The 54520-nt window shown below is 72.0% G+C and carries 53 protein-coding genes (2 of these 53 cut by a window edge); 35 read left to right on the top strand and 18 right to left on the bottom strand.

Annotated elements, in window-relative coordinates:
- Positions 1 to 241, bottom strand: the start of a protein-coding gene (locus VQH23_RS08885) for a GntR family transcriptional regulator (RefSeq protein ID WP_338665274.1). 548 nt of this gene lie to the left of the window's left edge; 241 of the gene's 789 nt are visible here — the first part of the coding sequence; it begins with the start codon at positions 239 to 241; its stop codon lies beyond the left edge, outside the window.
- Positions 242 to 341: 100 nt separating this feature from the next.
- Between VQH23_RS08885 and VQH23_RS08880 the strand changes: the two genes are divergently transcribed.
- The 3 genes from VQH23_RS08880 to VQH23_RS08870 all read left to right on the top strand — a co-directional run bounded on the left by VQH23_RS08880 (position 342) and on the right by VQH23_RS08870 (position 3066).
- Positions 342 to 1355 (top strand): tripartite tricarboxylate transporter substrate binding protein, encoded by a 1014-nt coding sequence (locus tag VQH23_RS08880; RefSeq protein WP_338665273.1) that lies wholly within the window; start codon positions 342 to 344, stop codon positions 1353 to 1355.
- A 14-nt stretch (positions 1356 to 1369) separates the two neighbouring features.
- Positions 1370 to 2719, top strand: coding sequence for an adenylosuccinate lyase family protein (locus tag VQH23_RS08875; RefSeq protein ID WP_338665272.1), 1350 nt, complete (start codon positions 1370 to 1372; stop codon positions 2717 to 2719).
- A 68-nt stretch (positions 2720 to 2787) separates the two neighbouring features.
- Positions 2788 to 3066, top strand: a complete 279-nt coding sequence (locus VQH23_RS08870) for a hypothetical protein (protein ID WP_338665271.1) — start codon at positions 2788 to 2790, stop codon at positions 3064 to 3066.
- A gap of 57 nt (positions 3067 to 3123) precedes the next feature.
- On the opposite strand, the gene VQH23_RS08865 is transcribed toward VQH23_RS08870, so the two are convergent.
- Both VQH23_RS08865 and VQH23_RS08860 read right to left on the bottom strand, forming a co-directional pair.
- Positions 3124 to 4473 carry an aspartate aminotransferase family protein gene (locus VQH23_RS08865; RefSeq protein WP_338665270.1) on the bottom strand — a complete coding sequence of 450 codons (1350 nt, stop codon included), beginning with the start codon at positions 4471 to 4473 and terminating at the stop codon, positions 3124 to 3126.
- On the bottom strand, positions 4470 to 5312 hold the full coding sequence (locus tag VQH23_RS08860; protein ID WP_338665269.1) for a MurR/RpiR family transcriptional regulator: 843 nt from the start codon (positions 5310 to 5312) through the stop codon (positions 4470 to 4472). The genes VQH23_RS08865 and VQH23_RS08860 overlap by 4 nt, the downstream gene beginning before the upstream one ends.
- Positions 5313 to 5385: 73 nt before the next feature.
- Between VQH23_RS08860 and VQH23_RS08855 the strand changes: the two genes are divergently transcribed.
- Positions 5386 to 6018, top strand: a complete 633-nt coding sequence (locus VQH23_RS08855) for an aspartate/glutamate racemase family protein (protein ID WP_338665268.1) — start codon at positions 5386 to 5388, stop codon at positions 6016 to 6018.
- A gap of 222 nt (positions 6019 to 6240) precedes the next feature.
- On the opposite strand, the gene glgX is transcribed toward VQH23_RS08855, so the two are convergent.
- From glgX to VQH23_RS08840, 3 genes are all read right to left on the bottom strand, one after another.
- Positions 6241 to 8376 carry a glycogen debranching protein GlgX gene (gene glgX / locus VQH23_RS08850; protein ID WP_338665267.1) on the bottom strand — a complete coding sequence of 712 codons (2136 nt, stop codon included), beginning with the start codon at positions 8374 to 8376 and terminating at the stop codon, positions 6241 to 6243.
- Positions 8377 to 8836: 460 nt separating this feature from the next.
- Positions 8837 to 12001 (bottom strand): efflux RND transporter permease subunit, encoded by a 3165-nt coding sequence (locus tag VQH23_RS08845; protein ID WP_338665266.1) that lies wholly within the window; start codon positions 11999 to 12001, stop codon positions 8837 to 8839.
- Positions 11998 to 13173 carry an efflux RND transporter periplasmic adaptor subunit gene (locus tag VQH23_RS08840; RefSeq protein WP_338665265.1) on the bottom strand — a complete coding sequence of 392 codons (1176 nt, stop codon included), beginning with the start codon at positions 13171 to 13173 and terminating at the stop codon, positions 11998 to 12000. Before VQH23_RS08840 ends, VQH23_RS08845 begins: the two co-directional genes overlap by 4 nt.
- A gap of 365 nt (positions 13174 to 13538) precedes the next feature.
- Here VQH23_RS08840 and VQH23_RS08835 point away from each other — a divergent pair, with 365 nt between their 5' ends.
- The 9 genes from VQH23_RS08835 to VQH23_RS08795 all read left to right on the top strand — a co-directional run bounded on the left by VQH23_RS08835 (position 13539) and on the right by VQH23_RS08795 (position 23513).
- Positions 13539 to 14114, top strand: coding sequence for a sigma-70 family RNA polymerase sigma factor (locus VQH23_RS08835; RefSeq protein ID WP_338665264.1), 576 nt, complete (start codon positions 13539 to 13541; stop codon positions 14112 to 14114).
- Positions 14104 to 14871 (top strand): zf-HC2 domain-containing protein, encoded by a 768-nt coding sequence (locus VQH23_RS08830; protein WP_338665263.1) that lies wholly within the window; start codon positions 14104 to 14106, stop codon positions 14869 to 14871. Before VQH23_RS08835 ends, VQH23_RS08830 begins: the two co-directional genes overlap by 11 nt.
- Positions 14872 to 15171: 300 nt before the next feature.
- The gene (locus VQH23_RS08825) at positions 15172 to 15798 is read left to right on the top strand and encodes a LysE family transporter (protein WP_338665262.1); all 627 of its coding nucleotides are present in this window, start codon (positions 15172 to 15174) and stop codon (positions 15796 to 15798) included.
- A gap of 108 nt (positions 15799 to 15906) precedes the next feature.
- Complete coding sequence (locus VQH23_RS08820; protein ID WP_338665261.1) at positions 15907 to 17985, top strand: prolyl oligopeptidase family serine peptidase; 2079 nt, start codon at positions 15907 to 15909, stop codon at positions 17983 to 17985.
- 345 nt (positions 17986 to 18330) lie between these two features.
- Positions 18331 to 19179 carry a chorismate mutase gene (locus VQH23_RS08815; protein ID WP_338665260.1) on the top strand — a complete coding sequence of 283 codons (849 nt, stop codon included), beginning with the start codon at positions 18331 to 18333 and terminating at the stop codon, positions 19177 to 19179.
- A gap of 54 nt (positions 19180 to 19233) precedes the next feature.
- Positions 19234 to 20316: a histidinol-phosphate transaminase gene (hisC, locus tag VQH23_RS08810; RefSeq protein ID WP_338665259.1), complete on the top strand. Its 1083-nt coding sequence runs from the start codon at positions 19234 to 19236 to the stop codon at positions 20314 to 20316.
- Positions 20309 to 21199, top strand: coding sequence for a prephenate/arogenate dehydrogenase family protein (locus VQH23_RS08805; RefSeq protein WP_338665258.1), 891 nt, complete (start codon positions 20309 to 20311; stop codon positions 21197 to 21199). The genes hisC and VQH23_RS08805 overlap by 8 nt, the downstream gene beginning before the upstream one ends.
- A 326-nt stretch (positions 21200 to 21525) precedes the next feature.
- Positions 21526 to 22956 (top strand): LutB/LldF family L-lactate oxidation iron-sulfur protein, encoded by a 1431-nt coding sequence (locus VQH23_RS08800; RefSeq protein WP_338666078.1) that lies wholly within the window; start codon positions 21526 to 21528, stop codon positions 22954 to 22956.
- 341 nt (positions 22957 to 23297) lie between these two features.
- A complete protein-coding gene (locus tag VQH23_RS08795; RefSeq protein WP_338665257.1) occupies positions 23298 to 23513 on the top strand; it encodes a hypothetical protein in 216 nt (71 codons plus the stop codon).
- Positions 23514 to 23554: 41 nt separating this feature from the next.
- Here VQH23_RS08795 and VQH23_RS08790 read toward each other — a convergent pair whose 3' ends face one another.
- Together VQH23_RS08790 and VQH23_RS08785 are read right to left on the bottom strand one after the other, a co-directional pair.
- Positions 23555 to 24352, bottom strand: coding sequence for an SDR family NAD(P)-dependent oxidoreductase (locus VQH23_RS08790; RefSeq protein WP_338665256.1), 798 nt, complete (start codon positions 24350 to 24352; stop codon positions 23555 to 23557).
- A 26-nt stretch (positions 24353 to 24378) separates the two neighbouring features.
- Positions 24379 to 25302 (bottom strand): tripartite tricarboxylate transporter substrate binding protein, encoded by a 924-nt coding sequence (locus VQH23_RS08785; RefSeq protein ID WP_338665255.1) that lies wholly within the window; start codon positions 25300 to 25302, stop codon positions 24379 to 24381.
- A 313-nt stretch (positions 25303 to 25615) separates the two neighbouring features.
- Here VQH23_RS08785 and VQH23_RS08780 point away from each other — a divergent pair, with 313 nt between their 5' ends.
- The 7 genes from VQH23_RS08780 to VQH23_RS08750 all read left to right on the top strand — a co-directional run bounded on the left by VQH23_RS08780 (position 25616) and on the right by VQH23_RS08750 (position 30176).
- Positions 25616 to 26275: a helix-turn-helix domain-containing protein gene (locus VQH23_RS08780; protein WP_338665254.1), complete on the top strand. Its 660-nt coding sequence runs from the start codon at positions 25616 to 25618 to the stop codon at positions 26273 to 26275.
- A gap of 17 nt (positions 26276 to 26292) precedes the next feature.
- Positions 26293 to 26865 carry a carboxymuconolactone decarboxylase family protein gene (locus VQH23_RS08775; protein ID WP_338665253.1) on the top strand — a complete coding sequence of 191 codons (573 nt, stop codon included), beginning with the start codon at positions 26293 to 26295 and terminating at the stop codon, positions 26863 to 26865.
- Complete coding sequence (locus VQH23_RS08770) at positions 26852 to 27295, top strand: tripartite tricarboxylate transporter substrate-binding protein (protein WP_338666077.1); 444 nt, start codon at positions 26852 to 26854, stop codon at positions 27293 to 27295. The genes VQH23_RS08775 and VQH23_RS08770 overlap by 14 nt, the downstream gene beginning before the upstream one ends.
- A gap of 66 nt (positions 27296 to 27361) precedes the next feature.
- A complete protein-coding gene (locus VQH23_RS08765) occupies positions 27362 to 28162 on the top strand; it encodes an SDR family NAD(P)-dependent oxidoreductase (protein WP_338665252.1) in 801 nt (266 codons plus the stop codon).
- Between the two features lie 26 nt (positions 28163 to 28188).
- A complete protein-coding gene (locus VQH23_RS08760; protein WP_338665251.1) occupies positions 28189 to 29166 on the top strand; it encodes a tripartite tricarboxylate transporter substrate binding protein in 978 nt (325 codons plus the stop codon).
- Positions 29166 to 29990 carry an amidohydrolase family protein gene (locus VQH23_RS08755; protein WP_338665250.1) on the top strand — a complete coding sequence of 275 codons (825 nt, stop codon included), beginning with the start codon at positions 29166 to 29168 and terminating at the stop codon, positions 29988 to 29990. Before VQH23_RS08760 ends, VQH23_RS08755 begins: the two co-directional genes overlap by 1 nt.
- Positions 29991 to 30029: 39 nt before the next feature.
- Positions 30030 to 30176: a 3-keto-5-aminohexanoate cleavage protein gene (locus VQH23_RS08750; RefSeq protein ID WP_338665249.1), complete on the top strand. Its 147-nt coding sequence runs from the start codon at positions 30030 to 30032 to the stop codon at positions 30174 to 30176.
- A gap of 66 nt (positions 30177 to 30242) precedes the next feature.
- On the opposite strand, the gene VQH23_RS08745 is transcribed toward VQH23_RS08750, so the two are convergent.
- On the bottom strand, positions 30243 to 31142 hold the full coding sequence (locus tag VQH23_RS08745; RefSeq protein ID WP_338665248.1) for a LysR family transcriptional regulator: 900 nt from the start codon (positions 31140 to 31142) through the stop codon (positions 30243 to 30245).
- 95 nt (positions 31143 to 31237) lie between these two features.
- On the opposite strand from VQH23_RS08745, the gene VQH23_RS08740 reads away from it, so the two are divergent.
- From VQH23_RS08740 to VQH23_RS08715, 6 genes are read left to right on the top strand one after another with little or no spacing between them, the layout of a single operon-like run.
- Positions 31238 to 32356, top strand: coding sequence for an amidohydrolase family protein (locus tag VQH23_RS08740; protein ID WP_338665247.1), 1119 nt, complete (start codon positions 31238 to 31240; stop codon positions 32354 to 32356).
- A gap of 9 nt (positions 32357 to 32365) precedes the next feature.
- Positions 32366 to 32749, top strand: a complete 384-nt coding sequence (locus VQH23_RS08735) for a Rieske (2Fe-2S) protein (protein ID WP_338665246.1) — start codon at positions 32366 to 32368, stop codon at positions 32747 to 32749.
- A 13-nt stretch (positions 32750 to 32762) separates the two neighbouring features.
- The gene (locus VQH23_RS08730; protein ID WP_338665245.1) at positions 32763 to 33077 is read left to right on the top strand and encodes a 2Fe-2S iron-sulfur cluster-binding protein; all 315 of its coding nucleotides are present in this window, start codon (positions 32763 to 32765) and stop codon (positions 33075 to 33077) included.
- Positions 33074 to 34267 (top strand): FAD-dependent oxidoreductase, encoded by a 1194-nt coding sequence (locus tag VQH23_RS08725; RefSeq protein ID WP_338665244.1) that lies wholly within the window; start codon positions 33074 to 33076, stop codon positions 34265 to 34267. Before VQH23_RS08730 ends, VQH23_RS08725 begins: the two co-directional genes overlap by 4 nt.
- 12 nt (positions 34268 to 34279) lie before the next feature.
- Entirely contained in the window at positions 34280 to 35149 is an 870-nt protein-coding gene (locus tag VQH23_RS08720; protein ID WP_338665243.1) for an isocitrate lyase/PEP mutase family protein, read from the top strand.
- Between the two features lie 54 nt (positions 35150 to 35203).
- Positions 35204 to 36193 (top strand): tripartite tricarboxylate transporter substrate binding protein, encoded by a 990-nt coding sequence (locus tag VQH23_RS08715; protein WP_338665242.1) that lies wholly within the window; start codon positions 35204 to 35206, stop codon positions 36191 to 36193.
- Between the two features lie 77 nt (positions 36194 to 36270).
- On the opposite strand, the gene VQH23_RS08710 is transcribed toward VQH23_RS08715, so the two are convergent.
- Complete coding sequence (locus tag VQH23_RS08710) at positions 36271 to 36441, bottom strand: transposase (protein WP_338665241.1); 171 nt, start codon at positions 36439 to 36441, stop codon at positions 36271 to 36273.
- A 273-nt stretch (positions 36442 to 36714) separates the two neighbouring features.
- Positions 36715 to 37398, bottom strand: a complete 684-nt coding sequence (locus VQH23_RS08705) for a GntR family transcriptional regulator (protein WP_338665240.1) — start codon at positions 37396 to 37398, stop codon at positions 36715 to 36717.
- Positions 37399 to 37493: 95 nt separating this feature from the next.
- On the opposite strand from VQH23_RS08705, the gene VQH23_RS08700 reads away from it, so the two are divergent.
- The 4 genes from VQH23_RS08700 to VQH23_RS08685 all read left to right on the top strand — a co-directional run bounded on the left by VQH23_RS08700 (position 37494) and on the right by VQH23_RS08685 (position 41572).
- Complete coding sequence (locus tag VQH23_RS08700; RefSeq protein ID WP_338665239.1) at positions 37494 to 38588, top strand: isocitrate/isopropylmalate family dehydrogenase; 1095 nt, start codon at positions 37494 to 37496, stop codon at positions 38586 to 38588.
- 83 nt (positions 38589 to 38671) lie between these two features.
- Complete coding sequence (locus tag VQH23_RS08695; protein ID WP_338665238.1) at positions 38672 to 39658, top strand: tripartite tricarboxylate transporter substrate binding protein; 987 nt, start codon at positions 38672 to 38674, stop codon at positions 39656 to 39658.
- A 22-nt stretch (positions 39659 to 39680) separates the two neighbouring features.
- Positions 39681 to 40667, top strand: coding sequence for a tripartite tricarboxylate transporter substrate binding protein (locus VQH23_RS08690; protein ID WP_338665237.1), 987 nt, complete (start codon positions 39681 to 39683; stop codon positions 40665 to 40667).
- The gene (locus tag VQH23_RS08685; RefSeq protein ID WP_338665236.1) at positions 40667 to 41572 is read left to right on the top strand and encodes an amidohydrolase family protein; all 906 of its coding nucleotides are present in this window, start codon (positions 40667 to 40669) and stop codon (positions 41570 to 41572) included. The genes VQH23_RS08690 and VQH23_RS08685 overlap by 1 nt, the downstream gene beginning before the upstream one ends.
- A 409-nt stretch (positions 41573 to 41981) precedes the next feature.
- On the opposite strand, the gene VQH23_RS08680 is transcribed toward VQH23_RS08685, so the two are convergent.
- The 4 genes from VQH23_RS08680 to VQH23_RS08665 form a co-directional block, all read right to left on the bottom strand.
- On the bottom strand, positions 41982 to 42917 hold the full coding sequence (locus VQH23_RS08680) for a hydroxymethylglutaryl-CoA lyase (RefSeq protein WP_338665235.1): 936 nt from the start codon (positions 42915 to 42917) through the stop codon (positions 41982 to 41984).
- A complete protein-coding gene (locus VQH23_RS08675; protein WP_338665234.1) occupies positions 42914 to 43909 on the bottom strand; it encodes a tripartite tricarboxylate transporter substrate binding protein in 996 nt (331 codons plus the stop codon). The genes VQH23_RS08680 and VQH23_RS08675 overlap by 4 nt, the downstream gene beginning before the upstream one ends.
- 117 nt (positions 43910 to 44026) lie before the next feature.
- The gene (locus VQH23_RS08670; protein ID WP_338665233.1) at positions 44027 to 44797 is read right to left on the bottom strand and encodes a 3-oxoacyl-ACP reductase family protein; all 771 of its coding nucleotides are present in this window, start codon (positions 44795 to 44797) and stop codon (positions 44027 to 44029) included.
- Positions 44798 to 44890: 93 nt separating this feature from the next.
- Entirely contained in the window at positions 44891 to 45715 is an 825-nt protein-coding gene (locus VQH23_RS08665) for an IclR family transcriptional regulator (protein WP_338665232.1), read from the bottom strand.
- 174 nt (positions 45716 to 45889) lie between these two features.
- Between VQH23_RS08665 and VQH23_RS08660 the strand changes: the two genes are divergently transcribed.
- From VQH23_RS08660 to VQH23_RS08645, 4 genes are read left to right on the top strand one after another with little or no spacing between them, the layout of a single operon-like run.
- The gene (locus tag VQH23_RS08660; protein WP_338665231.1) at positions 45890 to 47260 is read left to right on the top strand and encodes an MmgE/PrpD family protein; all 1371 of its coding nucleotides are present in this window, start codon (positions 45890 to 45892) and stop codon (positions 47258 to 47260) included.
- The gene (locus VQH23_RS08655; RefSeq protein WP_338665230.1) at positions 47257 to 48414 is read left to right on the top strand and encodes a CoA transferase; all 1158 of its coding nucleotides are present in this window, start codon (positions 47257 to 47259) and stop codon (positions 48412 to 48414) included. Before VQH23_RS08660 ends, VQH23_RS08655 begins: the two co-directional genes overlap by 4 nt.
- Positions 48411 to 49211 carry an enoyl-CoA hydratase-related protein gene (locus VQH23_RS08650; protein WP_338665229.1) on the top strand — a complete coding sequence of 267 codons (801 nt, stop codon included), beginning with the start codon at positions 48411 to 48413 and terminating at the stop codon, positions 49209 to 49211. Before VQH23_RS08655 ends, VQH23_RS08650 begins: the two co-directional genes overlap by 4 nt.
- A gap of 14 nt (positions 49212 to 49225) precedes the next feature.
- The gene (locus tag VQH23_RS08645; protein ID WP_338665228.1) at positions 49226 to 50419 is read left to right on the top strand and encodes an acyl-CoA dehydrogenase family protein; all 1194 of its coding nucleotides are present in this window, start codon (positions 49226 to 49228) and stop codon (positions 50417 to 50419) included.
- Positions 50420 to 50520: 101 nt separating this feature from the next.
- Here VQH23_RS08645 and VQH23_RS08640 read toward each other — a convergent pair whose 3' ends face one another.
- Genes VQH23_RS08640 through VQH23_RS08630 form a run of 3 tightly spaced genes read right to left on the bottom strand, consistent with a single transcriptional unit; the run spans position 50521 to position 53645 of the window.
- Positions 50521 to 51327, bottom strand: a complete 807-nt coding sequence (locus VQH23_RS08640) for an enoyl-CoA hydratase-related protein (protein ID WP_338665227.1) — start codon at positions 51325 to 51327, stop codon at positions 50521 to 50523.
- 11 nt (positions 51328 to 51338) lie between these two features.
- Positions 51339 to 52511, bottom strand: a complete 1173-nt coding sequence (locus VQH23_RS08635; RefSeq protein WP_338665226.1) for an enolase C-terminal domain-like protein — start codon at positions 52509 to 52511, stop codon at positions 51339 to 51341.
- A gap of 48 nt (positions 52512 to 52559) precedes the next feature.
- On the bottom strand, positions 52560 to 53645 hold the full coding sequence (locus tag VQH23_RS08630) for an Ldh family oxidoreductase (protein ID WP_338665225.1): 1086 nt from the start codon (positions 53643 to 53645) through the stop codon (positions 52560 to 52562).
- A gap of 137 nt (positions 53646 to 53782) precedes the next feature.
- Here VQH23_RS08630 and VQH23_RS08625 point away from each other — a divergent pair, with 137 nt between their 5' ends.
- Positions 53783 to 54520, top strand: the 5' portion of a protein-coding gene (locus VQH23_RS08625) for a tripartite tricarboxylate transporter substrate binding protein (RefSeq protein WP_338665224.1). 267 nt of this gene lie beyond the right edge of the window; 738 of the gene's 1005 nt are visible here — the first part of the coding sequence; it begins with the start codon at positions 53783 to 53785; its stop codon lies off the right edge, out of view.

Raw genomic sequence — 54520 nt, 5'->3', positions numbered from 1 at the left:
GCCGCCGCGGCGCTCCCGCCGTCACATGGGTGCCTGACCGGCGCCGCCGGGAGACGAGGCCCAGCTCCTCCAGCCGCAGCAGGGCGGCGCGGACGGTGGCGCGGCTGACCCCCCGCTCCGCCGAGAGCTCGACCTCGGTCGGCAGCCTGGAACCGGCGGGGCGCACCCCGCGCGCGATCTCGTCGGCGAGTTCGCGGGCCAGGGCCGCGTAGCGCGGCGGGGAGGCGGCGGCGGGCAGCATCGGCAGATAAGGTACGGACCAATCTATCGTTGACAAGCGCTGCCGCGCGGCGGTTATGGTCCGTTCCATAAAATAAGTCCGAACCAATAGAGGAAGAGCCATGCTGTCCCGCCGGTCCCTGCTTGCCGCCGCTGCCGCGTCCGGCCTCGCGCCCGTTCTCCCGGCAGCCCCGGCCCGGGCCCAGCCGCAGAACCAGGGCACCGGGAGCTACCCGGACAAGCCCATCCGCCTGATCCTGCCCTTCAGTGCGGGCGGCCCGACGGACACGCTGGGCCGAGTTTTCGCCGAGCAGCTGTCCCGGCAGATGGGCGCGCGCGTGCTGGTCGAGAACCGCACCGGCGCGGGCTCCACCATCGGGGCGGACGTCGTCGCCAAGGCCGCGCCGGACGGCTACACGCTGCTGTTCAACAACCTCTCCCACTCCATCAACCCCAGCCTCTACCGCCGCGTGCCCTACGACACGGTGGCGGACTTCGTGCCGGTGGGCGTGCTGATGGAGGGGCCGGTGGTGGTCCTGGTCGGCGCCAACTCGCCCTACCGCACGCTGAAGGACCTCATCGAAGCCGCCCGTGCCCGGCCGGACCGGCTGGACTACGGATCGGCGGGCAACGGCTCGGCCGCGCATGTCTCCATGGTGCAGATCCTCGCCAAGACCGGGGCGCGCATGAACCATGTCGTCTATCGCGGCGTGGCGAACGCGATGACCGACCTCCTGTCCGGCACCATCGCCTCGGTGAACGACACCTCCACCACGGCGCTCGGCAGCATCCGCGGCGGCATGGTGCGCCCGCTCGCCGTCACCTCCCCCGCCCGCGTGCCCTTCCTGCCGGACCTGCCGACGGTGCGCGAGAGCGGCATCCCGGAGCTGGCCGACTTCCAGATGTCCACCTGGAACATGCTCCTCGCCCCCGCCGCGACCCCGCGCCCGGTCGTGGACCGGCTGCACGCTGAGGTGGCGGCGGCGATGAAGGACGCGGGTTTCGTCGCGAAGCTGGCGGAGCTCGGCAACGTGCCCATGCCGGAGGCGGATCTCGCGGGGACGCGGGCCTTCCTCGTCTCCGAAATGGAGCGCTGGCGCGCCGTCATGACCCAGGCCGGCGTCCGCCCGGAATAACAGGAACCCCTATCATGCCCAGCACCCCGCTCGACTCCGCCCTGTTTCGTGACATGTTCGGCACGCCCGCGATGCGCGCCGTCTTCTCCGACGAGGCCCTGGTCGGCCGCTACGTCGAGGTGGAGGTCGCGCTCGCCCGCGCCGAGGCGCGGTGCGGCGTCATCCCCGCCGGGGCGGCGGAGGCGATCGCCGCCGCGGGCGCCGGGGCCGCCTTCGACTGGCCCCGGCTGAAGGCCGAGACCGACAATGTCGGCTATCCCATCCTCGCCATCGTCCACCAGCTCGCGGAGAGGGCGGGCGAGGCCGGGCGCTACGTCCACTGGGGCGCGACCACCCAGGACATCATGGACACGGCCAGCGTGCTGCAGCTCCGCGCCGCCCTGGATCTTGTCGCCGCCGACATCGAGGCCCTGCGCGGCATCCTCGCCGACCTCGCGGCGCGCCACCGCGACACGCCGATGGCGGGCCGCACCCACCTGCAGCAGGCTCTTCCCGTCACCTTCGGCTACAAGGTCGCGGTCTGGCTGGCGGCGATGGACCGGCATGCCGAGCGGCTGGCGCAGCTCCGGCCGCGCGTGCTGGTCGGGCAGTTCGCCGGGGCCGCGGGCACGCTGGCATCCCTCGGCGAGGACGGCTTCCGCGTGCAGCAGGCCTTCTGCGAGGAGCTCGGCCTGGGCCAGCCCGTCGTCACCTGGCACGTGGCGCGGGACGGGCTGGCGGAGGCGGTGGCCTTCCTCGGCCTCGTCACCGGCACGCTGGCGAAGGTGGCGACCGACATCATGCTGATGATGTCCACCGAGTTCGGCGGCGAGGTGATGGAGCCCTTCGTGAAGGGCCGTGGCGCCTCCTCCACCATGCCGCAGAAGCGCAACCCGATCTCCTCCGAGATCATGCTGGCCACCGCCAAGGCGGTGCGGCAGCAGGTGGCGCTGGTCCTCGACGCGATGGTCCAGGACTTCGAGCGCGCGACCGGGCCCTGGCACCTGGAGTGGCTGGCCCTGCCGGAGAGCTTCCTCCTCGCCGCCTCCTGCCTGCACCAGGCCAGGTTCGCGCTCTCGGGCCTGACGGTCGACACGGACCGGATGCGGGCGAACCTCGACCTCTCCGGCGGGCTGATTGTGGCCGAGGCGGTGATGATGGCGGCCGCCCCCGCGCTCGGGCGCCAGCACGCGCACGACGTGGTCTACGACGCCTGCCGCGCCGCCATCACCTCCGGCCGCCCCCTGGCCGAAGCCCTGGTGGAGGTGCCTGAGGTGGTCGAGGCGCTGGGCGGCGCCGAGGGAGTCCGGCGGCGCTGCGATCCCGGCCACTACCTCGGGCTCGCGCCCGCGATGGTGGACCGGGTGGTGGCGGGCCGCGCCTGAGGCCAGGGGCCGGCCCCTTCCCGGAGGGATGGAGCGCCTTCTGCACCAACACCAGCGGCGCCGACGGGGTGCTGCCGCCCACCCATTCCCTGCTGCGGAGCAACGGGGCGGGGGCCTGGTTCGGCTGGCCGGAGATCCCGGCCATCGAGAGCGGCATCCGGGACTGGTTCGATGCCGGATCGCAGGCCGATGCCGGGCGCACGGCGCGGGGCATCCAGGAGGCCGCCTTCCGCGAAGTGCCCTACTACCCGCTGGGCCAGTTCCGGCAGCCCTACGCCTTCCGGCGCGACATGGCCGGCATGGTGCGGGCGCCGATCCCCGTCCTGTGGAACGTCCGGCGGGGATGACGCCTTCGCCGAACTTCGCGGGCGCCAGCGCGCCCGTGCTCGCGCGCCCCCGCCGGGTCAGCCGCTCGCGCCGCGTGCCACGCCCGCCAGCGCCGCGTCCACCGCCTCGCCCAGCCGTTCCACGATGAGGTCGATCTCCGCCTCCTCCGCGATGTAGGGCGGCGCAAGGAGGATGTGGTCCCCGCGCACCCCGTCCACCGTGCCGCCGCCGGGGTACACGGCCAGCCCGCGCGCGAAGGCCTCGTCCCGGATGCGGGCGTTCAGCCGGCGGGCGGGCTCGAAGGGCTCGCGCGTCGTGCGGTCCGCCACCAGCTCGATGGCTCGGAACAGCCCGCGGCCGCGGATGTCGCCGACGTGGCGGTGGTTGCCGAAGCGCTCCACCAGCCCCGCCTCCAGCCGCGCGCCCATGGCTTGCACGTGGTCCAGCAGGTTGTCGCGCGCGATCGCCTCCTGCACCGCCAGCGCCGCCGCGCAGGCCACAGGATGGGAGAGATAGGTGTGGCCGTGCTGGAAGGCGCCGGAGCCCGCCATGATCGGCGCCAGCACCCGGTCATTCATCAGGATGGCGCCGATCGGCTGGTAGCCGCCGCCCAGGCCCTTCGCGACCGCCTGGATGTCCGGCGCGATGCCTTCCTGCTCCCAGGCGTGCAGCGTGCCGGTACGGCCCATGCCGCTCATCACCTCGTCCAGGATCAGCAGGGCGCCGTGGCGGTCGCAGATGTCGCGCACGGCGCGGAAGTAGCCGGCAGGCGGGGCCACGCAGCCCGCGGTCGCGCCCACCACCGTCTCCGCCACGAAGGCGGCCACGTTCGCCGGGCCGAGGCGCTGGAACTCCGCCTCCAGCTCCTCCGCCAGGCGCGCGACGTAGCCGGCCTCGTCCTCGCCGTCCCGCATCCCGCGATAGGGGAAAGCGGCGGAGACGTGGCTGAAGGCGTCCGCCAGGATCGGCGCGTAGGGCGCGCGCCGCGCCGCGTTCCCGCCCAGCGCCAGCGCGCCCAGCGTGTTCCCGTGGTAGCTCTGGCGCCGCGCGATGAAGCGCGTGCGGCCCGGCTCGCCCTTCTCCACGAAGTGCTGGCGCGCCAGCTTCAGCGCGGCCTCCATCGCTTCCGACCCGCCGGAGACGAAGTAGGCCCGGCTCAGCCCGCCCGGCTCGTGGCCCACCAGCACCTCGCCGAGCCGCTCCGCGGGCTCGTTGGTGAAGAAGCCCGTGTGCGCGTACTCCAGCGCCGCCACCTGCCGCTGCACCGCGGCCACCACGTGCGGGTGCCCGTGGCCCAGGCACGACACGGCGGCTCCGCCGGAGGCGTCCAGCACCTCCCGCCCATCGGACGCCCGCAGCCAGCACCCGTGCCCGGAGACGGCCACGGGCGGCGCGGCGCGGCCGCGGTGCAGAAGACGAGACGTCATCGGAGATCCCTTTCGGTTGCCGGCACGTAGCGGGAGAGCTCTGCCAGGCGCGCCTCCGCCTGGCGCAGCCGCTCCATCGCCGCCGCGCCGCCCTGCGCGAACACCGCCGCCGCCAGCGCCTGCGCCAGCGAGACGGCCCCTGTGAGAGAGTGGAAGAAACCCGGCCCGTCAGCCTCGAAGCGCAGCAGGTGCGCTGCGCCGCGCGCCACGGGGGCGGCGGGGGAATCCGTCAGGGCGACCAGGGTGGAACCGGCGGTGCGCGCCGCCGCCGCGGTCCGCACCGCCTCCGCCGAGTAGGGCGCGAAGCTCGCCACCACCACCGCGTCCCGGCCGGAGAAGGCGTCCAGGTCCAGCTCCTCCGGCCCTTCCGCCCCTACCAGCCGCGTTTCCGGCCGGAACAGCCTGAGCTGGTAGTGCAGCAGCCCCGCCACCGCGCGGCAGGACCGGAAGCCCGCGCACCAGATCCGGGGCGACCGGTGCAGCGCCGCTGCGGCCTCCGCGACCGGGCCGCCTTGCAGCGCCCCCAACATCGCCGCATCGGCGGCCAGCATCGCCGCCGGCAAGTCGTTCCGCCTGCGGGCCCGCCCGGAGAAGGGCGCCGCCGGCCTCCGCGCCTCCACCAGCGCCGCGCGCAGGGGCTCCCACCCGGCATAGCCCAGCGCCTGCGCCAGCCGCGTGAAGCTGGCCGGCGTGGCGCCCGCATCCGCCGCAAGGTCGCGCATGGACCGCGTGGTGGCGTCGAAGGCGTGCTCCGCCAGATACCGCGCCGCCTCCCGCAGCCGCGGCGGCAGGTCAGGCAGGGCGAGGCGCAGCCTTTCCAGGGGTGCGTCGGAGGACATGAACCATATGATGCGCTACCGGGCCGCATGCGCAACACTTGTTTCATCAATCGGTGCGCGTCAGGATCGCCCCATGCGGATTGCCCTCATCCACGCCCTGCGCCATTCCCCCCCGCCGGTCGAGGCCGCCTTTGCCCGCCTGTGGCCGGACGCCACCCTCATGAACCTGCTGGACGACAGCCTCTCCGCCGACCTCGCCCGCGACGGCGCCCTCACCCCCGCGATGACCGATCGCTTCCTCACCCTGGCCCGCTACGCCCGCGGCACCGGTGCCGACGGCATCCTCTTCACCTGCTCCGCCTTCGGCTCCTGCATCGAGGCGGTGGCCGAGGCGCTGGCGCCCCTCCCCGTCCTCAAGCCCAACGAGGCCATGGTGGCGGAGGCCGCGGCCATCGGTGGCCGCATCGGCCTCCTCGCCAGCTTTGCCCCCACCCTCGCCAGCATGCCGCCCGAGTTCCCGCCGGGCCTCGCCCTCGTCCCGCGCCTCGCCAGCGGCGCCCTGGACGCCCTGAACCGCGGTGACGCCGAGGCGCACGACCGCCTCGCCGCCGAGGCCGCGCAGGACCTTGCGGAATGCGACGCCATCGCCCTGGCCCAGTTCAGCCTCGCCCGCGCCGCCCCGCTCGTCGCGGCCGCCACAGGCAAGCCCGTTCTCACCACGCCGGACAGTGCCGTACGGGCCTTGCGGGCGCGGCTTCTGGGATGACGGGATGTCCCGGGAAGAGGAAGAAAGAATTCTTCCTCTCCCCGGCCCCCTCACCATCATCTTCTTTTAGGAGTTGGTCTCTCTCGGCTGATGGTGCGCCTCGGGTCGATGACTCGAGGCGACTGCAAGGGCAGGACGGTGCAGCGGCAGCCAGAAGGGGATCCAAGGGCCTCAGGCCCTTGGCGGGGGTCCAGGGGGCGGAGCCCCCTGGGGCCGCCCGCCCTACTTCTCCGTCTCGGCCTGCAGCAGGAACAGCACCACGGATCGCCCCGTGACCTGGTAGGTATCCCCGCACTCGAAGGCGCGCTCCTCCTCATCGTCGGGGATGTTCGTATCGGCCAGCAGGGTCCAGCCCTGGCAGCCCGAGGCGTCCGGCAGGTTGAATTCCACCAGGTCGTGGTGCCCGTTGATCACCATCAGCACCGTGGCGTCCTGCCCGCGCTTGCGGATGCCAGTGACCTGCGCGCGGCCATCCATCAACATGCCGAAGCACTTGGTGGTCGCGTTGTCCCAGTCGCCGGGCTGCATCTCGGAGCCGTTGGCGTTGATCCAGGTCACGTCCCGGACGCCCAGTTCCTCGTTCATCTGCCCGGTCAGGAAGCGGGTGCGGCGGAGGATGGGGTACTTGTGCCGCAGCTCCAACAGCTTGCGGGTGAAGCGGATCAGGGTCTGCCCCTTTTCCTCGATCTCCCAGTTGACCCAGCTGATCTCGCTGTCCTGGCAGTAGGCGTTGTTGTTGCCCTCCTGCGTCCGGCCGAACTCGTCGCCGGCCAGGATCATCGGCGTGCCCTGGGAGAGAACCAGGGTGGAGAGGATGTTCCGGATCTGCCGCTCCCGCAGGGCGTTGATCTCGGGATCGTCCGTCGGCCCTTCCGCGCCGCAGTTCCAGGAACGGTTGTCGGAATGGCCGTCCTTGTTGTCCTCGCCGTTCGCCTCGTTGTGCTTCTCGTTGTAGGTCACCGTGTCGTTCAGCGTGAAGCCGTCATGCGCGGTCACGAAGTTCACGCTGGCCCAGGCGCCGCGGCCGCTGTGGTTGAACTTGTCCGGCGAGCCGCAGAGCCGCGGCGCGAGCGCCTGGGCGCTCGCCTCACCGCGCCAGAAGTCGCGCACCGTGTCGCGGAAGCTGTCGTTCCACTCGGCCCAGCCGGCGGGGAAGCTGCCCACCTGGTAGCCGCCGGGGCCGATGTCCCAGGGCTCCGCGATCAGCTTCACGGTCTGCAGCACGGGGTCCTGCTGGCACACCTTCAGGAAGCCGCTCTGCTCGTCGAAGCCGTGCGGCTCGCGCGCCAGGATGGTGCCGAGGTCGAAGCGGAACCCGTCGATGTGCATCTCCTGCACCCAGTAGCGCAGGCTGTCCGCCACCATCTGGATCACGCGAGGGTGGGAGAGGTTTACCGTGTTCCCGGTGCCCGTGTCGTTGATGTAGAAGCGCTTCTGGTCGGGCAGCAGGCGGTAGTAGCTGGCGTTGTCGATGCCCTTGAAGGACAGCGTCGGCCCCTTCTCGTTCCCTTCCGCCGTGTGGTTGTACACCACGTCCAGGATCACCTCGAGGCCCGCCTCGTGGTAGCGCGCCACCATCTCCTTGAACTCGCGCAGGCTGTTCGGCACGTCGGAGGCGTAGCGAGGGTCGGGCGCGAAGAAGCCGATGCTGTTGTAGCCCCAGAAGTTCACCAGCCCCTTCTGCAGCAGGAAGTCGTCGTCGATGAAGGTGTGCACCGGCAGCAGCTCGACCGAGGTGACGCCGAGCGACTTGATGTAGTCCACCACCGGCTTCTGCCCGAGGCCGGCATAGGTGCCGCGCAGGTTCTCCGGCACGTCAGGGTGAAGCTTCGTGTAGCCCTTCACATGCGTTTCGTAGACCACCGTGTGGTCCCAGGGCACGAAGCGCCGCCCCGGCTCCCCGTGCCAGTCGAAGTTGGGATCGACGATCACGCATTTCGGCACGAAGGGCGCACTGTCGCGCTCATCGAAGGTCAGGTCGTCCCCGCTCTCCATCTTGTAGCCGAACACGGCCGGATCCCAGGTCAGCGACCCCGCATGGGCGCGCGCATAGGGGTCCAGCAGCAGCTTGTTCGGGTTGAAGCGGTGCCCCGCCTCCGGCTCGTACGGCCCGTGGACGCGGTAACCGTAGAAGGTTCCCGGCCCCACATCCGGCAGGTAGCCGTGGAAGATCTGGTTCGTGTACTCCGGCAGCTCGACCCGCTCGATCTCCTTCTCGCCGGTGCTGTCGAAGAGGCACACCTCCACCTTCGTCGCGTTCGCGGAGAAGAGGGAAAAGTTCGTCCCCTGCCCGTCCCAGTGGGCCCCGCGCTTCGCGGGCGAACCCTCTCTGATCCGCCCCTTGATGATCTCTGACAACGTCCGGTCCCGTCCACTATGCCCGCGCCGCAGGGCGCCGATCGCGGACAGCGGAACGGGCGGCAGGGCCGCCGGTTGAGGGTGAAACGGCCGGGCAGGCTTGAATCTTCCCACCCCCCGCATTTTTCCGGCGAGCGCGGCACGGGCGCCGCACAGGGCACGCCTGATGCTGCGCGGGCTGAGCCTGCGATTGCGGTCCGTGGCCAGGGAGAGGAAGAAGGAATACTCCCTCTCCCCGGACCCCTCACCATCTTCTTCTTCTAGGCTTTGGTCTCACCCTGCTGACGGTGCGCCTCGGGTCGATGACCCGAGGCGACTGCAAGGGCAGGAAGAAGCCCCTCACGCGGAGACCCCCTGTCAGGACGGTGCGGCGGCAGCCAGAAGGGGTTCCAAGGGCCTCAGGCCCTTGGCGGGGGTCCAGGGGGCGGCGCCCCCTGGTTCCGGCGGTACCAGCCCCGGCCTACTCCGCCGGCGCCGGGTGCGCCGCCGCCCCGTGCGGCGTCCGCCCGCTTCGCCGCAGCCGCTTCACGCTCCGTTCCAGCGCGTCGAAGCCGAGGTAGAGCACGGGGGTGATGAAGAGGGTCAGCACCTGGCTGACGGCCAGCCCGCCCACCACGGCCAGGCCCAGGGGCTGGCGCAGCTCGGCGGCCGCGCCCCAGCCGGCCGCGATGGGCACGGCGCCCGCCGCCGCGGCCAGGGTGGTCATCAGGATGGGCCGGAACCGCAGCACGCAGGCGTCCCGCACGGCCACGCGCGGGTCCGCGCCCTCGCGCTGGCGGCTGAGGGCCACGTCCACGATCATGATGGCGTTCTTCTTCACCAGCCCGATCAGCAGCAGCACGCCGATCACCGCGATGACGGAGAGGTCCATCCCGAAGAGCCACAGCGTCGCCAGGGCCCCCAGCGCCGCGGCCGGCAGGCCAGAGAGGATGGTCAGCGGGTGGACCAGGCTCTCGTAGAGGACGCCCAGCACCACGTACATCACGATCACCGCGGCCAGGATCAGCATGCCCTGGCCCGCCAGCGCCTGCTGGAACACCTGCGCCGTGCCGGAGAAGGCGCCGATCACGCCGGGGGGCGGCTGCATCTCCGCCTCGGTGGCCTTGATCGCGTCGGTGGCCTGCCCCAGCGCCACGCCGGGCGGCAGGTTGAAGCCGATTGTCACCGCCGGGAGCTGCCCCTGGTGCGCCACCGTCAGCGGCCCCGTGCCGCGCTGGATGGTGGCCAGGGCGGAGAGGGGCACCAGCCTGCTGTCGGTGGCGGGCCCGGCTGCCGTCGCCCGCCCGCTGCCGCCGGGGCCGCTGGAGCGGAGATAGAGCTTCTGCAGCCCGTTCTCGTCCCGCTGGTCCTCCGGCAGTGCCTCCACGATCACGGGGTAGGCGTTGGCCTGGGCGTAGATGGTGGAGATCTGCCGCGCCCCGAAGGCGGAGTAGAGGGCCTGCCGCACCTGGTCCACGTTCACGCCCAGCGCGGCCGCCCGGTCGCGGTCCACCTGCACGTTCACCACGGGGGCATCGAGCTGGAGGTCCGTGTTCACGTCCTGCAGCAGGGGGTTGCCCCGCAGCCGGGCCGCCAGCCGCTGCGCGAAGTCGTAGAGCGACTTCGATTCCAGCCCCTGCAGCGTGTACATGTACAGGGTGCGGGACTGCCGCGCCCCGAAGTTCAGGTTCTGGATGGGCTGCAGGAAGGTCTGCATTCCCGGCACGCCGGAGACCTCGCGCCGGAGCTGCTGGATCACCTCCGTCACCATCGGCCGCTCGCTCCGCGGCTTCAGCTCGATGAACATGCGCCCCTGGTTGACGGAAAGGCTCTGCCCGGTGGCGCCGATGTTGGAGGAGACGCTCCTCACATAGGGGTTGCGCCCGATGATGGCCGCCACCTGCCCCTGCATCTCCGTCATCGCGGCGTAGGACGCGTCGCGCGGCCCCTCGGTGGAGGCACTGACGAGGCCGGTGTCCTCCACGGGGAAGAAGCCCTTCGGCATCGCCATCGCCAGCCAGCCGGCGGCGACGAGCGAGGCGAAGAACACGCCCCAGGTCACGGGCCGGTAGCGCAGCGCCCAGTCCAGCGCCCAGGCGTAGCCCCGCTCGATCCCCCGGAACCCCGCCTCTAGGAAGGCGTCCACCCGGCCGGGCTTCGCCCCGTGGGAATGCGCCGGCAGCCAGGAGGCCATGAGCGGGGTGAGGGTGAGGGAGACGAAGCAGGACACGGCCACCGCGAGGGAGACAGTGGCCGCGAAGGCGTTGAACACCCGCCCCACCACGCCGCCCATCAGCAGGATCGGCAGGAACACCGCGGTCAGCGAGAGGGTGATGGAGATGATGGTGAAGCCGATCTCGCGCGATCCCTTCATCGCCGCCTCGAAGGGGTTCATCCCCTCCTCCACGTGGCGGATGATCGCCTCCAGCATCACGATGGCGTCGTCCACCACCAACCCGACGGCGAGCGTCAGGCCGAGGAGCGTCACGTTGTCGATGCCGTAGCCCATCGCGTACATCAGGGCGAAGGTGCCGGCGAGCGAGATGGGCACCGCGATCATCGGGATCAGCGTCGCCAGCAGCCGGCGCAGGAAGAGCCAGACCACCAGCACCACCAGCCCGATGGCGATGATCAGGCTCTCCTGCACGTCGTGCACGGCGGCCCGGATGGAGAGCGAGCGGTCCAGCGACACGTCGATCCGCGCCCCCGGCGGCAGCGCCGCCTGCAGCTCCGGCAGGGCCGCGAAGACCCCGTCCACCACCTCCACCGTGTTCGCGTCCGGCTGGCGCTGCACCGCCAGCGTCAGCCCGCGCACCCCGTTGCGGTAGGAGGCGATGCGGTCGTTCTGCACCCCGTCCACCACCTCCGCGATGTCGGCCAGCCGCACCGGCGCGCCGGCGCGCCCGGCGACGATGAGGTTGCCGAAGGCCGCCGCGTCCGGCGGCTGGTCGTTGCCGCGGATCACCATCTGCTGCCGCTGGCCCGACAGCGTGCCGACGGGGGTGCTGGAATTGGCGGCCGCCACCGCGCCGCTCACCTGGTCCAGCGTCAGCCCCATGCTGGCCAGCCGGTCCGCCCGCATCCGCACGCGAACCGAGAACAGCTGCTCGCCGTAGGTCACCACCTGCGCCACCCCCGGCACCCGCGACAGGGCGGGGGAGACAAGGGTGGAGGCGATGTCGTTCAGCTGGAACAGCGGCACGTCGCCGCCCGAGAGCGTCAGCAGCACCACCGGCGCGTCCGCCGGGTTCGCCTTCCGGTAGGAAGGCGGGGTCGTCATCTCGATCGGCAGGCGCCGCTGCGCGCGGGTCAGCGCCGCCTGCACGTCCTGCGCCGCCGCGTCGATGTTCCGGGTCAGCACGAACTGCAGCGTGATCTGCGTCGTACCCTGGCCGGAGGTGGAGGAGATCGAATCGATCCCCGTGATGGTGGAGAACTCGCGCTCCATCGGCAGCGCGACGGAGGTCGCCATCGTCTCCGGGCTCGCGCCGGGAAGCTGCGCGCTCACCGTGATCACCGGGAAGTCCACGCGCGGCACGGCCGCGACGGGCATGGACAGGTAGCCGAGGATCCCCGCCAGCACGATCGCGGCGGAGAGCAGCCCGGTCATGATCGGGCGGCGGATGAAGATCGCGGAAAGGTTCATCGGGCGCTCGCCTGCCGGCCGGCGCCGTTCGCCGCGGGCGCTTCGGATTGCGGCCCCGCCGGCGGGCCGCCAGCGTTCCGCACGGCCACCCGCGCCCCGTCGCGCAGCCGCTCGATCCCCTCCGTCACCACCATCTCGCCGTTCGCCACCCCGCCCTCGATCACGGCGCGGCCGGCGGCGTAGCGTACCACCCGCACCGCCACGCGGCGGGCGGTGTTCTCCGGCGTCACGGCGTAGAGGAAGTTGCCGCCCTGCCCCACGCGCACCGCGGCCGCGGGCACGGAGACAGCCTGCGGCTCCACGCGCGGCACCATCACCACCTCCAGGTACTGCCCTGGCCAGAGCCGGGCGGGGGCGTTGGCGAAGCGCGCCTTCAGCCCGATCGTGCCGGTCGCCGTGTCCACGGAGCTGTCCACGAAGATCAGCTCGCCCTCGGCCGGCCGGCCGCTGTCGCCCGGCGCGCCCGCCCGCACCCGCGGCCGCTCCCCGCGCGCCTGCGCCTCCCGCAGCTCGCCCAGCCAGCGCTCGGGCACGGAGAAGGCGACGTTGATCGGGTCGGTCTGGGTGATGGTGGCCAGCACCGCCCCTTCGGCCGCCCGCACGAAGTTGCCCTCCTTCACCGGCAGCGCGCCCAGCCGCCCCGCGGCCTCGGCCCGGATGGTGGCGAATTCCAGCGTCAGCCGGGTCTGGGCCACCTGCGCCTCATCCGCCCGCACGGTGGCCGCCAGCCCCGTCGCGTCCGCCTGCGCCTGCTCCGCCCGCTGGGCGGAGGCGAAGGCGTCGGAGCGGAGGGAAGCGTAGCGCCGCGCGTCGGACTGCGCCCGCTCCAGCTGCGCCCGGTCCCGCGCCAGGATAGCCTCCTGCTGCTGCAGCAGGGCCCCGGTGTTGCGGGAATCCAGGGTGAAGAGCAGGTCGCCCGCCTTCACCACCTGCCCCTCCTGCACGTGCACCCGCTCGATCTGCCCGTCCACGCGGGAGCGGACGGAGATGACGGAGACGGCCTGCGCCGTCCCGTTCGCCGTTACCTCCACCGGCAGCGGCCCGACCGCCGCCGGCGCCGCCGCCACGGAAACGGCCGCCTCTTGCGCCAGGGCAGGGGCGGAGGCGAGCAGCAGGCAGCACAGCGCGGCAAAAACTGGGCGCATCATCATTTCCCGGCCGGAAAGCACCATTCTGATCGGTGCTGTGTGTAATCGAAAGTACGATCTTGGCCCGGTACGTTCCAGCAGGCGTTACGATGCGCCGAAAGGGGGAAGGCAGGCACGGTCCGGCCGCGAATAAAGCCGTCCCCGCCGCGGTCCATTGGTCAGGGCTGGAGGATGGGCCATGGACGAGGACCGGACGATGCGGCACGGGAACGGCCTGGAGCTGGACCTGGGCTTGGGTCCGCTGAAACGACCCGATCAGGAGGCACGATGCCGGCAGCCTGCCCCCTCCGGTCCCCAGGGCCGCAGTCATCGGTCCGCGCGGCGGGGCGGACCGGGCTGACCCAGCCTTCCGGCCCCGCGCGGCCCCGCCCCTTCCGCGGGGCCACGGCATGAGTTGGCGCGTCCGGCCGGCCTCCGGACCGGCAGGGCCCGCGCCGAGGCCGGGCTTCGACGAGGTGGTTCTCACGCATCTGGATGCCGCATACAGCCTGGCTCGCTGGCTGGTGCGCGATCCCCATCTGGCGGAGGATGTTGTGCAGGAGGCGGTGCTCCGGGGCCTGAACTACCAGGAATCCTTCCGCGGAGAGGACGGGCGCGCCTGGCTCCTGCGCATTGTCCGCAACACCGCCTACACCATGCTGGCCGCGCGCCGGCGGGCGGAGGGCGCCGGAGGCGAGGCGCTGGACGGCGAGGCGGTGGCGAACCTGCCGGATCCCGCCGCCGGCCCGGAGGCCGCGCTGGCCCGCCAGGACGACGCCGCGCGGCTGGAGAAGGCCCTGGCTGCCCTGCCCGTGGAGCTGCGGGAATGCCTCGTCCTGCGGGAGCTGGAGGAACTCTCCTACAAGGAGATCGCCGGGGTCACCGGCGTGCCGATCGGCACGGTGATGTCGCGCCTTTGGCGGGCCCGGCGCGCCCTGATCGCGGGCGCCCCGATCGCGGGGGAGAGGACCGCCGATGAGCCCTGATCCTCAACCCGACCCCCAGCCCCATCCCTGCCACGAGATGAGCCTGCTGGTGCAGGCGGACGTGGATGGCGAGCTGCAGGCCGCCGAGGCCGCCCGCGTCGCCGCCCACCTGGAGACCTGCCCGGACTGCGCGCGGTTCCAGCGCCAGCTCCTGGCCCTCTCGGGCGCGCTGCACCGGGAGATACCCCGCCACCGCGCGCCCGACCACCTGCGGGAGGCCGTGCGGAACAGGATCGCCGGCCGGTCCCCGCCGCGGCGGCCCCCGCTGCGCCGCTGGGTGCTCGGCGCCGGCCCCGCCCTCGCGGCCGGCCTGCTCCTCCTGGCCCTGCTGCCGGCCGGGGAAGGGCCATCGCACGGGATGCCGGACTGGGTGGTGGCCGCCCATGTCCGGGCCCTCCAGCCGCAGCACCTCCTCGACGTCGTCTCGGCCGAGCAGCACACGGTAAAGCCTTGGTTCGCCGGGCGGCTCCCCTTCTCTCCCCCCGTCCGGGACCTGGCCCCGCAGGGCTTCCCGCTCCTCGGCGCGCGGGTCGATGCCCTGCCGGGCAGCCCCGCGGCGGCGCTCGTCTACAAGCGGCGGGAACACGTCATCAATCTCTTCGTCTGGCCGACCCTGCCGGAGGAGGACGGGGCCGCCGCCTCCGGCAGCCGAGAGGGTTACAACTTCCTCCGCTGGTCCCAGGGCGGCATGACCCTATGGGCCGTCTCGGACCTCAATGCCCGGGAGTTGGCCGAGTTCGCCGGCAACTGGCGATAGGGCGGATCGCCGGAGGGCACAGCCCGCGGGCCGGGATCCGCCCCCTCGCGGAACGGGCCGGCGCGGCCGGGGCTGGCATGGCCGAAGGGCGGACGCCCCGGCGTCCGCGCCGCCTTGCAACGAAATGCATGGAGGAAGTTGTCAGTCAGGAATAATTTGAATCCGGAACAGGTCTTCTCTCCATTGCTCTTGGGAGGCGGACATGACCGGACCAGCCGGGATCCTCGCGGCCTGCGGCCGCACATCCGGGCCAGCCTCCAGCGCCACCTTCCGGGAAGGTTGCCGGGGACGGGCGCCCTGATGAGCGCCACGATAACCGCCCCGATGACCGCCCTGCTGCTGGGCGCCAGCGTCGGCCTCTCCATCGCGGCGCCGATCGGGCCGGCCGCCGTGCTCTGCATCGAGCGCACCCTCGCCGCGGGCATCACGCGCGGGCTCGCCACCGGCTTCGGCGTGGCCACCGTTCACCTCGCCTACGGCGCCCTGGCCATCGCGGGCGGCGTCGGGCTCGCGCGGGAATGGCTCAACGCCGCGTTCGTGCCCTTCCTCTCCGGGCTGGTCCTGCTCTGGTTCGCCGTCCGGGTCCTCCGCCGGCGCACGGTGCTGGCCACGCGGGCGGAGGCGCCGCCGACCCTCGTCTCCTCCTACTGCGGCGCCGTCTGCTTCGGCTTCCTCAACCCGACCACGCCGGTCCTCTTCGCCGCCATGGTGCCGGCGCTGCTCGGCCCCGGCACGGTCACCCGCGCGCCGCTCCTGGTCGCCGGCATCTTCATCGGCTCGCTCGCCTGGTGGTGCGCGCTCAGCGGCGGCATCTCTCTGCTCCGGGGCCGGATGACCGCCCGGGTCCTCGGCGTGATGAACAAGGCGGCCGGCCTGGCGCTGGCGGGCCTGGCGCTCGCCATGATCGCCCGTGCCTGGAACGGCTGATGCGCCCCGATCGCCTCCTGGCACGCTCCTGAACGCCCGATACCCGACATCCCATCCCTGCCCCCCGGCCCCGTGCCCCTAACCCTGTACAGGTGTATGCCGGGGGCGATGACCACCCTTCCCGACCCCCGCCCCACCCCTGCCGCCCCGGACGACGATCCCTGGCTCTGGCTCGAGGAGGTGGAGGGCGAGCGCGCCCTCGCCTGGGTGGCCGGGCAGAACGCCGCCACCCTCGCCCGCCTGGCCGATGCGCGCTTCGAAGCGGACCGGGACGCCGTGCGCGCGGCGCTGGACCGTCCGGACAAGCTCCCCCACGTCACCCGGCGGGGCGCCTGGCTCTATAACTTCTGGACGGACGCCGCCCAGCCGCGCGGCCTGTGGCGGCGCACCTCGCTGGAGAGCTACCGCCAGCCGCAGCCGGAATGGCAGGTGCTGCTGGACATCGATGCCCTGGCGCGGGAGGAGGGGGAGGACTGGGTCTGGCACGGCGCCGCCACCCTCCCCGGCACCCATGACGTCGCGATGCTCCGCCTCTCCCGCGGCGGCGGCGACGCCGTGGTGCTGCGCGAGTTCAGCCTGGAGAGCCTGCGCTTCGTCGAGGGCGGCTTCGCCCTGCCGGAGTGCAAGGGCAGCGTGGACTGGCTGGACCGCGATACTCTCCTCCTCGCCGCGGCCTACGGGGATGGCATGGCCACCACCTCGGGCTATTCCCGCACCGTCCGCCTCTGGTCCCGCGGCACGGACCCTGCTGCCGCCCCCGTCCTCTTCTCGGTTCCCGAGGACCACATGGGCGCCTGGGGCGGGCTGGACCACGATACCGGCCGGCTCCTCTTCATCGACCAGATCGGCTTCTACGACACCGCCATCCATCTTGGGGACCGCGGCGGCCCGAAGCAGCGCATCGACCTGCCCACGGACATGGACTACCGCTGGCAGCGCGGCTGGCTCGCCGCCCAGCCCCGCACGCCCTGGACGGTGGTGGGCACCACCCACGCCCCGGACACGCTGCTGGGCATCGGTCTCGACGCCATCCTCTCCGGCAGCCGGGACTTCACCACGCTCTTCACCCCCGGCGAGCGCCGCGCCCTCCAGGGCTTCTTCTGGTGCGACGGCCGGCTGGTCGTCTCCGTCCTCGACGAGCTGCGGCCGGAGTTCACGGTCTTCACCCCCGGCGAGGGCGAGTGGTCCGGCGCCCGGCTGGACCTGCCGGCGACCGGCGTCGCCAGCCTCTGGCCGCTCGACAGCGAGGCGGAGGAATCCGACGGCACCCTCCTGGCCCAGGTGGAGGACCCGGTCACCCCCGCCACCCTCCTCCTCACGAGCACCGCCCTTGCCACCCCGGAGGTCCTGCGCCGCTCCTCCCCCGTCTTCGACGCCTCCGGCCTCGTCGTCACCCGCCACGAGGCCGTCTCCACGGACGGCGAGCGCATCCCCTACGTCCAGACCGGCCCCGTAACCGAGACGGGCGACGCCCCCATCCACCTCTCCGGCTACGGCGGCTTCCGCATCTCCCGCCTGCCCCACTACCAGGGCATGACGGGCAAGCTCTGGCTGGAGAAGGGCGGCACGACCGTCATCGCCAACATCCGCGGCGGCGGGGAATTCGGCACCCGCTGGCACGAGGCCGGCCGGCGCGAGGGCAAGCGCCTCTCCCACGACGACTTCGCCGCCGTCGCCGCAGACCTCGTCCGCCGCGGCGTCACCACCCCCGGCCGCATCGCGGCCGAAGGCGGCTCCAACGGCGGCCTCCTCATCGCCAACATGCTCACGCGCTACCCGGAACGCTTCGGCGCCCTGTTCTGCACCATCCCGCTGATCGACATGCGCCGCTACACGAAGCTCCTGGCCGGGGCGAGCTGGATCGCGGAGTACGGCGACCCGGACGCGCCGGCGGACTGGGCCTTTCTCCAGCACATGTCCGCCTACCACACGGCGGAACCCGGTTGCCCCTACCCGCCAATCCTCATCGCCACCACCCGCCGCGACGACCGCGTCCACCCCGGCCATGCCCGCAAGATGGCGGCCAAGCTCCAGTCCCTCGGCTACCCCGCCCTGCTGCACGAACCGGCCGCGGGCGGCCACGGCTACGGCAAGGACAACAGCGAGGTCGCCACCTTCGCCGCCCTCGGCGCCGCCTTCCTGCGCCGGGCGATCGGGTGGGAGGAGCCCATCGTTCCCCGGTCCTGACAGGTCCGGAGCCAGGGGGCGCCGCCCCCTGGAACCCCCGCCAAGGGCCTGAGGCCCCTGGACCCCCAGCTGGCTGCCGCCGCGCCGTCCTGAGATGGGGTTTCCGCGTGACGGGCCTCTTCCTGCCCTTGCAGTCGCCTCGGGTCATGGACCCGAGGCGCACCGTCAGCAGGGTATTCCCAAAGCCTAGAAGAAGATGATGGAGAGGGGTCCGGGGAGAGGAAGAATTCCTTCTTCCTCTCCCCGGGACAGACCGGCCGCACAGGATCAGCGCGAAGGGCTTGGTGGCACCGAGGCCAAGCGCCTTGGCGCAGGGGGACAAGGGCGCTAGACCCACCCTGCCCCATGCCCGACTCAGCCCTGACCGATCCCGCCGCCGTGCAGCCGGAGGCCCTGGCCGCCGCCCGGGCCGAGTTCGACGCGATCGACGACCAGCTGCACGACCTGCTCATGCGCCGCGCCGGCCTCTCCGCCTCGCTGGCGGCCAACGGCATGAAGGCGAGCGGCGCCAGCTTCCGGCCGGGGCGGGAGGCGATGATCCTGCGCCGCCTGCTCGGCCGCCACCGCGGGCCGATGCCGCGCGCCGCCGTGGCCCGGCTGTGGCGGGAGGTGATCGCCACCTCGCTGCGGCAGCAATCCGCCTTCTCGGTTGCGGCGCTCGGCGGGACGGAGCCGTTGGCGCTCGGCCATTTCGGGCTGGACACGCCGCTGCGGATTCACGCCACCCCGTCCCGTGTGCTCGCCGCCCTCTCGGCGGGCGAGGCGACGGTGGCCATCCTTCCTTCCCCGGCCGATGGCGAACCGCTGGCGGATGCCTGGTGGGCGAGCGTGGAGGCGCCGCGGCTGCAGGTGGTGGCCGCCCTGCCCTTCCTGCTCCGCCCCGGCCAGACCCTGCCGAGCGCCCTCGTCGTCGCCGCCTTCGCGGCCGACGCCACGCCGAGGGATCGCGGCCTGATCCGGCTGGAGCGCGCGCCGAACACCTCGCGCGGGGCCCTTGTCTCCGCGCTCGGCGCCGCCGGCCTGCCGCCGCAGCGGCTCATCCTCTCGGCCGACGGCATGCGCGGCCTGGCGGAGGTGGAGGGGCTGATCCAGCCCGGCGATCCGCGGCTGGCCGCCCTCTCCGCGCTGCGCCCGCACCCGATCGGCGGCTTCGCCGAGCCGTCGCTGGACGAGCCCGCAACCGAGACGCCCTGAACGCTTCTCGCCCCGAACGCTTCCCGCCCCGAACGCTTCCGAAGGCCGACTGCCATGCCCGTGATGCCCCGCCCCTCCATCCTCTCGGTCGAGCCCTATGTCGGCGGCGAGTCGAAGGTCCCGGGCGTGAACCGGATCGTGAAGCTCTCCTCCAACGAGGGCCCCTTCGGACCGCCGCCGGCCGCCGTGGCCGCGATCGCCGAGGCCGCGAAGGAGGCGAACCGCTACCCGGATGGCGGCGCCACCGCGATCCGCGAGGCGATCGGCAAGCATCATGGCCTCGATCCGAACCGCATCGTCGTCGGCAACGGCTCGGATGAGTTGCTCGCCCTCCTCATCCTCGCCTACGGCGGCGAGGGGACGGAGATCGTCATGTCCGCCCACGGCTTCCTCATGTACGAGCTGACCGGGCGCTGGGCCGGCTGCAACGTGCTGAAGGTGCCGGAGAAGGACCTGCAGGCCGACATCGACGGCATCATCGCCGCCTGCGGCCCGCGCACCCGCCTGGTGATCCTCGCGAACCCGAACAACCCCACCGGCGCCCTGCTGCCGCAGGCGGAGGTGGACCGGCTGCGCGCCGGGCTGCGCGAGGACATCCTCCTCGTCCTCGACAGCGCCTACGCCGAGTACGTCACCGATCCCGATTACAACGCCGGCGCGAAGCTGGTGGATGCCGGCACCAACACGGTGATGACGCGCACCTTCTCCAAGGTCTGGGGCCTCGGCGGCATGCGGCTGGGCTGGCTTTACGGCCCGCCGGCGGTGATCGACGTGCTGAACCGCGTCCGCTCCCCCTTCAACGTCTCCTCTACCGCCCAGGCCGCCGGGATCGCCGCGCTGTCCGAGCCGGGCTGGGTCGAGAAGAACGTGGCCCACAACAGGGAGTGGGTGGCGAAGATGACGGAAGGGCTGACGAAGCTCGGCCTGAAGGTCCACCCCAGCCACGCCAACTTCCTGCTGGTGGATTTCGGCAGCCCGGAAGCGGGCAAGGCGGCCGACGCCCACCTGCGCTCCCGCGGGCTGATCGTGCGCGGCGTCACCGTCTACGGCCTGCCCTCCTGCCTCCGCATCACCATCGGCACCGCCGAGGAGTGCGGGATGGTGCTCGACGCCCTGGCCGACTTCCGGCATGGCTGAGGCCCCGCTCTTCCGGCGCCTCTGCGTCATCGGCCCCGGCCTCGTCGGCTCCTCCATCCTGCGCGTGGCGCGGGCGCGGGACGACATCGCGGGGGAGCTGGTGGCTACCGCCCGCAGCGAGCACACGCTGGAGCGCGTGCAGGCGCTCGGCATCGCGGACATCGTGGAGCCCGACGCGGCGAAGGCCGTGCAGGGCTGCGACGGCGTGATCCTCTGCGTGCCCGTCGGCGCCTATGCCGGGGTGATGGCGCACATCGCCCCGCACCTCGCGCCGGGCTGCATCCTCTCCGACGTGGGTTCCACCAAGGGAAGCGTGCTGCGGGACCTGCTGCCGCTGCTGCCCGAAGGCGTCCACCTCGTCCCCGCCCACCCCATGGCCGGCACGGAGCATTCCGGCCCGGACGCGGGCTTCGCGGAACTGTTCCAGGGCCGCTGGTGCATCCTCACCCCGCCCCCTGGCACCGATCCCGAGGCGGTGGCGAAGCTGCGCGCCCTGTGGGAGCGCGCCGGCTCCATGATCGAGACGATGGACGCGGCGACGCACGACAAGGTGGTGGCCGTCGTCTCCCACCTGCCGCACCTCATCGCCTTCACCATCTGCGGCACCGCCGACGACCTGGCGCAGGAGACGCGGGAGGCCGTGCTGCGCTTCGCCGCCTCCGGCTTCCGCGACTTCACCCGCATCGCGGCCAGCGACGTGGACATGTGGCGCGACATCTTCCTCAACAACCGCGAGGCCGTGCTGGAGATGCTGGCCCGCCTGACAGAGGACGCCCAGGCCTTCGGCCGCGCCATCCGCTGGGGCGAGGCCGGCTTCATCGAGGACCGCATCCGCCGGGGCCGGAAAATCCGCCGCTCGCTGATCGAGTTGAAGCAGGCCTGACAGGTCCGGGACCAGGGGGCGCCGCCCCCTGGAACCCCCGCCAAGGGCCTGAGGCCCCTGGACCCCCACCCGGCTGCCGCCACGCCGTCCTGGGACGGTGTCTCGGCCTGACGGCCTCCTCCTGCCCTTGCAGTCGCCTCGGGTCATCGACCCGAGGCGCACCATCAGCCGAGAGAGACCGACTCCTAAAAGAAGATGATGGTGAGGGGTCCGGGGAGAGGAAGAATTCCTTCTTCCTCTCCCTGGCCACGGACCGCAGCCCCAGAAACACCCCGGGAATGCTTCACCCGTTCCTGCCCGGCCCCATTCTGCCCTATGGTGCTGACATGGTCGCGCTCACCTCCCCCGACTTCAAGCGCCGCGCCGCCCGTGCCCTAGCGGATGCGAACCTGCAGAAGGCGCTGCGCCGCGGCGGCAGCGGCTTCCATTCCAAGCGCGCCCAGGCCACGGCCGCGCTGCCGGAGTTCGAGGCGCTGCGCGACATCGGGCGCGACATCAAGAATCATACCCTCGCCAACTTGGACCACTACCTGGAGGCCTTCGAGGCGAAGGTCGTGGCCAATGGCGGCAAGGTTCACTGGTGCCGAGACGCCGCGGAGGCGCGCGCGACGGTGCTGGGAATCTGCCGGGATGCGGATGCGCGCACCGTGACCAAGGGCAAGTCCATGATCTCGGAGGAGATCGGGCTGAACGAGCATCTGGAAGCGAACGGGATCACCCCCGTCGAGACCGATCTTGGCGAGTACATCCTGCAGCTGGTGAACGAGCCGCCCAGCCACATCATCGCCCCCGCCTTCCACCTGAACCGGGAGGACTGGGAGTCCCGCTTCCGGGCCGCCCACAAGGACCTGCCGGCGGATCGCGTGTTCCACGACCGGCGCGACATCATGGCCGAGGCCCGGCAGACCCTGCGCGAGCGCTTCGTGCAGGCGGATGTCGGCATCACCGGCGCCAACTTCCTGATCGCGGAGACCGGCACCAGCGTCATCGTCACGAACGAGGGCAATGGCGACCTGACGCAGACCCTGCCGCGCGTGCACATCGCCCTCGCCAGCATCGAGAAGGTGGTGCCGACGCTGGAGGATTGCAGCACCCTGCTGCGCCTCCTCGCCCGCTCCGCCACGGGCCAGGACCTCTCGGTTTACACCACCTTCTCCACTGGTCCCCGGCGCGCGCCCGATCTCGACGGGCCGGAGGCGTACCATGTGGTGCTGATCGACAACGGCCGGTCCAACATGCTCGGCACGGACTTCCACGAGATGCTCCGCTGCATCCGCTGCGCCGCCTGTATCAATCATTGCCCGGTCTACAACGCCGCCGGCGGTCACGCCTATGGCTGGGTCTATCCCGGCCCCATGGGCAGCGTCCTCACCCCCGCCCTCGTCGGCCTCGAGAAGTCGGCGAACCTTCCCAACGCCTCCTCCCTCTGCGGCCGGTGCGAGAGCGTCTGCCCCGTGAAAATCCCCCTGCCGAAGATGCTGCGGAACTGGCGGGAGAGGGAGTTCGAGCGCCACCTCACCCCCTCCACCGCCAGGCGCGGCCTCGGGGTCTGGGCCTGGTTCGCCCGGCGCCCCGCCCTGTACCGCGCGGCCACCCGCCTCGCCATGGGCACGCTCGCCCTGCTGGGTCGCGGCACCGGCCGCTTCCGCCGCCTGCCGCTGGCCGGCGCCTGGACTGCCAGCCGCGACCTGCCCGCCCCGGAGCGCGGCGGCACCTTCATGGCCCGCTACGCCGCCACCCAGCGCCGCCGTCCCTGATTTCGGCCCTTGCCGGCCCAGGGGAGGGAAGAAGGACCCGTTCACTCCTCCAGTGCACGGCCACCATCCTGGGGAGCGGCCCTCTCATGGCGGGCCGGCGGCCATCAACGCCTGCCGGCCACTGTGGCCGCTGGAAGGGACAACCCACTGTAGATCACTGATCCCGTCACGAAGGTTGATCACCAGGTGAGGTCCCGATCAGCGCCGATCGGCACCTCACCCTCACGTCGTTTTCGTGCTTCCGACCAAATGCACAGATCGGCTTTGGGCAGGGTCTCGATTCAGCGCTTCTTCACACGCTTACGTAGGTGCCCCCCCGGGCGCCTGCGGCAGGCGGGCGGATGGAGGTCGCCCTCCTGAGCCGCATGATCGCGGCGATAGAGGCCGAAGGGCAAATCACCACGTCCACCATCCAATCCGTTGAGGATAACCTGCGGGGGAAGGGAGCTAGGGAAGGCATTCCGAAAAAGGTGGGGATCCGCGACGAGACGCTGAACAACCTCTCCACGGCTCTCAGAGGCAGGCTGCGTCTGACCGATCATGCCGATGCCCACTGAGTGGGGCGGCGGGAGCGCACTCGTCGTCCCACCGCCCCTGTTCAGCCTCGCTTCTCGAGCAATCCGCCATCAACGGGCAGGATCACGCCGGTGATGTAACCAGCCTCGTCGGAGGCCAGGAACACCGCGGCGTTGGCCACGTCCCAGGCCGTGCCCATGCGGCCCATCGGCACCAGCGCCTCACGCTCGGCCCGGACGACCTCGCGCGATACGCCCCGCTCCTGCGCGCGGCGCTCGATCGCCATGGGCGTGTCGATCAACCCGGGCAGGATCACGTTGGCGCGGATGCCGTGGCGGGCATTCTCCGTCGCGATGTGCTGGGTCAGCGCGTTCACCCCGGCCTTGCTGGTCTTGTAGGTCACCGTCGGCCGCGCGGAGAGGGAGGAGGTGGAGGAGATGTTGACGATGCAGCCCGACTTCTGCGCGACCATCTGCGGCAGGACGTGCTTGCAGGTCATGAACATGCCCTTGAGGTTCATGGCCATGATGGCGTCCCACATGCCGGCATCCATCTCGGCCGTCTTCCGGTCGCCCTTGGAACGGCCGACATTGTTGTGCAGCACGTCGATGCGGCCGTAGCGCTCCACGCAGGTCCGGGCGATTGCGGCGCAGTCCTCCTCCTGGGTGATGTCGGCCCGCAGAATGGAGGCAGGGCGGCCGTGACGCTCCACCGCCGCGCGCGTGGCCTCCGCCCATTCCTCGTTAATGTCCACCAGCAGCAGCGTCGCGCCCTCTTCCGCGAAGCGCTCCGCCACCGCGCGCCCGTTGCCGATCGTCTCGCCGGGCTGCTGCCCTGCGCCGACGACGATCGCGACCTTGCTTTCGAGCCTTCCGGCCATGCTCATTCTCCCCCTCGGACCGCGCCTCAATCCGGCGTCAGCTTCCCGTCTGTCACCACCCGCCGCCAGCGCGCCTCCTCGGCGCGCATGAAGCGTGTCATCTCCTCCGGGCTGTTCACCGCCACGGTCAGCCCCTCGCCCGCCAGCCGGTCGCGGTAGGCGGGCACCTCGGTCGCTTTGCGCATCGCCGCGTTCAGCCGCGCCACCACCGGCGCCGGCGTGCCCGCGGGCGCGAAGACGGCGTACCAGACATCCGCCTCGTAGCCCGGCAGGGTCTCGGCCACCGCCGGCACGCCGTCATAGGCGGGGGTGCGTCCGGCCGAGGTGACGGCGACGGCCCGCAGCTGCCCCTGCTTGACGAGGCTGGCCACCCCGCCCGCCGTCGCGAAAACCATGTCCAGCCGCCCGCCCAGCAGGTCGGTATAGGCCGGCCCGGCGCCGCGGTAGGGCACGTGGGTGATGTCCACCCCGGCCGTCAGCTTGAACAGCTCCGCCGCCAGGTGCACGGCCGAGCCGTTGCCTGAGGAACCGTAGGTCAGGCCGCCCGGACTTGCCTTCGCGGCGCGCACGATGTCGGCCACGGTCCGCAACGGGCTGTCGGGCTTCACCACGATCACGTTGGGCCCGCGGCAGATCAGCCCGACCTCGGTGATGGCCCTCTCGGTGTTGTACGGGAGATCGCGCACGAGAGAGGCGTTGATCGCCAGCGCCGAGGTGGTGAGGAGCAGGGTGTAGCCGTCCGGTGGCGCCTTGGCGACGGCGTCGGAGCCGATGACCGTGCCCCCGCCGCCGCGGTTGTCCACCACGAGCGGCTGGCCGAGCTCCTCACTCATGCGCTGCGCCAGCTCGCGCCCCACGACGTCGGTCCCGCCGCCGGCCACGAAGGGCACGACGACGCGGATCGGCCGGCTCGGGTACGGCTGCTGCGCTCCGGCGGAGCGAGTCCCCATGCCAACCGCGGCGAGGTTGGCCAGAGCGAGTCCCAGTCCCCGCCGTGACAGGGCGATGCCGCCTGCCGGGTTTGCTCCATGCCGTCGCACAGCAGTCTCCTCCACTTGGCCTTTGTCCGCGCAGCTTTAGATCAGCACTTCCATCACATGCAATCATCTTCCGTTGGGTGAAAAGGGCGTCTAGGATGCCCTCATGGCTCGACAGTCCCGCCCGGCGATCCCTCGCCCCCAGAAATCCGAACCGCCCGCTTCCCTTCAGGCCGTACCCCCGGCCAGTCCGGTCAGTGCCCTGAACGGAGACGGGGTGCGGGCCGTGGACCGCGCCCTGGTGCTGCTCCGCGCCTTCCGGGAGGAGGACGGGCCGCTGGGCCTGACGGAGCTCTCCCGTCGGGCCGGACTGAACATCACGACCGCGCTGCGCCTGCTCGGGACGCTGGAGGGGCACGGCTTCGTCAAGCGCCTGCCCTCCGGCGGCTACCTCCTCGGATCCACCCTGCTGCTGCTGGGGGACCTGTTCCGCCGATCCCTGCGGCTGGAGCACCACGTCATGCCCGCGCTGGAGCGGCTGCGGGCCGAGAGCAGGGAGAGCGCGGCCTTCTTCGTGCGGGAAGGCGACCAGCGCCGCTGCGTCTTCCGCCTGGACTCCCCGCAGCTCGTGCGCGACGTCGCCCATGTCGGCGAGGCCCAGCCGCTTGGCCGCGGCGCTCACGGCCGCTCCCTGATCGCTTTGGAAGGCGGCGAGAGCCTGCCCGTGGTCACACGCGGCGAGCGTCTGCCCCAGATCGCCGCCATCGCGTGCCCCGTCCTGGATGCCGACGGCCGCGTCGCCGGCTCGGTCGGCATCTCAGTGCCGCTCTACCGCTTCACCGCGGAGAGCGAGGCGCTCTGCGTGCCACTGGTGCTGCGGGAAGCCATCGCCATGACGCGCGACCTCGGGGGCGACCCGGGGCCGATCGAGCGCACCGCGCGCTGACGGAAGGGAGAGGAAGAATGGCACGCATCGAGCTGACACCCGAGGCGGAGCGCACGCCCGAGGAGAGGGAGGTCTGCCAGGAGGCCGTCTCCGGTATCCGCGGCCGCGTGCCGGCCCCCATGATCGCCTGGCTGAGGAACCCGGAGCTGGCGCGCCGCGGCCAGCGCCTGGGCGAGCTGCTGCGATACCAGACCACGCTGGAGCCGCGCCTGTCCGAGCTCGCCATCCTCATCGTCGGGCGCCACTGGACCGCCCATTACGAGTGGACCGTCCACAAGCGCGAGGGGCTGAAGGCCGGGATGGACCCGGAGGTGGTGGCCGCCATCGCGGAGCGCCGCGTGCCCGTGCTGCGGGACGAGCGGGAGCGGGCGATCTACGACGTCTCCACCGCCTTGATGGCCACGCGCCGCGTGCCGGACGACCTCTACCGCCGCGGCGTGGAGGTGCTGGGCGAGCGCGGCATAGTCGAGCTGGTGGCGCTGCTCGGCTACTACACCCTCGTTGCGATGACGCTGAACGTCTTCGAGATCGGCCTGCCCGACGCCTTCGCGCCGGAACTCGGCGCGGAGCCAGGGGATCCCGTGCCGTGACGGGCTGGGGACCGGGCCTGCGCCACCCCAACCCCGCGACCTCATCGCCGGCCAGGCGCAGATGATGGTCGCGGACATGCCGGTCATGATGTCCCAGGCGCAGGGAGGCGCGCTGCGCCCAGTTGCGCTGGCGAGCGGCGAGCGACCTCCCCTGCTGCCGGGGACGCCCACCATGGCGGAGACCGGCGTGCCGGTGACGGCGGACAACTGGTACGGACTCGTCACCTCGTCGAAGGTGCCCGCGCCGGTCCAGGCGCTGCTGCAGGAGGCCGCCGTGCGCGCTCTGCGCGACCCGGAGCTGGTGCGCGCCTATGGCGAGCAGGGCGCCCGCCCCGTGGGCGGTACCCAGGCCGAATTCCGCCACTTCATCGTGGCGGAGAGCGCGCGCTGGGGCGAAGTCGGCCGCCGCGCCGGCATCCGCATGGAGTGAGCCGGGCCGCCCGCCTCTTCCGTCGCTCAACCTCTCAGAAGCAATCGATCCGATCAGGAGCACACCATGGCAGGACGTCTCGAGGGCAAGGTCGCCGTCATCACCGGCGCCGGTTCCGTCGGCACGGGCTGGGGCAACGGCCGCGCCGCCGCAGTGCTCTTCGCGCGGGAGGGCGCGAAGGTCTACGGCGTGGACCGCGACCCCGCCGCGATGGAGGAGACCGCCGCGCGCGTGCGCGAGGTGGGCGGCACCTTCGTCCCCGGCACCTGCGACGTGATGAGCGGCGAGTCCATCGCCGCCATGGTGAAGGCGGCCCATGCCGAGTTCGGGCGCATCGACATCCTCGTGAACAATGTCGGCGGATCCGCCAAGGGCGGGCCGGAGGCGATGAGCGAGGAGGTCTGGGATACCCAGATCGATTTCAACCTCAAGAGCGTCTTCCTCACCTGCAAGCACGTCCTGCCGATCATGGTGGCGCAGGGCGGCGGCTCCATCGTCAACACCGCCTCCACCTCCGGCATCCGCTGGACCGGCTCGGCGCAGGTGGCCTACGCCGCCTCCAAGGCCGGTGTCATCCAGCTCTCCCGCGTCGTCGCGGTGGAGTACGCCTCCCGCAACGTGCGCGTGAACACGGTGGTGCCGGGGCAGATGCACACGCCGATGGTCGAGACGCGGCTCGCCGGCCAGCGCACGGGCGGCGACGTGCAGGCGCTGCTGGACTCCCGCCTGAAGCGCATCCCCATGGGCTTCGCGGGCGACGGGCGGGACACGGCCGCCGCCGCGCTCTTCCTCGCCTCGGACGAGGCGCGCTTCGTCACGGGCACGGAGATCGTCGTGGATGGCGGCATGTCCGTCCGCTGCGACTAGACCACAGGATAGAGAGGAAGCATCCGATGTCTCCGCCCCTCGCCCGCCGCGCCCTCCTCGGCGCGGCCCTGGCGGCCCCGGCCTTTTCCGGGGCCGCGGCGCAGTCCTTCCCCGACAGGCCGATCCGCCTCCTCGTGCCCTTCCCGCCAGGCGGGCCGGTGGACCTCGCCGCCCGCATCGTCGCCCAGGCGCTGTCGGAGGAGCTGAAGGTGTCGGTGGTCGTGGAGAACCGCTCCGGCGCCGGCGGGGTGGTGGGCACGGACGCCGTCGCGAAGGCCCAGCCGGACGGCTACACACTCGGCTTCAGCAGCACCGGCGCGGTGGCGGTGAGCGTCACCCTCATCCCGAACAACCCTTACGACTCCCGCAAGGACTTCGCACCCGTCTCCATCGTGGCCGGCGTGCCCACCCTGCTCTGCGTGAACCCGAAGCTCCCGGCACGCAGCGTGGCGGAGCTGGTCGCGCTGGCCAAGGCGCGGCCCGGGCGCCTGAACTTCGGCTCCTCTGGCCCAGGCGGCACGCCCCACCTCTCGGGGGAGCGCTTCAGGATCGCCACGGGCGCCAACATCGCCCACGTCCCTTATCGCGGTGCCGCGCCCGCCATCACGGCCCTCCTGGCGGGCGAAGTGGAGATCGCCTTCCTCGACCTGCCCGTGCTGCTGCCCCACGTGCAGGAAGGCCGGCTGCGCGCCCTCGCCGTGACCAGCCCCCAGCGCTCTCCCGCCCTGCCGGACGTACCGACCTTCGCGGAAGCGGGCGTTCAGGGCATGGAGATCGAGAACTGGTACGCCCTCCTTGCCCCCGCCGGCACGCCGCCCGAGCGCGTGGCCCGGCTGCACGCCGCCACCGCCGCCGCCATGGCCCGGCCCGCCACTGCAAACCAGTTCGCCTCCCAGGGCGCCCGCATCATCGTCAGCCGACCCGAGGAGGCCCTGTCCTTCATCCGGGAAGAGGTGGGCCGCTGGGGTGAGGTGGTGCGGACTGCCGGCGTGAAGGCGGACTGATGGCCCGCTACACGCCCCCGCCGAACGCCTGCGACGCGCACTGCCACATATTCGGCCCGGCGGCCCGCTTTCCGTTCGCGGAGGGCCGCACCTACACGCCGCTCGACCGCGGGAAGGAGGATCTGGCCGCCCTCTACGCCCGCCTCGGGCTCACCCGCTCCGTCATCGTGCAGGGCGCGGCGCACGGCACGGACAACAGTGCCATGCTGGACGCCATCGCTTCCAGCGGCGGGCGCTACCGCGGCATCGCGCTCATCGGGGACAGCTTCGACGACAACGCCCTCCAGGCCCTGCACGAGGGCGGCGTGCGCGGCGTGCGCTTCGGCTTCGTGCGCCACCTGCGCGCCCGCCCCGACCTCGGCTTCTTCCGCCGCACCGTGGACCGTATCGCCCCTCTCGGCTGGCACGCCCAGATCCACCTGGACGCCGCCGACCTGATTGAGCTGCGGGGCGAGTTGGACGCCCTCCGCATCCCCTTCGTCATCGATCACATGGGCCGAGTGGACGCCGCGGGCGGGGTGGATCAACCCGTCTTTCGCGCGCTGCTGGAACAGGCGCGGCGGGAGAATTGCTGGGTGAAGGTCTCGGGCAGCGATCGGGTCTCGGCGGTCGGAGCGCCTTTCCATGATGCCCTGCCCTTCGCCCGCGCCCTGATCGCGGCCGCGCCGGACCGCGTCGTCTGGGGCACTGATTTTCCGCACGTTAACCCACGTCATGCTGTGCAGGACGACACCACCCTCCTGGACCTGCTCCCTCTGATGGCCGACGAGGCCGGACTGCACCGACTGCTGGTGACCAATCCCGCCCGCCTCTACGGCTTCTGACGCGCTGCCGCGTCCCGAAGCCGAGAAGGAACTGTCAGGATGGATCCCGTCGCCGGCGCCGTTGCCATGACCGGGTCGGTCCCGCGCAGGAAGGACAACCCGGCTGTTCCCGCCACGCCGGAGGAGCAGGTGGAGTCCACGCACAAGGCCTACGGGGCCGGTGCTTTCCCCAGGCCAATGGGGTAACATCCCCCACGCCGATCCAGGCTGATCCGCCTTCCTAGGCCAGTCCCATCGTGTCGATTGCAGGCGTCAACCCGCACAGGTCTGGCGCAGCACCTCGGCGAAGGCTTGCCCGCTCGGCAGGAGCGCGCGCCCGCGGAGGGTGACGATGCCGACCTCCCTGCCCAGCACGGCATCCCGCAGCGGCAGCAGGGTGATGTCCGTCATGCGGACGGATGCGGCCATGAGACGGGTCACGAAGCCGATCCCCACCCCCTCCCGCACCATGGCCAGCGTGGTGAGGGCGCTGCGGGTCCGGAAGGCCGGGCGGAACTCAACCCCGATCGCCGCGAAGGCGTCCTGGAAGTTGGACCAGGCGGCGGATTGCGGGGGCATGGTGATCAGCGGCTCCGCCGCCAGCGCCGCCAGCGGCACGGCCTTGCGGCGCGCCAGCGGGTGCCGGGCCGGCACGGCGACGAGGTAGTGGTCCGTCAGCAGCGGCTCGAAGGCGAAGCGGTCGTCACCCCCTGCGAAGGGCGTCACGGCCATGTCTAGCTCGCCGCGGGAAAGGCGGTCGAGGTCGCGCCCGTAGAGGTCGTCGTGCAGCACCACCTCGATGCCCGGCCACTGCCGGCGGAAGCGGGCGATGGCTCTCGGCAGGAAGCTCGTCGTCACGGAGAGCGTGGCGCCGACGGTGACGCGGCCGCGACGGAGATGCGCCTCGTCGTCGAGCTCGTTCAGAAGCAGCCGCAGCTCCCCGAACATCAGCTCCACCCGGCCTCGCAGCCTCTCCCCGGCGGAGGTGAGCGTGACGCGACGCGTCGTGCGGTCGAAGAGGCGCAGGCCCAACCCGTCCTCCAGGTGCCGGATCCGGGCCGAGACGGCCGGTTGGGAGAGCCGCATCCTCTCCGCCGCGCCGCGAAAGCTGCCGGCCTCCGCGACCTGCAGGAAGGCATCCAGGTCGGCGGGCGATAGATTGATCCGTGACATGGATCAATCGATAGAATGATCCATCTTGTCGTTCAACGGTGCAGAATGGCTAGATGCCTCCAACAGGGCCGCGACCTCGCGGCAGGAGGAACGCCATGGACATGCCAGTGGCCGCGCACCCCGTGCCGGCGCGCAGCACGGACGGGGTCATCGACTGCGACGTGCACCCGCTTCTGCCGAACGGGATCCGCAGCCTCTATCCCTACATGACCGAGGCCTGGCGGGAGCGCTTCATCCGCAAGCGGGCCCACACGACCGAGAGCGGGCTGACCCTGCGCTACGCCCAGCCCAACGGCACGGTGGTGCGCGACGACGCGAAGCCCGAGGCGAGCATGCCCGGCGGCAGCGATCCCCATTTCCTGGTGAAGGACCTGCTGGACGCGAACGGCATCTCCGTGGCCGTCCTGAACAGCCTGCAATCCGCGCGCTTCTGCTCCGTCCACGCCTCGGTGGACGAGAGCATCGTCATCGCCTCCGCCTCCAACGACTACTACATCGAGAACTGGCTGACGGTGGACGAGCGCCTGACCTACGCGCCCGTCGTGCCCTCCCAGGACCCGGCGGCGGCGGCGGCGGAGATCCGGCGCATCGGGGCGCACAGGCAGGTGGTGGCCGTGGCCGTGCCGCCGCTGGCGATCCTGATGGGCAACCGCTACTGGTGGCCGATCTTCGAGGCGGCGCAGGAGATGGACCTGCCGCTGCTGCTGCACGTCAGCGGGTCCGAGGGCGTCTACAACGGCGCGCCCATGCCCGCGGGCGGCATGCCCGACACCTACATCGAGCGCTACGTCACGCTCGGTCAGGGGGCGGAGAGCAACCTCAACAGCCTGGTGATGAGCGGCACCTTCGAGCGCTTCCCGCGGCTCCGCATCCTCTTCGTGGAGTACGGCTTCGTCTGGCCCGTGCCGCTGATGCTGCGGATGGACCGGCTGTGGCGCGGCCTGCGGCACGAGGTGCCCTGGGTGAAGAAGTCCCCCACCGACTACGTGGCCGAGCACGTCTGGTTCACCACCCAGCCGATCGAGGAGCCGCGCGACCCGCGCGACCTGGAACGTCTGGTGCGAATGGTCGGCGTGGACAACCTCTGCTTCAGCACGGACTACCCGCACTGGGACAACGACATGCCCATGCAGGCCTTCCGCCTCCTGCCGCAGGAGGACCGGGACCGGATCATGCGGATCAACGCGCGCAACGTGCTGCGCCTGCCGCGATAGGAGGGAGCCGTGGAGACAGGTGTGCAGGCCCGGCAGAAGCCGCGCCACGCGGTGGGGACGCCGGCGGACTTCCCGGCGGGGAAGATGGTGATGGTGCGCGCGGGCGAGCAGGAGATCGGCGTGGTCCGTCTCCGCGACGGGGAGCTGCGGGCGATGCGGAACTGGTGCCCGCACAAGGGCGCCCCGATCTGCCGCGGCCTCATCGGCGGCACCTGGCCACCGAGCGAGCCCGGCAAGCTGGACTACGACGGCACGCAGGAGGTCCTGGTCTGCCCCTGGCACGGCTTCGAGTACGACCTGAAGAGCGGCCGCGAGATGTATGAGACGGGCACGACGCGGCTGCGCCTCTATCCCGTCACGGTCGAGGACGGCCAGGTCTACGTCACGGTCTGAAGCGGAGGCGAGCGTGCCGGAGATCATCTTCATCGGGGCCGACGGGACGCGCCGGCCGGTGGTGGCGCAGGACGGCGAGAGCGTGATGCGCGCGGCGCTGTCGAACGACGTGGACGGCATCGTGGCCGAGTGCGGCGGCGCCGCGGCCTGCGCCACCTGCCACGTCTTCGTGGACGACCCGCGCGTGCCGCCGGCGACGCCGATCGAGGACGAGATGCTGGAGGCCACGGCGGTGCCGCGCGAGCCCTGCAGCCGGCTGGGCTGTCAGGTCTTCGTCTCGCGGGAGCTGGACGGGCTCGAGGTGCGCCTGCCGGAGACGCAGCTATGAGCACGGGGGCTGTGAGCGCGGGCGTCGTCGTCCTCGGCGCCGGCCAGGCCGGGTTCCAGCTCGCCGTCTCGCTGCGCGAGGGCGGGTACGCTGACCCCATCACCCTGGTGGGCGAGGAAGCGGAGCCGCCCTATCAGCGCCCGCCGCTCTCCAAGGTCTTCCTCAAGGGCGGGGACGGGCCGGAGAGCCTGAGCTTCCGCCCGCCCTCCTTCTTCGAGAGGCACGGCATCGGCCTGCGCCTGAACACCCGCGCGCTGCGGATCGACCGCGAGGCGGCGCGGGTCCTGACGGAGCCGGGCGGCTGGCTGGGCTATGACCGCCTCGTCCTCGCCACCGGCGCGCGGAACCGGCCGCTGGCGCTGCCGGGCGCGGCGCTGGAGAGCGTCGTCTCCCTGCGCGGCGCGGAGGATGGGCTGGCCCTGCGCGCGGCGCTGGCCCGGTCGCGCCGCGTGGTCATCATCGGCGGCGGCTTCCTGGGGCTGGAGGTCGCCTCCTCCGCCCGTGCCATGGGGGCGGAGGTGACGGTGATCGAGGCGGGGGAGCGGCTGATGGGCCGCGCCGTCAGCCCCGCCGTGTCCCGCCACTTCCTGGAGTACCACCGCTCCCGCGGCGTGACCGTGGAACTCGGCCAGACCATCTCCGCCATCCTTGGGGAGGGGCGGGCCGAGGGCGTGACCACCACGGAGGGCCGCGACATCCCGGCCGATCTCGTCGTGATGGCGGTCGGCGTGGTTCCGAACACGGAGATCGCGGAGGCGGCGGGGCTGGCCGTGGACCGCGGCATCATCGTGGACCACGCGCTCCGCACCTCGGACCCGCGCATCCACGCGATCGGGGACTGCGCGCGCTTCCCCAGCGCCCATGGCGGCGGGCTGACGCGGCTGGAATCCGTGCAGAACGCGGTGGACCAGGCCCGCTGCGCCGCCGCCGACATCCTCGGCAAGCCGCAGCCCTACGAGGCCGTGCCCTGGTTCTGGTCGGACCAGGGGGAGCGGCTGCAGATCGCGGGGCTGACGGCGGACGCGGAGGAGACGGTGACGAGGGGCGGGCCCGAGGCCTTCTCGGTCTACTGCTTCCGCAACGGCGTGCTGATCGGGGCGGAGTCCGTGAACCGGCCGGCGGACCATGTGAAGGCGCGCCGCATGCTCGCCACCGCCGAGCGGCCGCAGCGCGCGGCCTTCGCGTCCTGAGGGAGGGGTGCCATGACGGCCGCGGGAAAGCTGAGAGGGATGCTGAGGACGGGCGGCATGGTCCGCGCGCCCGGCGTCTACGACGGGATCACGGCGAAGCTGGCCGAGCAGGCCGGCTTCCCCGCCCTCTACATGACGGGGGCCGGCACCTCCATGGCCCGAGGCTTCCCGGATTTCGGGTTGCTGACGCTGACGGAGATGGCGGGGAACGCGGGCATGATCGCGCGCGCCACGAACCTGCCCCTGATCGCCGATGCCGACACGGGCTACGGCAACGAGCTGAACGTCACGCGCACGGTGCAGGAGTACGAGCGCGGCGGCGTGGCCGGGCTGCATATCGAGGACCAGGTGGCGCCGAAGCGCTGCGGCCACCTGGACGGCAAGGAGCTGGTGCCCCGCGAGGAGTTCGTGGCCAAGATCCGCGCGGCCGTCGCCGCGCGGCGCGACCCGGACTTCGTAATCATCGCCCGCACGGATGCGCGCGGCGTGACCGGCCTGGACGATGCGGTGGCTCGCGCCAACGCGGCACTGGAGGCCGGGGCGGACGTGGCCTTCGTGGAGGCGGCGGCCACGATGGAGGAGGTGGAGGCCATCCCCCGCCGGGTGCGCGGCCCCTGCCTGCTGAACATCGTGGTGGCCGGCAAAACGCCCGATATCGGCCTCGGCGAGGCGGAGGCCATGGGCTACCGCATCGCCATCATGCCGAGCCTGCTGCTGAGCACGGTGATGAACGCCTGCGACGCAGTGCTGAAAACCGTGCGGGAGACGGACCGGCCGACGAGCAGCGCCGGGCAGGCGCCCGTCTCGGCCCGCTTCGCGCGCTTCGGCGCGGATGAATGGGGAGCGCTGCGCACACGGTTCCGGGCCGAGCCCGTGGCCTGACGTCAACGGGAAGGGCCCGGCACAGGGCCTACCGACGAGGAGGAGAAGGAAGGAATGGCAACATCACCAGGCCCGTTCGCGGGGCGCCGCGCCGTCATGGCAGGCGGCCTCGCGGCCCTTTTCGCGCCCTCTGTCCTCCGGGCGCAGGACGCTTGGCCGCGCCGGCCCATCCGCATCATCATCCCCTATACGCCGGGCGGCGGGACGGACATCGTCACGCGGCTCTTCGGCGAGGCGATCCGGGCGACGCTGGGCCAGCCCGTGGTGATCGAGAACCGGCCGGGCGCGAACGGCGTGATCGGGACGGACCTCGTCGCCCGCGCCCAGCCGGACGGCTACACGCTGGTGTCCGTGACGGCGGGGCATGTGGGGAACAAGTACACCATCCCCAACATCCCGCACGACGCGGTGAAGGACTTCACGGCGGTCTCGCTGATCGCGAACTATCCTCTGGTGGTCACCGCGGGCATGCTGGCGCCCTTCACGGATTTCCGGGGCATGGTGGAGTACGCCCGGACCCACCCGCGGGAGGTGAGCTACGGCACCACGACCTCCACCAGCAGCTACGCGGCGGCGGAGCTCGCCCGGCTCGCCGGCGTGCAGATGACGGAGGTGCCCTACAAGGGCTCCGCCCCGATGATGACGGACATGATGTCCGGCGCGCTCCAGGCCGGCTGGTCCAGCCCGGAGAGCGCCTTCGCGCAGATCCAGAGCGGCAAGACCCGCGTCATCGCCCAGACCGGCGCCCGGCGCGCCGAGGCTCTCTCCGCCGTGCCGACGGTGGCGGAAATGGGGTTCCCGGGCTTCGAGATGCTGGGCTGGGTCGGCCTCTACGGCCCGGCCGGGATGCCGGCGGCGATCTGCGACCGAATCCATGCCGCCCTGTCCGAGGCGGTCTCCAGGCCGGCGCTGCACCAGCGCCTGGTGGAGATGGGAAATTTCGGCGTGATCGAGGGGCCCGCCGAGTTCGCGCGCCGCACGGCGGAGGACGACGCGCGCCTTGGCCGCGCCGCGCGCGATGGCCTTCTGATCAGGGCCGGCTGAGAGGGCCGAGGTGAACGCCGTGAGGTCTTGGGCCGAACGGCGGCTCCCCTCGTCCGTGCCCATCACCGTCGCTTGGTTCAGGGCCACTGATCAGCGGCTTCAGCCTGCCGGATCAGGCTGCCTGCCATGCCCTGGGCGCCCCGTATTGGCCGCTGGTACAGCACCTCCAGCGTCAGCACAGCCTGGATCGCCACATCGCTGAACCTCGGCGGCGTGCCACGCAGGTCGGGCGAGATCCACACCGTCACGGCCCCGGAGCAGATCAACCTCCGGTCGTACTCCCGCCAGTTCCGGATCCGGTAGCGGGTCTGGGGCCGCCAACCCCGTGCCAGGCCTTGCTCATGCAGGCCCACCTGCAGGGTTCATGCAGCAACGCAATCAAGGGCACAGTCCAGCCCGTGATGCGCCAGATGCCCCCCCGTGCTGGTGCCTCGCCCTGAGCGGTACGGCCGCTCTCCGGTGACAGCCCCCAAGAAGCTGGGCTCGACAACCTTTGGCCGCGCGTGACGCCGCTCCGGCGCCTACCCGCCGGAGGGTGCCGGCTCCTGGTCCAGCTGCTTGAGCAGCCAGGCGATCCGATGCTGCTGGGCTGAGCGAAGATGCCCTTGCATCGCCGCCTCCGCCGCCGCGCCGTCCCGTCGCTCCAAGGTCTCCAGCAGCGCCCGGTGCTCCTCATGGGATTGCTGGGCGCGGCCAGGGTCGCCCAGCATGGTCGGCAGCAAGGCCATGGTGTCGGTGAGCTGGGCCAAGGCACGCAGCAGGTAGCGGTTGTGCGCGGCACGATGCAGCAGCCCGTGCAGGCGCAGGTTGATGGCGGAGAGCTCGCCGGGCCGGTCCAGCGCCGCGGCCTCCTCCGCTACCAGCCGTGCGAGAGCCTCCATCTCCGCCTCGCTCGCGTGCTGCGCCGCGAAGCGGGCGGCCGTGCCTTCCAGGACCTCGCGCAGGGCGTAGAGCTCGATCACCTGCTGGTGGTCGGGGCGGCTCACGACGATGCCCCGGCGCGGCTCGTGGCTCACCAGCCCCTCTGTCTCCAACCGGGTCAGGGCCTGCCGCACCGGCGTCCGGGAGATGCCGAGCCGCGCGACAAGGTCCGCCTCGGTCAGCCGCAGGCCAGGCGGCAGGCTGCCGTCGCGGATGGCGGCTTTCACGCGCTCATAGGCGTCGCGCCCGAGGTCGGGCGTGGCGGAACGGGGTGGCAGGGTCATGGCCGCTGGATAGCGGGGCCGCCGCTGGATCGCCAGAAGGCTGGACAGGACTGTGTGCAAAGGGATACGAGCGTATCCGAAAACGGGAGACGCTGATGTCCGCCAGCAACGCCATGCGATTGATCGTCCTGCCCGGGGATGGGATCGGCCCCGAGATCACCGGCGCGACGGTCGCGGTGCTGGAGGCGGTTTCCGATCGGTTCGGGCTGGGTCTGCAACTGGAGGACGACATCGCCGGGCATGAGAGCCTGCGCCGCCACGGCATCACCGTGCGGCCGGAACTGCTGGAGAGGGTGCAGGAGGCGGACGGGCTGATCCTCGGCCCCATGTCCACCTTCGACTACACGGACGAGACGAAGGGCGGGATCAACCCGTCCATGTACTTCCGCAAGAACCTCGACCTCTTCGCCAACGTCCGCCCCGCGCGCACCTATCCCGGCGTGCGGCACCACGCGGCCGAGGAGTTCGACCTGGTCGTGGTCCGCGAGAACACGGAAGGCTTCTACGCGGACCGGAACATGGCCTCGGGCGGCAGCGAGATCCTCGTCACCCCCGACGTCTGCGTCTCCATGCGCCGCATCACCCGCGCGTGCTGCGAGCGCGTGGCGCGGAGCGCCTTCCGCCTGGCGACGACGCGGAAGAAGCACGTCTCCATCGTTCACAAGGCCAACGTGCTGAAGATCGGCGACGGCATCTTCATCGAGGAGTGCCGCAAGGTGGCCGCCGAGTTCCCCGAGGTGACGGTGGACGACTACATCATCGACGCCATGTGCGCCCATGTCGTCCGCGCCCCCGGCAAGTTCGACGTGATCGTCACCACCAACATGTTCGGCGACATCCTCTCCGATCTCACGGCGGAGCTCTCGGGCAGCCTCGGCCTCGGCGGCTCGGTCAACGCGGGCGTCCGCTACGCCATGGCGCAGGCGGCGCACGGCTCGGCGCCCGACATCGCGGGGCAGGACAGGGCGAACCCCTTCTCCCTTATCCTCTCCGTCGCTCAGCTCCTGGACTGGCACGCGGACCGTCTCGGCAGCACGGCCTACGCGCAGGCCAGCCGCGCGATCGAGGCCGCCGTGGAGAGCGCCGTGGCCGCGGGCGAGGCAACGGCCGACGTGGGCGGCCGCCTCGGCACGAAGGCGACGGGCGAGGCGATCGTGAAGCGGGTGCGCGAGGCCGCCGTGCCGGCCTGATCGCCCGCCCGCCGGCGGAACGGGGGGCCTATCGCGGACAGAGCCGCCGAACGGCCGACGCGGAAACAACTGGGGAAACGGGAATGCAACGTCGTCACATCCTCCGGGCCGGGCTGGCGCTGCCCGCCCTGATCACGGCCGGTCGGGCGGGCGGCCAGAACCTGCCGGATGGCTGGCCCAGCCGGCCCATCCGCCTCATCGTCCCCTATGCCCCCGGGGGAGGGACGGACGTGCTGGCCCGCGCGGTGGCCGACAAGGCGGGGCAGCGCCTGGGCGCCACCATCGTGGTGGACAACCGGCCGGGCGGCGCGGGCAACCTTGCCACCGCCATGGCGGCGGAGGCCGCGCCGGACGGCTACACGCTGCTGGTCGGCAACATCGGCCCCATCGCGGTGAACCCCAGCCTGTTCCGGAACCTGCGCCCCGACCCCGCGACGGCGCTCGCGCCCGTCACCCTGCTGGCCGCCGCGCCGATGCTGATCCTGGTGAATCCGCGCCTGCCGGTGAACGACCTGCGCGGCCTCGTCGCCCTGGCGAAGGAGAAGCCGGGGGAGATCAACTACGGCTCGGCCGGGAACGGATCGGCCAACCACCTCGCCGGCGCCTATTTCGCGCTGAAGGCGGGGATCGACGTCCAGCACGTTCCCTATCGCGGCGCGGGGCCGGCGCTGAACGACCTCGTCGCCGGCACGCTGCAGATGATGCCCGCCACCCTTCCCTCCTCCATCGGCATGGTGAAGGATGGGCTGGTGCGTGCGCTGGCCGTCACCACCGCCGCGCGCGTGCCCGCCCTGCCGGACCTGCCCACCCTGGCGGAGGCCGGGGTGCCCGGCTACGAGATGAGCGCCTGGTACGGGATCATGGCCCCCGCCGGCACGCCCCGCCCGATCGTGGACCGGCTGCAACGGGAGATCGCCGCCGCGATCCACCTGCCGGAGGTGCGCGCGCGCATCGTGGCGGAGGGGGCCGAGCCCTCCGGCAACACGCCCGACGAGTTCCGGGACTTCGCCGCCGCCGAGCGCAGGAAATGGGCCGAGGTGGTGCGCGACGCCAGGATCACCGTGGACTGACGGGAACGGGAGAGGACACGCCATGCCCCAGTGGATCGCGCGCGCCGCCGCGGGCTGCGCCGCCCTCGCGGCCCTCGCCGCCGCCCCGGACGGCGCGCAGGACGCCGCGGCCTTCCCGAACCGGCCCGTCCGCATGATCGTGCCCTTCGCCGCGGCCGGCACCGCCGACATCGTCACCCGGCTGGTCGCGGGCTGCATGTCGCCCTTCCTGGGCCAGCCGGTGGTGGTGGAGAACCGCGGCGGCGCCGGCGGCACGATCGGCACGGACGCCGTCGCGAAGGCGGCGCCGGACGGGTACACGGTGGCGCTGCACACGGTGTCCTCGGCGGTGCTCAACAGCTTCCTCTACGCCCGGCTGCCCTACGACGTGCGGCGCGACTTCGTGGCGGTGAGCCAGGTGGCGCAGAGCCCCAATGTGCTGGCGATCCGCGCCGACATCCCGGCGCGCAACGTCCAGGAGTTCATCGCGCTGATGAGGGCGAGGCCGGGCGGCTACAGCTACGGCACCTCCGGCCCCGGCACGATCCTCCACCTCTCGGCGGCGCTCTTCACCCGCATGGCCGGGGTAGAGGCGACGCACGTGCCCTACCGGGGCGAGGGACCGGCGATCAACGACATGATGGCGGGGCAGGTGGACTTCATGGTCAACGTCGTCCCGGCCCTGCTGCCCTATGTGCGGGACGGCCGCTTCCGCGCCCTCGGCGTCACGACGCGGGAGCGCGCGGCGGTCCTGCCGGGGGTGCCGACCGTCGCGGAATCCGGCCTGCCGGAGTACGAGACCTACATCTGGCACGGCATCTTCGCCCCGGCCGGCACGCCTGCCCCTGTGGTGGAGCGCCTGGCGGACGCGGCGGTGAGGGCCGTGAACGATCCCGCCTGCCGGCAGCGGATGACGGAGCTGGGCCTGACACCCGTCGGATCCCGCCCCGCGGAGTTCGCCGCCTTCTGGGACCGGCAGCTCGCCTACTGGGGCCCGGTGGTGAAGGCCTCGGGCGCGACGCTCGACTGATGGCCTTCGCCCTCCCCCCGGGCGGCACGGACTGCCACGTCCACGCCTTCGGCGATCCGGCCGCCTTTCCCTTCGTGGCAGGGCGCCACTACACGCCCGACCTCGCCGATGCGGACGATCTGCGGGCCTTCCTGGACGGCCACGGCCTGGACCGCGTCGTCGTCGTCCAGCCCAGCACCTACGGCACGGACAACCGCTGCACGATGGATGCCGTCGCGCGGCTCGGTGGCCGCGCGCGGGCGGTGGTGGTGGTCGATGCAGGCATCGACGACGCGGAGCTCGCCGCCCTGCACGCCGCCGATGCCCGCGGCGTGAGGCTGAATCTCCAGACCGGCGGCCAGGAAGACCTGCGCGCGACGGAAGCGCTGGTGGAGGCGTTCGCCGGCCGGCTGCGCGGGAGCGGCTGGCACCTCCAGGTCTACGCCGCCCACGGGGTGCTGGCGGCGGTGGGGCCGGTGCTGGCCCGGGCCGGGCTGCCTGTTGTGGTGGACCATTTCGGCCTCGTCGGGCGGCGCGATACCCCCTTTGCCGAGGCCACCCAGGCGGTGGAGCGCCTGGTGGCGGGGCTCGGGCTGTACGTCAAGCTCTCCGCCCCGCAGCGCGCCGTGGCGGATCCGGAGGCGGCGCCGGAGCTGGCGGGCCTCGTCCGCCGCCTCGTGCGCGCAGCGCCGGAGCGACTGCTCTGGGGCAGTGACTGGCCGCACTCGCCGAGCAGCCGCATGCCAGGGTCGGAGAGAACCGTGCAGCCCTTCGACCGGATCGACGATGCTCTTGCCCTGGAACGGATCGCCGAGTGGGTCGGGGATGGACCGGCGATGAGAGGGATCCTGGTGGACAACCCGGCAGCGCTGTACGGCTTTGGTCTGACCTCCCCGGTGAGCGGCTTCGGGCAGCCACGCCATTGACCCTTGCGGAACTTCAGGATCAGGCGAGGCCGCCCACGCCGAGGGGCAACGCAGAGCGCCAGACCTTCCGCCGCCGGGGGTGATTCGGCCGCAGCCGGTCCTGGCTGCGCCGCGGTTCAGAACCGAAGCGTGACATTCTTCTCGGACCACACGAGGTGGGCAGGGCGCCCACAGACCGGTGAGCAACCCCGCCCTGATCCTGATCCAGCCCGGCGGCGACCTCTCGTTCCCCGCTGGGTCGACCGTTCGGACTTGGCGCAGGACTTCCATCGGCCAAAGTCCGGGCAAGCCGGTTGAACATAACCGGCTACCTTGGCTCGCTCAGAAACGGCCAGCGTCCGCCTGCGCGATGCTGAGCGGAGGACACGGATGAGCGAGATCGGCGCCGAACGGTCTCTGGCAAGCGCCTCTATCCCAGCTTGCTTTCCCTCTCCGCTGCCTCGTGCCGCTCCGACGCCTTACCGGCCTTGAGCACCATGCCGGGCAGCGTCCGCCCGACGAGGTTCTGCGCCAGCCGGGCCGCGTCCAGCAACCGGTCGAGGTTGATCCTCGTCTCGAAGTTCATGGCCCCGAGCATATGGACGAAGTCCTCCGTGCAGACGTTGCCTACGGCGAGCGGCGCGAAGGGGCAGCCGCCAAGGCCGCCGATGGAGGACTCGAAATCCCGGATCCCGACGTCCAGCCCTGCCAGGGCGTTCGCCAGGCCGAGCCCGCGCGTGTTGTGCAGGTGCAGCCCGATCCGGGCCTCGGGCCAGCGGCGGCGCAGCCGCTCCACGGTCCGGCGGATGGCGCCGGGATCGGCCATGCCGGTCGTGTCCGCCAGGTAGGTGACGGGCGATCCCAGCTCCTGCATCTGCGCGAAGAGGCGATCGACGCGGTTCGGGTCCACGGCGCCCTCGTAAGGGCAGCCGAACGCGGTCGCGACAACGCCCACGATGCGCGATCCGGTGCCGGCGGCGACGCGCGCGATGCCGCCGATGGACTGCATGCCCTGCTCCGTTGTCATCCGCACGTTCAGGGCATTGAAGCGGTCGCTCGCGGCCACGCCGCACTTCAGGTCCACTCCTGCCGCCACCGCCCGCTCGGCGCCGCGTTCATTCGGCACGAAGGCGGCGTAGCGAAGGCCGGGACGGCGTGGCAGGGCGGCCATCACCGCCTCCGCATCGGCGAATTGCGGGATGACCTTCGGGTGGACGAAGCCCGTCGCCTCGATGCAGGTCAGCCCGGCATCGGCCAGCGCGCCGGCCAGCGCCACCTTCGCCCCGGTCGGCAGGATCGCCGCCTCGATCTGAAGGCCGTCCCGCAGCGAGACCTCGCTGATCGTCACCCTTTCCGGCGCCGTCATTCCGGCTGGATACCCGCCGTTTCCATAATGGCGCGGAAGCGGTCCATGTCCGCGCGGAAGCGGTCCCGGAAGGCATCGGGCGTGCCGCCCATGGGCTGCACGCCCAACTCCATCAGCCGCATGCGGACGGCCTCGTTCGCCAGGGCCTCGTTGATGACGGCGTTCAGGCGCGCGACGACCGGCTCCGGCATCCGCGCGGGCCCGAGGACGCCGATCAGGACGGAGGGCGCGCTGTAGCCCTCCAGCGTCTCCCCGATCGTCGGCACCCCCGGGGCGACCGCCGCCCGCTCCGCGTCCATCAGGCCGAGGATCTTCACCTGCTTGCTCCGCGCCGCCTCCAGCGCGGTGGAGAGGGTGCCGAAGGCGAGCGGGACGTGGCCGCCGATCAGCGCCGTCATCGCTTCCCCGCCGCCGCGGAAGGGAACGTGGACGAAGGGAAGGCCGGTGCGCTGGCGCAGCAGCGCGACGCCGAGGTGATGATGGGAGCCGACGCCCGAGCTGCCGACCTGCAGGTTGTCCGGGCTGCGCCTCGCGTGGTCCAGCAGCTCCGCCACGGTGGAAGCGGGCACGGAGGGGTGCGCCATGAAGGCGGTGGGCGCGCTGGCCGCGAGCACGACGTAGCTGAAGTCGCGGAACGGGTCGTAGGAGACGTTGCGGTTGAACAGCGAGATGAGGCCGTGCGTCGCGTTCAGCACGATCTCCAGCGTGTAGCCGTCCGGCCTCTGCCGGGCCACGTACTCGGAGCCGAGCATGCCGCCCGCGCCGGCGCGGTTCTCCACCACCACCGGCACGCCCAGCGCCTCCGACATGCGCTGCGCGAGCGGGCGGCCGACGAGGTCGGTGGAGGCGCCGGGCGGGAAAGGGATGACGAGGGTGATCGGCTTGGCCGGGTAGCGTTCCTGGGCCTGGGCGGCGCCCGCTGCCAGGGCCGGACCGGCAGCGAGCGCCGCCCCGGCCATCATCAGCGAACGGCGCGACGTGCTGAACGGCATACCCGACTCCTGGCCCGCTTCCGGCGCGCTCTCTGGCGCGTCCCAATGGGAAGCCTAGGGGGTGAAATTAGGATGTCAAACCGCTTGTTGACCCATCAACAGCTGTCCCCGTCGCCATCAGATCATCAGGTAGCCGCCATTGACGTGGATCACCTGGCCGGAGACGTAGCCGCCCGCGTCGCTGGCAAGGAACAGGCAGGCCCCGGCCACCTCGTCCACCCCGCCATACCGCCCGAGCGGCACGCCCGCCCGCACCTGCTCCCGCTCCTGGTGGACGTACTGGGTCCAGTCCCGCTCCGTGTCGATCGGGCCGGGCGCCACGGTGTTGGCGGTGATCCCCTGCGGCCCGAACTCCCGCGCGATGGCCTTGGCCAGCCCGTGCATGCCGGCCTTGGCGGTCACGTTGTGGGCGCGGTGGGTGACGTTGCCGAAGAACCCGTCCATCCCGGAGACGTGGATCAGCCGCCCCCGGCCGCGCGCGACCATGTGCGGCAGCGCCGCGCGGGCGAGGTAGAAGGTGGAGGAGAGGTTGGTGCGGATCACCCGGTCCCAGTCCTCCAGGCTGATCTCGAGGAAGGGCTGGTAGGGCCGGACCGAGACGTTGGCGACGGTGATGTCCAGCCCGCCGAACCGCTCCACCGTCTCCGCCACCATCGCCGAGACGGCGGCGGGATCGGAGACGTCGGCGAGGACCGCGATCGCCTCCCCGCCGCGCTCCCGGATGCCGGCCGCCACGGCCTCGATCGCGTCGCGGTCCTTGTGGCCGTTCACCACCACCCGGGCGCCGGCGGCCGCGTAGGCCTCCGCCACCGCGCGGCCGATGTTGCGGCCCGAGCCGGTGACGAGGGCGACGCGCCCTTCCAGGCTGAAATCGGCATTCGTCAGCATTATTCCTCCCGCGCCGACCCATCCTGTGGGCCGATCGGCTGGAAGTTGACCTATCAACATAGATGTTTGTCAAACAACGCTGAATGGGATGGGTCAGCCGCCCTGGAAGCCGAGTTGCCGGGAGACGGAGGATGCCGCGTCCAGCACAGCGGCGCGCAGCGCCTCCTCGCCGCCGAAGCGCTCCAGCAGGGCCGCCGGGCCGACCACGTTGACCCCGCCCACCGCCTTGCCCGTGCCGTCCCGCACCACGCAGGCGAAGGTCATCAGCCCGGGATCGAGGATCGATCCGCGGAAGACGTAGCCGCGGGCCCGGTCCTCCGCCGCCTGCTCCGCCAGCGCCTCGAAGGAGGAGGGGGGCGGCACGTCGCGGCTCTCCCGCCGCAGCACCGCGTAGATGCGGCGGAGCTCCGCCTCGTCCAGGGTGGCCAGCAGCGCCCGGCCGCTGGCGGTGATGTGGCAGGGCAGCCGCGTGCCGATCTGCAGGTTGCTCACCAGCGCGACGGGCGGCGCCACGCGGGCGAGGTAGACCACCTGCCAGCCGTCCAGCACGACGAGGTGCGTGGCGGCGGAGGTGAGGCTGCTGAGCTGCTGCAGGGCCGGGGCGGCGAGGCCTGTCAGGGGCTGGGAGTTGAGGTAGTCGAAGCCCAGCGTCAGCACGTGCGCGGTCAGCCGGTAGCGTCGCGTCGCCGCGTCCCGAAGGATGAATCCGTCCTTCTCCAGCGTGTAGGCGAGGCGGTAGGCGGCGGAGCGGGTGATGCCGAGCCCGGCGGCGAGCTCCTGCAGCGTCTGCGCCGGGCGCTGGCGGCTGAAGAGCTGTAATAGCGCGAGCCCGCGCGAGAGGCCGGGCACGATGTAGCGCGGATCGGCCTCCTCGCCACCCTCCGCGCCCTCGGGGCGCGCGAAGCCGTCATCCGCCATTCAGACGCCTCTCCCTGCTCGCCGGGCCGGAGCCCGCCGGTTCCGCAGGATACCGCCGCCCCGGCTATTGCTCCAGCACAGGTCAGGATTCTCAACACGTTTGTTGACAGGCCAACATTTCTGGTTCTCTCTGGCCGCTACGGGGCTGGCAAGAGCCCCCTTGGGGAGGCGCGCTTGGGCCTGACGCGGGAGATCGGCCGCTTCGTGGTTGGCATGTCGGGAGAGGGGCTGCCCGAGGCGGCGCGCCCGGTGATCCGCACGGGCTTCACGGACCTCCTGGGCGTCATGCTCGCCGGCTGGGACGAGCCGGCCTGCCGGGTCGTGCGGCGGGCGGTGACCGGCGACGCCGGCCATGGGTGGACGGGGCTGCTGCGCGGCACGGTCCCGGCGCCGGAGGCCGGGCTGCTCCTCGGCACCGCCGCCCACGTGCTGGATTTCGACGACACCGGGCTGAGCGGCCATCCCAGCGCCGTGCTGGTCCCCGCGGTGCTGGCGGAGGCCGCGGCGACAGGCGCGGACGGCGCGGCGATGGCGGCGGCCTACGCGGCGGGCTACGAGACCTGGGCCGAGCTGATCGGGCGCGAGAGCGACCCCCACCATGAGAAGGGCTGGCACCCCAGCGCCGTCTTCGGGACCCTCGCCGCCGCTGCCGCCGCCGCGGTGCTGCGCCGGCTGGACGAGGACGCGGCGACCCACGCCATCGGCATCGCCGCATCCCTCGCCGGCGGGGTGGTCTCCAACTTCGGTTCCATGACGAAATCCTTCCAGCTCGGCCACGCCGTGCGGTCCGGCCTGGAGGCGGTGCGGATGGCGGAAGCGGGGCTGACCGCCTCCCCCGACGCGCTGGAGCACGGGCTGGGCCTGCTGCGCGCCCTCTCGCCGCGCGGCCGGGTGGATACCGCCTCCCCCGCCGCATTCGGCGCGCGCTGGCACCTGCTGGAGCGCGGGCTGAACGTGAAGCTCTACCCCGTATGCTACGCGGCGCACCGGGTGCTGGACGCGGTGGGCGGGCTGTGCCGCACGCACGACGTGGATCCCGCCGCGATCGAGGCGGTGGAGCTGGAGATCGGCGTGGGCCAGGCACGGATGCTGCGCCAGCACGCGCCGCGCACGGTGCTGGAGGCGAAGTTCAGCGCCGAGTTCGCCGCCGCCAGCATGGCCGTCGCGCGGCGCTGCGGCCCGGCGGAGCTGAGCGAGGCCTTCCTGGCCCGCCCGGAGCTGCGCGCGCTCTTCCCGCGCGTGTCGGTGCGCACGGTCGAGGGATCCAACCCGGACGAGCCCAGCCTGGCACCGAGCGACCGCGCGCGGATCGTAATGGCCGATGGCCGGGTGCTGGATTCCGGTCCGGTGGCCTTCCCGCGCGGGCATTTCTGCGCGCCGGCGGGGCCGGAGGAGCTGAGGGAGAAGTTCATGGGATGCGCGGGGCCCGTGCTGGGCGAGGCGGAGGCCGCACAGCTCTTCGAGCGGGCGCAGGGGATCGACAGCCTGCCCGGCGTGGCGGCGCTTTTCCCGGCCGACGCCCCCGCGCTGCGGGGTGCGGCATGAGCGCGGCGGCGCCGCTGGCGGGACTGGTGGCGGTGGAGCTGGGCACGAGCATCGCCGGCCCCTCCGCCGCGATGGTCCTGGCGGAGCTGGGGGCGGAGGTGATCAAGGTGGAGCCCCCGGTGGGCGGCGACGACGCCCGCAACTGGGGCCCGCCCTTCGCGAACGGCGCCTCCACCGTGTTCAACGCCTTCAACCGCAACAAGCGGTCCGCCGCGATCGACCTGAAGGACCCCGCGCAGGTGGCGGCGCTGCGCCGCTTCATCGCGGCGGAGGCGGACATCGTGGTGCAGAACCTGCGGCCCGGGCTGGTGGAGAGGCTCGGCCTGGACGCGGCGACGCTGCGCGGGGACAAGCCCTCCCTCATCTACTGCCACCTCGGCGCCTTCGGCCCGGCGGGCCCGCTGAAGGACCGGCCGGGCTACGACCCGCTGATGCAGGCCTATGGCGGCATCATGGGCATCACGGGGGAGGAGGGGCGGCCGCCCGTGCGCGTCGGGCCCTCCCTGGTGGACCAGGGCTCGGGCCTGTGGGGCATGATCGGCGTGCTGGCCGCGCTGCGCCGGCGCGACGCCACGGGAGAGGGGTGCGAGGTCGGCACCTCCCTCTACGAGACGGCGCTGGCCTGGGTCTCGGCGCAGGTCTCCACCTACGGCGTCTCCGGCCGCGCGCCGCGCAAGCTGGGCACGGAGAACGCGGGCATCGCCCCCTACCGCGCCTTCGAGGCGCGCGACGGCTGGCTGGTGATCGCGGCGGGGAACGACAACCTGTTCCGCCGCTGCGCCGCCGCGCTGGGGCACCCGGAATGGGCCGATGATCCGCGCTTCCGCACCAACCCCGACCGCGTGCGCGCGCGGGAGGAGCTGAACGCGCTGGTGGAGGCCGTGGTGGCCACGCGGAGCCGCGCGGAGTGGCTGGAGGCGCTGATGGGGGCGGGCGTGCCCTGCGCCCCGGTGCTCGGCCTGCACGAGGTCTGCGCGGAGCCGCAGTTCGAGGCGGTGGGGATGATGCAGCACGCGCCGGACAGCGACCTGTCCCTGCTCGGCCTGCCCCTGCGCTTCGACGGGGAGCGCCCGGCGCTGCGATCTTCCCCGCCCGCGCTCGGTGAGGCGACGGCGCGCGTGCTGGGCACGGCCCCCGCGAGGGCGGCGGAATGAGCATGAAGCGGGAGTGGCGCCGCCTGGCGGTGGAGGAGGTCGAGCCCGGCCTCCTCGTCGTGCGCTTCAACCGGCCGGAGGTGCGGAACGCGATCGACACGGCGACGATGGAGGACCTGCGGGAGCTGTTCGGCCCGCTCGCCTTCACCCCCGGCGACCTGCGCTGCATCGTGCTGACGGGCACAGGCGACAAGGCGTTCTGTGCCGGCGGCGACCTGAAGGAACGCCAGGGCATGACCGACGACGAGTGGCGGCTGCAGCACGCCATCGCGGAGGAGAGCGCCTACGCCGTCCTCAACTCCGCCGTGCCGGTGATCGCGGCCGTGAACGGCGCCGCCTTCGGGGGTGGCTGCGAGCTCGCGCTCTGCTGCGACTTCATCTACGCGGCCAGCACCGCCAGCTTCGCCCTGCCGGAGGTGACGCGGGGCATCATGCCGGGCGCGGGCGGCACGCAGAACCTGCCGCGCGCGGTGGGGGAGCGGCGCGCGAAGGAGCTGCTGATCACCGGCCGCGCCTTCGGCGCCGCGGAGGCGGAGCGCTGGGGCATGGTCAACGCGGTCCTCGAACCGGATGAGCTGATGCCGCGAGTGATGGAGGTCGCGCGCACCATCTGCGCCAACGCCCCCGTCTCCGTCCGCCAGATCCGCAAGGCCGTGCACCAGGGGCTGCAGACCGACCTCACGACGGGCCTGCTACTCGAGGTGCAGGCCTATGAGCGCACCATCCCGACCGAAGACCGGCGCGAGGGCGTGCGCGCCTTCAATGAACGCCGGCGGCCCGTCTTCCAGGGCCGCTGAAGAGGAGACGCGGCATGAACCACATCGATCCCACCCTGGCGGGCGCCAGCGTCGAGCTGGGCGATGACTTCGCCGACATCCGCGAGGGCGTGCGCGCGGTGTGCAAGGGCTTCCCCGGTACCTACTGGCGGGAGCTGGAGCGGACGGACGGCTACGCTGAGGAGTTCGTGCGCGCCATGAGCGACGCCGGCTACCTCGGCGCCCTGATCCCGGAGGAGTACGGCGGCGCCGGCCTGCCGCTGCGCGCGGGCTGCGTCATCCTGGAGGAGGTGCACGCGGCCGGCTGCTCGGCGGCCGCCTGCCACGCGCAGATGTACATGATGAAGGCGCTGCTGCGGCACGGCACCGAGGAGCAGAAGCGGAAGTACCTGCCGGGCATCGCCACGGGCGAGATCCGCTTCCAGGCCTTCGGCGTGACGGAGCCGACCACGGGGTCCGAGACGCTGAAGCTGCGGACGCGCGCCGTGCGCGACAACGAGGGCTACGTCATCAACGGCCAGAAAATCTGGACCTCCCGCGCGCACAAGTCGGACCTGATGATGCTGCTGGTCCGCACCACGCCGCTGGAGGAGGTGAAAAAGCGGACGGAAGGCCTCTCCGTGCTGCTGGTGGACATGCGGGAGGCCGCGGGAAACGGCCTGACCACGCGACGCATCGAGACGATGGTGAACCACCAGACGAACGAGGTCTTCTTCGACAACCTGCGCGTGCCCGCCGACGCGCTGATCGGCGAGGAGGGGCAGGGCTTCCGCTACATCCTGGACGGCATGAACGCGGAGCGCATCCTCACCGCCTCCGAGTCCATCGGCGACTGCCGCTACTTCGCGCGCCGCTCCGTGGACTACGCGAAGGAGCGCGTGGTGTTCGGGCGCCCGATCGGCCAGAACCAGGGCGTGCAGTTTCCTATCGCACGCGCCTACGCCGAGTATCGGGCGGCGGAGATGCTGACGCGGGCGGCGGCGGCGCTCTATGAGGCAGGCAAGCCCTGCGGCGAGGAGGCGAACGTCGCCAAGCTGCTCTCGGCGGAGGCGGCCTGGGATGCGGCGGAGGCCTGCATGCAAACTCATGGCGGCTTCGCGGCCGCCACCGAGTTCGACATCGAGCGGAAGTGGCGGGACTGTCGGCTGCAGCGCATCGCGCCCATCTCCACCAACCTGATCCTCGCCTTCATCGGGCAGAACGTGCTGGGGATGCCGAAATCCTACTAGATCCTGAAAGCGGCGAAGCCAACACGGTGGCTTTCGGACCGCTAGCGGAGCTGTGGTGCGCAATGAGGGGCAGAGGCTGGCCCGTGTGGCGGAGACCCCATTCAACCTTCACCTGAGTTCCCGGGCTGCCAGGATGGCCGCCGCTTCTCGCGAAAGGCCAGCAACCCCTCCCTTCCTTCCTCGCTGGCGCGCTGAAGCCGGGACTCATCGGCCAGCGCGGACGCGTCCTTATCCGTCAGCAGAAGGCGATTGGCGCGGAGAAGGGAGTGCTTCGTGACGGCCACCGCTCGCGGCGCCGCGGCCAGGACCTCCGATAACAGGGCTCCGAGGCGGTCCTCGATCTCCGGGGCCGGCACGATCTCGTGGACCAGGCCGATCCGGAGCGCCGTTGCCGCGTCGAAGCGCTCGCCGGTCAGGGCGTAGCGCCGTGCCTGGCGCAGGCCCAGCGCGTGCACCAGATGCGTCGAGATGGGGGTGGGCGCGACACCGACGCGCACCTCGGTCAGCCCGAACACCGCCTCCGGGACGGCGAGGGCGATGTCAACGCAGCAGAGCAGGCCGCAGCCGCCCCCGAAGCAGGCGCCCTGCACAAGGGCGAGGGTCGGCGCCGGGAACTCGTTCAGCCGCCGGAAGGCATCGACGCTCGCCTCCGAGGCCATCCGGCCTCTCTCGGGGGACTGTCCCGCCACCTCCGCCATCCAGCGCAGGTCCGCCCCGCACTGGAAGTGGCGGCCCGCGCCCCGGACCACCAGGGCGCGGAGCTCCGGCCGGCCAGCTGCCTCCTCCAGCAGGTCGCGGAAGCGCCGCAGCAACACCTCGTCGTAGGCATTGCCGACCTCCGGCCGGTTCAGCGTCAGCGTCGCAATGCCATGCGCGTCGAGATTCAGGGTGACGGATGTCTCTTCCATGGTCCCGCCCCTCACCAATCCACCACCGTGCCGTCCTCCAGCATCGCGTTCTGCGTGTGCAGCACCTCCTGCTGGAATGGGTGCTTCGCCGCCTCCCTCTCGTCCACCTCCACGCCGAAGCCCGGCAGCTCCGGCACGGGCCAGAAGCCGCCGTCGCGCTGCACGGGCTGGCGCACCACGTCGTGGTACCAGGGCACGGACCCTGGCATTGCCTCCTGAATCAGGAAGTTCGGGGTGGCCACGGCGTAGTGCAGCGCGGCGATCCCGGCGAGCGGGCCGTTCGGGTTGTGCGGCGCGATGCCGACCTGCGCCACCTCGGCGAAAGCGGCGATCTTCTGCGCCTCCAGCAGCCCGCCGCAGTGGTTGAGATCGGGCTGCAGGATGTGCGTCGCCCGGCGCTGCAGCAGCTCGGCGAATTCGCGCACCCCCACCAGCCGCTCGCCCGTGGCTATGGGGCTGGGGGACGCGGCGACGATCTGCACCAGCCCCTCCGTGTCGCCGGGCTGGATGGGCTCCTCGCAGAACATCGGGGCCAGCGGCTCCAGCGCGCGGATGAAGCCGAGCGAGGCGGAGACGGTCGCGGGACGGCCGTGGAAGTCCACCATCACCTCCGTGTCCTCGCCCACCGCGTCCCGCAGGGCGCGCCCCAGCCGCTCCACGTGCCGCAGCGCGGCGGGCGAGGCGTTCGCGCCGGCATAGGGGATGAACACGACCTTCAGGGCGTCGTAGCCGGCCTCCAGCACGGCCTGCGCGCGCTCGGTCAGCCGGCCGGCGTCGAATGTCTCGTACACGGCGCTCATGTCACCGAGGCCGAGATGGGTGTAGAGCCGCACCTTGTCCCGCACGCGCCCGCCGAGCAGCCGCCAGACCGGGACGCCCAGCGCCTTGCCCGCGATGTCCCACAGCGCGTGCTCGATCCCGCTGATCGCCGTCATGCCGATGATGCCCAGGCGGTAGTAGCTGTGCTTCTGCATGATGCGGCAGGCCTGCGCGATGTCGCGCGGGTCGCGCCCGATCAGCAGCGGGGCGAGGTCCTCCACGGCGCCCGTCACGGCGCGGGTCTTCCAGTTCAGCGTGGCCTCGCCCCAGCCATAGAGGCCGTCCTGGTCGGTGAGGACCTTCACGAAGACCCAGTTGCGCATCTGGGCGTTCACGACGATGGACTGGATGCCGGTGATCTTCATGGGCTGGCAGCCTCCCGAAAGATTCGTAGGGATGGATTGGGCGGCGCTTCAGGGCGCTGGCTTGCCCAATGCCGGGGCCGGGTCCACCCCCAGGCGGTGGGCCCAGTCCTCGATGGAGGCCAGCACCCTGGCCGGGTAGGGCAATCCCTCCGCCAGGTGGCGGGCGCGGTTGGCCAGGGCGCGCTCGCCGGGCAGGCGCACGGGCGGGCTGCCCTCGCGCGGCCTGCTGCCCCGGCACCGCTCGGCCAGTGCGGTGGTCTCGCGCAGGAAGGCATCACGCCCGGCGAAGGCGGCGGGATCGATCACCTGCAGGAACACGCCCTGCCCACCCCGCGCCGGCACGGTGCTGCGGCCATGGCCGGACAGGCCGAGGCTCAGCGCCTCCACCATCAACGAGAAGCCGAAGCCCTTGTAGCCGAACTCCGGCCCGCCCAGCAGCGCGATGGTGCCCGGCGGATCTGCGGCCAGCGTGGCCGGGTCGTCGCTGGGATGGCCCTGCCCGTCCAGCAACCAGGGCCCCGGCGTCCGTTCCCCGCGCGCGGCATAGGCGGCGATGCTGCCGTTCGAGACCACCGAGGTGCTGTGGTCGATCAGGATCGGGTCGCCATGGGTCGGGATGCCGTAGGCGACGGGATTGGAGGTCAGCACAGGATCGGCGCCGCCGAATGGCGCGACCGAGGCGATGCCGGGATCGGTCGTCGCCAACGTGACGAATAGCACGTGATCCGTGATCGGCTTCAGATAGGCCTGTAGGCAGCCGATATGCGCGCAGTCGGCAATGGTGGCGGTCACCACCGGGTGCCCGGCCGCGCGGGCGAGCACCTCGCGGATCGCAAGGCGCATCACCCAGGCGCCGGGCAGCCGGTTCGCGCGCCAAGCGAAGCTCGCCCCGCCATCCATCAGCACCTGCACCTCTCCTCGCAGGGCCGTCGCACCGCGCTCGATCCGCTCCAGGTAGTTGGGCAGCATGGACAGGCCGTGGGTGCGATGGCCCAGGAGATCGGCTTCCAGCAGCACGTCGGCCACCGCCTCCGCCCACTCCTCCGGCATCCCGGCGGCCGCCAGCAGCCGACGCGCCGTGCCCGCGAGGAGCATGGGATCCTTGACGGGGCCGTCCTCGGCCGGTGCGCTCATGGAGTCCTCCTCGCGGCCGTGCGACGGGCACGCGCCGCCACTCAATTCATATGATGACCATTTGACTTGAAAGGGAATGGGTCTTTAGCTTGGCGGAGCCCGGCCGGGAAAGAGCCCTGGGCAGGAGGAAGACAGGAATGGCCCAAGCAGGCACGAGCCGGGCGCGCCGCGCCCTTCTGGCGCTGGCCGCGCCGCTGCTCGCCCTGGCTCCAGGGCTGGCCCTGGCCCAGCCGCAAACCCAGCCCGCCCCGGCGAACCGGCCGGTGCGCATGCTCGTCGGCTTCCCGCCCGGCGGCTCCACCGACATCTTCGCCCGCGCCCTCTCGGACGAGCTGACGAGGATGTGGTCCACCCCGGTGGTGGTGGAGAACCGCGGCGGCGCCAATGGCATCATTGCGACCGAGGCGCTGGTGAAGAGCGAGCCGAACGGCGAGACGCTGATGTTCACCATCTCCTCCCACGTCACCAACCGCGCGCTCTACCCCAACCTGCCCTACAACCCGCTGCGCGACGTGACCCCCATCGCCCTCGTCGCGCGCTCGCCCTTCATCGTCGTCGGCAACCCGCGCTTCCCCGCGCGGAACCTGGCGGACCTGGTCCGGCTGGCGAAGGAGAAGCCCGGCGGGATCGACTACGCCTCGCCCGGCCCAGGCTCCGCCCAGCAGCTCGCCATGGAGTTGCTGACGAGCACGGCCGGCATCCGGCTGAACCACGTGGCCTATCGCGGCGGCGCCCCGGCGATGACGGACCTGATGGCGGGCGTCGTCCCGCTCTCGCTCCTCACCACCACCCAGGTGCTCCAGCAGGTGAGGGAGGGGACGCTGCGCCCGATTGGCGTCACCACCGCGCAGCGCTCCACCATGCTGCCTGATGTC

Origin of the sequence: Pararoseomonas sp. SCSIO 73927 (assembly GCF_037040815.1) — a bacterium.
In the GTDB taxonomy this organism is placed as follows: Bacteria; Pseudomonadota; Alphaproteobacteria; order Acetobacterales; family Acetobacteraceae; genus Roseomonas.
This window is presented reverse-complemented; position numbering and strand designations above follow the sequence as displayed.

What these genes read in the sequence shown, in the direction of transcription:
- VQH23_RS08880 (WP_338665273.1), top strand. Translation starts at nt 342, where the DNA reads ATGCTGTCCCGCCGGTCCCTGCTTGCCGCCGCTGCCGCGTCCGGCCTC.
- VQH23_RS08875 (WP_338665272.1), top strand. Translation starts at nt 1,370, where the DNA reads ATGCCCAGCACCCCGCTCGACTCCGCCCTGTTTCGTGACATGTTCGGC.
- VQH23_RS08865 (WP_338665270.1), bottom strand. Translation starts at nt 4,473, where the DNA reads ATGACGTCTCGTCTTCTGCACCGCGGCCGCGCCGCGCCGCCCGTGGCC.
- VQH23_RS08860 (WP_338665269.1), bottom strand. Translation starts at nt 5,312, where the DNA reads ATGTCCTCCGACGCACCCCTGGAAAGGCTGCGCCTCGCCCTGCCTGAC.
- VQH23_RS08855 (WP_338665268.1), top strand. Translation starts at nt 5,386, where the DNA reads ATGCGGATTGCCCTCATCCACGCCCTGCGCCATTCCCCCCCGCCGGTC.
- VQH23_RS08845 (WP_338665266.1), bottom strand. Translation starts at nt 12,001, where the DNA reads ATGAACCTTTCCGCGATCTTCATCCGCCGCCCGATCATGACCGGGCTG.
- VQH23_RS08840 (WP_338665265.1), bottom strand. Translation starts at nt 13,173, where the DNA reads ATGGTGCTTTCCGGCCGGGAAATGATGATGCGCCCAGTTTTTGCCGCG.
- VQH23_RS08835 (WP_338665264.1), top strand. Translation starts at nt 13,539, where the DNA reads ATGAGTTGGCGCGTCCGGCCGGCCTCCGGACCGGCAGGGCCCGCGCCG.
- VQH23_RS08830 (WP_338665263.1), top strand. Translation starts at nt 14,104, where the DNA reads ATGAGCCCTGATCCTCAACCCGACCCCCAGCCCCATCCCTGCCACGAG.
- VQH23_RS08825 (WP_338665262.1), top strand. Translation starts at nt 15,172, where the DNA reads ATGAGCGCCACGATAACCGCCCCGATGACCGCCCTGCTGCTGGGCGCC.
- VQH23_RS08820 (WP_338665261.1), top strand. Translation starts at nt 15,907, where the DNA reads ATGACCACCCTTCCCGACCCCCGCCCCACCCCTGCCGCCCCGGACGAC.
- VQH23_RS08815 (WP_338665260.1), top strand. Translation starts at nt 18,331, where the DNA reads ATGCCCGACTCAGCCCTGACCGATCCCGCCGCCGTGCAGCCGGAGGCC.
- hisC (WP_338665259.1), top strand. Translation starts at nt 19,234, where the DNA reads ATGCCCGTGATGCCCCGCCCCTCCATCCTCTCGGTCGAGCCCTATGTC.
- VQH23_RS08805 (WP_338665258.1), top strand. Translation starts at nt 20,309, where the DNA reads ATGGCTGAGGCCCCGCTCTTCCGGCGCCTCTGCGTCATCGGCCCCGGC.
- VQH23_RS08800 (WP_338666078.1), top strand. Translation starts at nt 21,526, where the DNA reads ATGGTCGCGCTCACCTCCCCCGACTTCAAGCGCCGCGCCGCCCGTGCC.
- VQH23_RS08795 (WP_338665257.1), top strand. Translation starts at nt 23,298, where the DNA reads ATGGAGGTCGCCCTCCTGAGCCGCATGATCGCGGCGATAGAGGCCGAA.
- VQH23_RS08790 (WP_338665256.1), bottom strand. Translation starts at nt 24,352, where the DNA reads ATGGCCGGAAGGCTCGAAAGCAAGGTCGCGATCGTCGTCGGCGCAGGG.
- VQH23_RS08785 (WP_338665255.1), bottom strand. Translation starts at nt 25,302, where the DNA reads ATGGGGACTCGCTCCGCCGGAGCGCAGCAGCCGTACCCGAGCCGGCCG.
- VQH23_RS08775 (WP_338665253.1), top strand. Translation starts at nt 26,293, where the DNA reads ATGGCACGCATCGAGCTGACACCCGAGGCGGAGCGCACGCCCGAGGAG.
- VQH23_RS08765 (WP_338665252.1), top strand. Translation starts at nt 27,362, where the DNA reads ATGGCAGGACGTCTCGAGGGCAAGGTCGCCGTCATCACCGGCGCCGGT.
- VQH23_RS08760 (WP_338665251.1), top strand. Translation starts at nt 28,189, where the DNA reads ATGTCTCCGCCCCTCGCCCGCCGCGCCCTCCTCGGCGCGGCCCTGGCG.
- VQH23_RS08755 (WP_338665250.1), top strand. Translation starts at nt 29,166, where the DNA reads ATGGCCCGCTACACGCCCCCGCCGAACGCCTGCGACGCGCACTGCCAC.
- VQH23_RS08750 (WP_338665249.1), top strand. Translation starts at nt 30,030, where the DNA reads ATGGATCCCGTCGCCGGCGCCGTTGCCATGACCGGGTCGGTCCCGCGC.
- VQH23_RS08745 (WP_338665248.1), bottom strand. Translation starts at nt 31,142, where the DNA reads ATGTCACGGATCAATCTATCGCCCGCCGACCTGGATGCCTTCCTGCAG.
- VQH23_RS08740 (WP_338665247.1), top strand. Translation starts at nt 31,238, where the DNA reads ATGGACATGCCAGTGGCCGCGCACCCCGTGCCGGCGCGCAGCACGGAC.
- VQH23_RS08725 (WP_338665244.1), top strand. Translation starts at nt 33,074, where the DNA reads ATGAGCACGGGGGCTGTGAGCGCGGGCGTCGTCGTCCTCGGCGCCGGC.
- VQH23_RS08720 (WP_338665243.1), top strand. Translation starts at nt 34,280, where the DNA reads ATGACGGCCGCGGGAAAGCTGAGAGGGATGCTGAGGACGGGCGGCATG.
- VQH23_RS08715 (WP_338665242.1), top strand. Translation starts at nt 35,204, where the DNA reads ATGGCAACATCACCAGGCCCGTTCGCGGGGCGCCGCGCCGTCATGGCA.
- VQH23_RS08705 (WP_338665240.1), bottom strand. Translation starts at nt 37,398, where the DNA reads ATGACCCTGCCACCCCGTTCCGCCACGCCCGACCTCGGGCGCGACGCC.
- VQH23_RS08700 (WP_338665239.1), top strand. Translation starts at nt 37,494, where the DNA reads ATGTCCGCCAGCAACGCCATGCGATTGATCGTCCTGCCCGGGGATGGG.
- VQH23_RS08695 (WP_338665238.1), top strand. Translation starts at nt 38,672, where the DNA reads ATGCAACGTCGTCACATCCTCCGGGCCGGGCTGGCGCTGCCCGCCCTG.
- VQH23_RS08690 (WP_338665237.1), top strand. Translation starts at nt 39,681, where the DNA reads ATGCCCCAGTGGATCGCGCGCGCCGCCGCGGGCTGCGCCGCCCTCGCG.
- VQH23_RS08685 (WP_338665236.1), top strand. Translation starts at nt 40,667, where the DNA reads ATGGCCTTCGCCCTCCCCCCGGGCGGCACGGACTGCCACGTCCACGCC.
- VQH23_RS08680 (WP_338665235.1), bottom strand. Translation starts at nt 42,917, where the DNA reads ATGACGGCGCCGGAAAGGGTGACGATCAGCGAGGTCTCGCTGCGGGAC.
- VQH23_RS08675 (WP_338665234.1), bottom strand. Translation starts at nt 43,909, where the DNA reads ATGCCGTTCAGCACGTCGCGCCGTTCGCTGATGATGGCCGGGGCGGCG.
- VQH23_RS08670 (WP_338665233.1), bottom strand. Translation starts at nt 44,797, where the DNA reads ATGCTGACGAATGCCGATTTCAGCCTGGAAGGGCGCGTCGCCCTCGTC.
- VQH23_RS08665 (WP_338665232.1), bottom strand. Translation starts at nt 45,715, where the DNA reads ATGGCGGATGACGGCTTCGCGCGCCCCGAGGGCGCGGAGGGTGGCGAG.
- VQH23_RS08655 (WP_338665230.1), top strand. Translation starts at nt 47,257, where the DNA reads ATGAGCGCGGCGGCGCCGCTGGCGGGACTGGTGGCGGTGGAGCTGGGC.
- VQH23_RS08650 (WP_338665229.1), top strand. Translation starts at nt 48,411, where the DNA reads ATGAGCATGAAGCGGGAGTGGCGCCGCCTGGCGGTGGAGGAGGTCGAG.
- VQH23_RS08645 (WP_338665228.1), top strand. Translation starts at nt 49,226, where the DNA reads ATGAACCACATCGATCCCACCCTGGCGGGCGCCAGCGTCGAGCTGGGC.
- VQH23_RS08640 (WP_338665227.1), bottom strand. Translation starts at nt 51,327, where the DNA reads ATGGAAGAGACATCCGTCACCCTGAATCTCGACGCGCATGGCATTGCG.
- VQH23_RS08635 (WP_338665226.1), bottom strand. Translation starts at nt 52,511, where the DNA reads ATGAAGATCACCGGCATCCAGTCCATCGTCGTGAACGCCCAGATGCGC.
- VQH23_RS08630 (WP_338665225.1), bottom strand. Translation starts at nt 53,645, where the DNA reads ATGAGCGCACCGGCCGAGGACGGCCCCGTCAAGGATCCCATGCTCCTC.